Annotated in this window: 57 protein-coding genes and 1 pseudogene (1 of these 58 cut by a window edge); 47 read left to right on the plus strand and 11 right to left on the minus strand. The window is 61.7% G+C overall.

Features of this window, described 5'->3' with window-relative positions:
* Window positions 1–305: 305 nt before the first annotated feature.
* The 9 genes from A3AS_RS0118125 (at window position 306) to A3AS_RS0118170 (ending at window position 12817) form a co-directional block, all read left to right on the plus strand.
* Window positions 306–1268 carry an ArdC family protein gene (locus A3AS_RS0118125; protein WP_018318990.1) on the plus strand — a complete coding sequence of 321 codons (963 nt, stop codon included), beginning with the start codon at window positions 306–308 and terminating at the stop codon, window positions 1266–1268.
* 103 nt (window positions 1269–1371) lie between these two features.
* Complete coding sequence (locus A3AS_RS48340) at window positions 1372–3489, plus strand: ParB/RepB/Spo0J family partition protein (protein WP_018318991.1); 2118 nt, start codon at window positions 1372–1374, stop codon at window positions 3487–3489.
* Window positions 3490–3676: 187 nt separating this feature from the next.
* Complete coding sequence (locus A3AS_RS0118135; RefSeq protein WP_018318992.1) at window positions 3677–7999, plus strand: strawberry notch-like NTP hydrolase domain-containing protein; 4323 nt, start codon at window positions 3677–3679, stop codon at window positions 7997–7999.
* Complete coding sequence (locus A3AS_RS0118140; protein WP_018318993.1) at window positions 7999–9063, plus strand: toprim domain-containing protein; 1065 nt, start codon at window positions 7999–8001, stop codon at window positions 9061–9063. The genes A3AS_RS0118135 and A3AS_RS0118140 overlap by 1 nt, the downstream gene beginning before the upstream one ends.
* A 339-nt stretch (window positions 9064–9402) precedes the next feature.
* Window positions 9403–10326, plus strand: coding sequence for a DUF2493 domain-containing protein (locus tag A3AS_RS0118145; protein ID WP_018318994.1), 924 nt, complete (start codon window positions 9403–9405; stop codon window positions 10324–10326).
* A 142-nt stretch (window positions 10327–10468) separates the two neighbouring features.
* Entirely contained in the window at window positions 10469–10918 is a 450-nt protein-coding gene (locus A3AS_RS0118150) for a hypothetical protein (protein ID WP_026202107.1), read from the plus strand.
* A 576-nt stretch (window positions 10919–11494) separates the two neighbouring features.
* Window positions 11495–11815 carry a DUF736 domain-containing protein gene (locus tag A3AS_RS0118160; protein WP_006018714.1) on the plus strand — a complete coding sequence of 107 codons (321 nt, stop codon included), beginning with the start codon at window positions 11495–11497 and terminating at the stop codon, window positions 11813–11815.
* 495 nt (window positions 11816–12310) lie between these two features.
* Window positions 12311–12571 carry a tautomerase family protein gene (locus A3AS_RS0118165; RefSeq protein WP_157644287.1) on the plus strand — a complete coding sequence of 87 codons (261 nt, stop codon included), beginning with the start codon at window positions 12311–12313 and terminating at the stop codon, window positions 12569–12571.
* Window positions 12572–12601: 30 nt separating this feature from the next.
* Complete coding sequence (locus A3AS_RS0118170) at window positions 12602–12817, plus strand: tautomerase family protein (RefSeq protein WP_018318997.1); 216 nt, start codon at window positions 12602–12604, stop codon at window positions 12815–12817.
* 22 nt (window positions 12818–12839) lie between these two features.
* On the opposite strand, the gene A3AS_RS43520 is transcribed toward A3AS_RS0118170, so the two are convergent.
* Window positions 12840–13748: a MarR family winged helix-turn-helix transcriptional regulator gene (locus tag A3AS_RS43520; RefSeq protein WP_157644288.1), complete on the minus strand. Its 909-nt coding sequence runs from the start codon at window positions 13746–13748 to the stop codon at window positions 12840–12842.
* A gap of 207 nt (window positions 13749–13955) precedes the next feature.
* Between A3AS_RS43520 and A3AS_RS0118180 the strand changes: the two genes are divergently transcribed.
* The 3 genes from A3AS_RS0118180 to A3AS_RS0118190 all read left to right on the plus strand — a co-directional run bounded on the left by A3AS_RS0118180 (window position 13956) and on the right by A3AS_RS0118190 (window position 17475).
* On the plus strand, window positions 13956–15290 hold the full coding sequence (locus tag A3AS_RS0118180) for an MFS transporter (RefSeq protein WP_157644289.1): 1335 nt from the start codon (window positions 13956–13958) through the stop codon (window positions 15288–15290).
* A gap of 62 nt (window positions 15291–15352) precedes the next feature.
* On the plus strand, window positions 15353–16660 hold the full coding sequence (hisD, locus tag A3AS_RS0118185; protein WP_018319000.1) for a histidinol dehydrogenase: 1308 nt from the start codon (window positions 15353–15355) through the stop codon (window positions 16658–16660).
* A 53-nt stretch (window positions 16661–16713) separates the two neighbouring features.
* The gene (locus A3AS_RS0118190) at window positions 16714–17475 is read left to right on the plus strand and encodes an SDR family NAD(P)-dependent oxidoreductase (protein ID WP_018319001.1); all 762 of its coding nucleotides are present in this window, start codon (window positions 16714–16716) and stop codon (window positions 17473–17475) included.
* A 327-nt stretch (window positions 17476–17802) separates the two neighbouring features.
* On the opposite strand, the gene A3AS_RS0118195 is transcribed toward A3AS_RS0118190, so the two are convergent.
* From A3AS_RS0118195 to A3AS_RS0118210, 4 genes are all read right to left on the minus strand, one after another.
* The gene (locus A3AS_RS0118195; RefSeq protein ID WP_026202108.1) at window positions 17803–18678 is read right to left on the minus strand and encodes an NAD(P)-dependent oxidoreductase; all 876 of its coding nucleotides are present in this window, start codon (window positions 18676–18678) and stop codon (window positions 17803–17805) included.
* A gap of 120 nt (window positions 18679–18798) precedes the next feature.
* Window positions 18799–19551, minus strand: a complete 753-nt coding sequence (locus A3AS_RS0118200; RefSeq protein ID WP_026202109.1) for an SDR family NAD(P)-dependent oxidoreductase — start codon at window positions 19549–19551, stop codon at window positions 18799–18801.
* A gap of 97 nt (window positions 19552–19648) precedes the next feature.
* Window positions 19649–20515, minus strand: coding sequence for a type 1 glutamine amidotransferase domain-containing protein (locus A3AS_RS0118205; protein ID WP_018319003.1), 867 nt, complete (start codon window positions 20513–20515; stop codon window positions 19649–19651).
* A gap of 69 nt (window positions 20516–20584) precedes the next feature.
* A complete protein-coding gene (locus tag A3AS_RS0118210; protein ID WP_018319004.1) occupies window positions 20585–21382 on the minus strand; it encodes an SDR family oxidoreductase in 798 nt (265 codons plus the stop codon).
* Between the two features lie 111 nt (window positions 21383–21493).
* Here A3AS_RS0118210 and A3AS_RS43525 point away from each other — a divergent pair, with 111 nt between their 5' ends.
* Window positions 21494–22474 (plus strand): GlxA family transcriptional regulator, encoded by a 981-nt coding sequence (locus A3AS_RS43525; protein WP_018319005.1) that lies wholly within the window; start codon window positions 21494–21496, stop codon window positions 22472–22474.
* A 5-nt stretch (window positions 22475–22479) separates the two neighbouring features.
* Here the strand turns inward: A3AS_RS43525 and A3AS_RS0118220 are convergent, their stop codons facing one another.
* Window positions 22480–23379: a LysR family transcriptional regulator gene (locus tag A3AS_RS0118220; protein WP_018319006.1), complete on the minus strand. Its 900-nt coding sequence runs from the start codon at window positions 23377–23379 to the stop codon at window positions 22480–22482.
* Between the two features lie 317 nt (window positions 23380–23696).
* On the opposite strand from A3AS_RS0118220, the gene A3AS_RS43530 reads away from it, so the two are divergent.
* The 8 genes from A3AS_RS43530 to A3AS_RS0118260 all read left to right on the plus strand — a co-directional run bounded on the left by A3AS_RS43530 (window position 23697) and on the right by A3AS_RS0118260 (window position 30448).
* A complete protein-coding gene (locus tag A3AS_RS43530) occupies window positions 23697–23990 on the plus strand; it encodes a hypothetical protein (protein WP_018319007.1) in 294 nt (97 codons plus the stop codon).
* A 20-nt stretch (window positions 23991–24010) separates the two neighbouring features.
* On the plus strand, window positions 24011–25366 hold the full coding sequence (locus A3AS_RS0118230; RefSeq protein WP_245283209.1) for a cytochrome c: 1356 nt from the start codon (window positions 24011–24013) through the stop codon (window positions 25364–25366).
* Window position 25367: 1 nt separating this feature from the next.
* Entirely contained in the window at window positions 25368–25841 is a 474-nt protein-coding gene (locus tag A3AS_RS0118235) for a (2Fe-2S)-binding protein (RefSeq protein ID WP_018319009.1), read from the plus strand.
* Window positions 25834–28131 (plus strand): xanthine dehydrogenase family protein molybdopterin-binding subunit, encoded by a 2298-nt coding sequence (locus A3AS_RS0118240; RefSeq protein ID WP_026202111.1) that lies wholly within the window; start codon window positions 25834–25836, stop codon window positions 28129–28131. The genes A3AS_RS0118235 and A3AS_RS0118240 overlap by 8 nt, the downstream gene beginning before the upstream one ends.
* A gap of 20 nt (window positions 28132–28151) precedes the next feature.
* Entirely contained in the window at window positions 28152–28595 is a 444-nt protein-coding gene (locus A3AS_RS0118245) for a tautomerase family protein (protein ID WP_026202112.1), read from the plus strand.
* Between the two features lie 37 nt (window positions 28596–28632).
* The gene (locus tag A3AS_RS0118250) at window positions 28633–29046 is read left to right on the plus strand and encodes a hypothetical protein (protein WP_018319012.1); all 414 of its coding nucleotides are present in this window, start codon (window positions 28633–28635) and stop codon (window positions 29044–29046) included.
* Between the two features lie 84 nt (window positions 29047–29130).
* Entirely contained in the window at window positions 29131–29520 is a 390-nt protein-coding gene (locus tag A3AS_RS0118255; RefSeq protein ID WP_026202113.1) for a tautomerase family protein, read from the plus strand.
* Window positions 29521–29617: 97 nt separating this feature from the next.
* Window positions 29618–30448, plus strand: coding sequence for an oxidoreductase (locus A3AS_RS0118260; RefSeq protein WP_018319014.1), 831 nt, complete (start codon window positions 29618–29620; stop codon window positions 30446–30448).
* 289 nt (window positions 30449–30737) lie between these two features.
* Here A3AS_RS0118260 and A3AS_RS0118265 read toward each other — a convergent pair whose 3' ends face one another.
* Window positions 30738–30989 (minus strand): helix-turn-helix transcriptional regulator, encoded by a 252-nt coding sequence (locus A3AS_RS0118265; protein WP_018319015.1) that lies wholly within the window; start codon window positions 30987–30989, stop codon window positions 30738–30740.
* Between the two features lie 164 nt (window positions 30990–31153).
* Here A3AS_RS0118265 and A3AS_RS45115 point away from each other — a divergent pair, with 164 nt between their 5' ends.
* The 22 genes and pseudogenes from A3AS_RS45115 (at window position 31154) to A3AS_RS0118370 (ending at window position 50201) form a co-directional block, all read left to right on the plus strand.
* Window positions 31154–31426, plus strand: a complete 273-nt coding sequence (locus tag A3AS_RS45115) for a DUF2285 domain-containing protein (RefSeq protein WP_084674854.1) — start codon at window positions 31154–31156, stop codon at window positions 31424–31426.
* Window positions 31427–31590: 164 nt separating this feature from the next.
* Window positions 31591–31830, plus strand: coding sequence for a transcriptional regulator domain-containing protein (locus A3AS_RS45120; RefSeq protein WP_084674839.1), 240 nt, complete (start codon window positions 31591–31593; stop codon window positions 31828–31830).
* Between the two features lie 34 nt (window positions 31831–31864).
* The gene (locus A3AS_RS0118275) at window positions 31865–32362 is read left to right on the plus strand and encodes a DUF2285 domain-containing protein (RefSeq protein ID WP_018319017.1); all 498 of its coding nucleotides are present in this window, start codon (window positions 31865–31867) and stop codon (window positions 32360–32362) included.
* A gap of 133 nt (window positions 32363–32495) precedes the next feature.
* Window positions 32496–32777 carry an AlpA family transcriptional regulator gene (locus A3AS_RS0118280; protein WP_018319018.1) on the plus strand — a complete coding sequence of 94 codons (282 nt, stop codon included), beginning with the start codon at window positions 32496–32498 and terminating at the stop codon, window positions 32775–32777.
* Window positions 32778–32799: 22 nt separating this feature from the next.
* The gene (locus A3AS_RS0118285) at window positions 32800–33681 is read left to right on the plus strand and encodes a replication initiator protein A (protein ID WP_018319019.1); all 882 of its coding nucleotides are present in this window, start codon (window positions 32800–32802) and stop codon (window positions 33679–33681) included.
* 289 nt (window positions 33682–33970) lie between these two features.
* Complete coding sequence (locus A3AS_RS0118290; protein WP_018319020.1) at window positions 33971–34435, plus strand: DUF2840 domain-containing protein; 465 nt, start codon at window positions 33971–33973, stop codon at window positions 34433–34435.
* Window positions 34432–34944 (plus strand): S26 family signal peptidase, encoded by a 513-nt coding sequence (locus A3AS_RS0118295; RefSeq protein WP_018319021.1) that lies wholly within the window; start codon window positions 34432–34434, stop codon window positions 34942–34944. The genes A3AS_RS0118290 and A3AS_RS0118295 overlap by 4 nt, the downstream gene beginning before the upstream one ends.
* A 173-nt stretch (window positions 34945–35117) precedes the next feature.
* Window positions 35118–35840, plus strand: coding sequence for a lytic transglycosylase domain-containing protein (locus A3AS_RS0118300; RefSeq protein WP_049814911.1), 723 nt, complete (start codon window positions 35118–35120; stop codon window positions 35838–35840).
* Window positions 35841–36258: 418 nt separating this feature from the next.
* Window positions 36259–38022, plus strand: a complete 1764-nt coding sequence (locus A3AS_RS0118305; RefSeq protein ID WP_026202116.1) for a DUF3363 domain-containing protein — start codon at window positions 36259–36261, stop codon at window positions 38020–38022.
* Between the two features lie 34 nt (window positions 38023–38056).
* A complete protein-coding gene (locus A3AS_RS0118310; RefSeq protein ID WP_018319024.1) occupies window positions 38057–40042 on the plus strand; it encodes a conjugal transfer protein TraG in 1986 nt (661 codons plus the stop codon).
* A 6-nt stretch (window positions 40043–40048) separates the two neighbouring features.
* Window positions 40049–40474: a CopG family transcriptional regulator gene (locus A3AS_RS0118315; RefSeq protein WP_018319025.1), complete on the plus strand. Its 426-nt coding sequence runs from the start codon at window positions 40049–40051 to the stop codon at window positions 40472–40474.
* Between the two features lie 192 nt (window positions 40475–40666).
* The gene (gene trbB / locus A3AS_RS0118320; protein ID WP_026202117.1) at window positions 40667–41581 is read left to right on the plus strand and encodes a P-type conjugative transfer ATPase TrbB; all 915 of its coding nucleotides are present in this window, start codon (window positions 40667–40669) and stop codon (window positions 41579–41581) included.
* Window position 41582: 1 nt separating this feature from the next.
* On the plus strand, window positions 41583–41897 hold the full coding sequence (locus tag A3AS_RS0118325; protein WP_026202118.1) for a TrbC/VirB2 family protein: 315 nt from the start codon (window positions 41583–41585) through the stop codon (window positions 41895–41897).
* A complete protein-coding gene (locus A3AS_RS0118330) occupies window positions 41897–42160 on the plus strand; it encodes a VirB3 family type IV secretion system protein (protein ID WP_018319028.1) in 264 nt (87 codons plus the stop codon). Before A3AS_RS0118325 ends, A3AS_RS0118330 begins: the two co-directional genes overlap by 1 nt.
* Window positions 42161–42169: 9 nt before the next feature.
* A complete protein-coding gene (trbE, locus tag A3AS_RS0118335; RefSeq protein WP_018319029.1) occupies window positions 42170–44611 on the plus strand; it encodes a conjugal transfer protein TrbE in 2442 nt (813 codons plus the stop codon).
* Window positions 44608–45339 (plus strand): P-type conjugative transfer protein TrbJ, encoded by a 732-nt coding sequence (gene trbJ, locus A3AS_RS0118340; RefSeq protein WP_018319030.1) that lies wholly within the window; start codon window positions 44608–44610, stop codon window positions 45337–45339. Before trbE ends, trbJ begins: the two co-directional genes overlap by 4 nt.
* Window positions 45336–45704: a putative entry exclusion protein TrbK-alt gene (gene trbK-alt, locus A3AS_RS0118345; RefSeq protein WP_018319031.1), complete on the plus strand. Its 369-nt coding sequence runs from the start codon at window positions 45336–45338 to the stop codon at window positions 45702–45704. The genes trbJ and trbK-alt overlap by 4 nt, the downstream gene beginning before the upstream one ends.
* Window positions 45701–46931, plus strand: a pseudogene (gene trbL / locus A3AS_RS0118350) (P-type conjugative transfer protein TrbL). Before trbK-alt ends, trbL begins: the two are co-directional and overlap by 4 nt.
* 98 nt (window positions 46932–47029) lie before the next feature.
* Complete coding sequence (trbF, locus tag A3AS_RS0118355) at window positions 47030–47713, plus strand: conjugal transfer protein TrbF (RefSeq protein WP_018319032.1); 684 nt, start codon at window positions 47030–47032, stop codon at window positions 47711–47713.
* A complete protein-coding gene (gene trbG / locus A3AS_RS0118360) occupies window positions 47710–48744 on the plus strand; it encodes a P-type conjugative transfer protein TrbG (RefSeq protein ID WP_018319033.1) in 1035 nt (344 codons plus the stop codon). Before trbF ends, trbG begins: the two co-directional genes overlap by 4 nt.
* Window positions 48741–49952, plus strand: coding sequence for a TrbI/VirB10 family protein (locus A3AS_RS0118365; RefSeq protein ID WP_018319034.1), 1212 nt, complete (start codon window positions 48741–48743; stop codon window positions 49950–49952). Before trbG ends, A3AS_RS0118365 begins: the two co-directional genes overlap by 4 nt.
* A 3-nt stretch (window positions 49953–49955) precedes the next feature.
* Window positions 49956–50201, plus strand: a complete 246-nt coding sequence (locus tag A3AS_RS0118370) for a DUF2274 domain-containing protein (RefSeq protein ID WP_018319035.1) — start codon at window positions 49956–49958, stop codon at window positions 50199–50201.
* On the opposite strand, the gene A3AS_RS0118375 is transcribed toward A3AS_RS0118370, so the two are convergent.
* The 4 genes from A3AS_RS0118375 to A3AS_RS0118385 all read right to left on the minus strand — a co-directional run bounded on the left by A3AS_RS0118375 (window position 50168) and on the right by A3AS_RS0118385 (window position 52488).
* Window positions 50168–51103 (minus strand): LysR family transcriptional regulator, encoded by a 936-nt coding sequence (locus A3AS_RS0118375; RefSeq protein ID WP_018319036.1) that lies wholly within the window; start codon window positions 51101–51103, stop codon window positions 50168–50170. The two genes, A3AS_RS0118370 and A3AS_RS0118375, sit on opposite strands and share 34 nt — an antisense overlap.
* 62 nt (window positions 51104–51165) lie before the next feature.
* On the minus strand, window positions 51166–51369 hold the full coding sequence (locus A3AS_RS45125; RefSeq protein ID WP_371260682.1) for an acyl-homoserine-lactone synthase: 204 nt from the start codon (window positions 51367–51369) through the stop codon (window positions 51166–51168).
* A 116-nt stretch (window positions 51370–51485) separates the two neighbouring features.
* Complete coding sequence (locus tag A3AS_RS0118380) at window positions 51486–51938, minus strand: SRPBCC family protein (protein ID WP_018319037.1); 453 nt, start codon at window positions 51936–51938, stop codon at window positions 51486–51488.
* Between the two features lie 205 nt (window positions 51939–52143).
* A complete protein-coding gene (locus A3AS_RS0118385; protein WP_018319038.1) occupies window positions 52144–52488 on the minus strand; it encodes an antibiotic biosynthesis monooxygenase in 345 nt (114 codons plus the stop codon).
* A 415-nt stretch (window positions 52489–52903) separates the two neighbouring features.
* Between A3AS_RS0118385 and A3AS_RS45130 the strand changes: the two genes are divergently transcribed.
* From A3AS_RS45130 to A3AS_RS45140, 4 genes are all read left to right on the plus strand, one after another.
* On the plus strand, window positions 52904–53818 hold the full coding sequence (locus A3AS_RS45130) for an AraC family transcriptional regulator (RefSeq protein ID WP_084674841.1): 915 nt from the start codon (window positions 52904–52906) through the stop codon (window positions 53816–53818).
* Window positions 53784–54062, plus strand: coding sequence for a putative quinol monooxygenase (locus A3AS_RS50015; protein WP_371260686.1), 279 nt, complete (start codon window positions 53784–53786; stop codon window positions 54060–54062). The genes A3AS_RS45130 and A3AS_RS50015 overlap by 35 nt, the downstream gene beginning before the upstream one ends.
* A gap of 347 nt (window positions 54063–54409) precedes the next feature.
* Complete coding sequence (locus tag A3AS_RS0118405; RefSeq protein ID WP_245283211.1) at window positions 54410–55039, plus strand: alpha/beta fold hydrolase; 630 nt, start codon at window positions 54410–54412, stop codon at window positions 55037–55039.
* Window positions 55040–55898: 859 nt separating this feature from the next.
* On the plus strand, window positions 55899–56008 hold the start of the coding sequence (locus A3AS_RS45140) for a putative quinol monooxygenase (protein WP_157644290.1). Its footprint extends 310 nt past the window's final position; 110 of the gene's 420 nt are visible here — the first part of the coding sequence; its start codon is at window positions 55899–55901; the stop codon falls past the right edge of the window.

The raw sequence follows: 56008 nt of genomic DNA on the forward strand, positions 1-56008 counted from the left end.
CTCGCCGGGGGCACTCGGGAAAGGGGCTCGCCTGCGGCGATCGCTATCACTGCCCCGTTCCCGGGTGCCGCTATTGAACCGGTCTCGTCGCTGCACTCGGACCCGCGTGCCCCTTCGGGTCGCTATGCTCACGCTCTCCGGGTGCCATTCTCCGTTGAGGCGATGCGCCGCTGGCGCACGCCTGATCGGGCCTGCGGCTCTCACGCAGATTGCAAAGAGGCTGAGAGTAAGAGTGCAGGCTGGTTTTTCCGTGACGGGTTACAAGCTGCGAGAGAGGCTCGCGGTGCCCGTCGCGGAGAACCGCGATGTCAAACCCTGCTGCTTGCGCGCGCGCCGGCAAGGACCGGGCGAACATCTATGCCGAAATCACCGACAAGATCATCGCCGAGCTCGAGGCTGGCCGCGTTCCCTGGGTCCAGCCTTGGGGTACGGCCGCGGCGAAAGCGCCATTGGTCATGCCGAAAAACGCTTCGACCGATCGCTCGTACAGCGGGATCAACATCCTTCTGCTCTGGGGAAGCACGATCGAGCATGGTTACAGCGGTCAAAGCTGGCTCACGTTCCGGCAAGCGCTGTCGCTTGGAGGGCATGTGCGTAAGGGGGAGCGTGGTACCACGGTGGTCTACGCCGACCGTTTCGTCCCGCGTGATGAGAAGCGGCGTGCCGCCGAGACTGGCGACGAAGCGCAGGCCATTCCATTTCTCAAGCGATTTACCGTCTTCAACACGGACCAATGCGCCGGACTCCCCAATGAGATCGCTACCGCGGCTCCGCCACCGCCGCCAGGGCTGATCGAGCCGACGGTGGAGGCTTTGATCAAGGCCACCGGAGTTATCTTTCGGATTGGCGGCGATCGCGCATTCTACGAACCGGCCCAAGACTTCGTGCAGGTCCCGCTGCCGCAGGCCTATTTCGAACCCATCAACTGGCACCGCACGGCGCTGCATGAACTTGGTCATGCGACCGGGCATCCCTCGCGGCTCAATCGCGATCAGAGCGCATCCTACGGTACGAAGAAATATGCCTTCGAAGAACTGGTCGCCGAGTTGAGTTCCGCATTCAGCTGCGCGTCGCTCGGGATCGTCCCGACCGTGCGCCATGCCGACTATATCGGCTCCTGGCTTGAAGTCCTGCGTGAAGACAATCGCGCCATCGTGCGGGCCGCCTCGCAGGCGAGCAAGGCCGCGGACTATTTGCTCGACTTCGTTCCTGTGCCCATTGAGCCCGCGTCGGTAGATTCGGTTGGCGCCGATCACGAGGCGGCGTGATGCTTGGCCTCGTGGCCGCGCGAGAGTGAGAGGAGGGCAGGCTGTCCGCGACGGGTTGGAAGTCAAGAGAGAGTCTCACGGCCGCCCGTCTTGGAGAGCCAAAATGACGAAAGCCGTACAAAAGATCACGCTGTCGCCTTCCCGGGACATTCCGTTCAACAAGCTCGTGCTCAGCCAGTCGAATGTTCGCCGCGTCAAGGCCGGTGTCTCGATCGAGCAGCTAGCCGAGAGCATCGCGCAGCGTACGCTTCTGCAAAGTCTGAGTGTCCGGGCCGTCGTCGATGCAGATGGCAACGAAACCGGCATGTTTGAGGTGCCAGCGGGCGGCAGGCGCTATCGCGCTCTCGAGCTTCTGGTGAAACAGAAGCGGATGTCGAAGACGCAGGCAGTGCCGTGCGTCGTTCGTGAAGGGGGCATCGCTGAGGACGATTCGGTAGCGGAGAACGATGAGCGGGTCGGCCTGCATCCGCTTGATCAGTTTCGGGCATTCCAGACGCTCCGCGATCTCGGCATGAGCGAGGAAGACATTGCCGCGCGGCACTTCGTGAACCCTGCGATCGTCAAGCAGCGCCTGCGCCTGGCGTCGGTCTCGCCGAAGTTGCATGACGTCTACGCCGAAGACAGCATGACGCTCGAGCAGCTCATGGCGTTCTCAGTCACTGCGGATCACGCCCGCCAAGATCAAGTCTGGGAGAACGTCAGCCGTTCCGGTTATGACGAGCCTTACCAGATCCGCCGCATGCTCACCGAGAACACCGTGCGCGCGTCCGATCGCCGGGCCCAATTTGTGGGCCTCGATGCCTATCAGCGCGCGGGTGGCGGGGTTCTGCGGGATCTGTTCGAGCACGACGACGGCGGCTGGCTTCAGGACGTCGCGTTGCTCGACCGCCTCGTAACCGAAAAGCTCAAAGCCGAAGCTGAAACGATTGCTGCCGAAGGCTGGATGTGGATCTCCGTCGCCGTAGAGTTCTCCTACGGTCACACTCAGGGCCTACGAGAAATCGAAGGTAAACCTGTCGATCTCTCGCCTGAGGAGCAGGCCACCATCGATGCGCTGAACGCCGAGCAGGCTAAACTTGAAACCGATTACCAGGATGCGGACGAGCTGCCTGACGAGATCGATCAGCGCCTCGGCGAAATCGAGTCGGCACTGGCGGCATTCGAAGACCGGCCGATGCTTTACGAACCGACCGAGATCGCCCGAGCCGGTGTCTTCATCAGCATCGATTCCGAAGGACGCCTCTCCGTGGACCGGGGTTACGTCCGGCCGGAGGACGAGATGCAGGAGACTGATCCTGATGTCGGGCGGGACGCCGACGTGTCGTCGAGTGAAGGGCAGGAGCCTAGCACTTCAGCCCAGCGCACGATCATCGCGGTCGCAGGTGACACTGCTGATGCCCAAGAGGATGATGAGGACGCGACCAGGCCGCTGCCGGATCGGCTGATTACCGAGCTGACGGCGCATCGCACGCTGGCATTGCGGGATGCGCTGGCAGAAAATCCAGCGGTTGCGTTCCAGGCAGTGCTGCATAACTTCGTGCTGACGGCCTTTTACCGGGTCGCGTCGTCGGAGAGCTGTCTTGAGATCAGCCTTCGCACGCCGAACTTTCCCGCCCAAGCTCCGGGACTGAGGGAAAGCGTCTCGGCCAAAGCTGTCGAGGCGCGGCATGAGGCCTGGAAGGCACGGTTGCCGAAGAGCGAGAACGATCTCTGGGATGCGCTGACGGCTCTTGATGGTGGTGCACAGGCGTCGTTGTTCACCCACTGTGCGTCATTTGCAGTCAACGCGGTCTATGAGCCGGCCAATCGCTACAATCAGGGGCGCGTCTCCGCCCATGGCGTTCGCACGCGTCTCGACCAGGCTGATGTGCTGGCGCGCGCGGTCGGGTTCGACATGGTGCAGGCTGGCTGGCGGCCGACCGTCGACAACTATCTCGGCCGGGTCACCAAGCCGCGTATTATGGAGGCGGTGCGGGAAGCCAAGGGCGAGTCGTCGGCGCAACTGATCGACCATCTGAAGAAGGCCGACATGGCCAAGGAGGCCGAGCGCCTGCTGGATGGCTCGGGCTGGCTGCCGGAGCCGCTGCGTCTCATCGATCCTGGTTTGGCGCCAGCAGAGCAGGAGGGCGAAGTGGGCTCGCTGCCTGAATTCCTCGCTGACGAGGAAGCTCAGGAGAACGGCGGCGACGAAGATCCGCAGCAGCTCGACGCGGCTGAGTGAAAAAGCACAGGGTGGGACGGCTCCGGCCGTCCCACGGTTGCTTGGGGACCGGTGCGCAGCGCCGGTCCCCATTCTTATGGCCGAGCGCTGAGAGGGAGAGTCGGGCCGGGAAGGGTTTGAGCCGTCGGGGTCAGAGGAGAGCGCCTGGTGGTTCGACCCGTTCCTGCTCTCCGAAAGAAATCCTGCCATGACCGAATCTCTCGCAGGCGGCGCTGCCGCCGCGCCGCTCTCGATGCGTGCCGCTGCAACTTTCACCTCCGCCGCCGTCAGGGCCGCGCGACAGCTGCTGACCGAACTCGAACAGGGCCGTCGCATCGATGCCGCTGTTCTGCGTAGCGCCATGGAGGCTGCCTTCGGCGCCTCCGACGCGGCCGGCGCCTGGAACTGGAAGACCGCCTATGACGTCTGCGAGGCGGCAACCGTTCTGTTTCTTCGCAAGTTCGGACCGGCCATACGCGCCAGGGCTGGCTCGACGGCTGCCATGCTGCCGATGCTGGCGAAAGTCGCGAACCGTCTGCCGACCCACACGCGTCGTTCCGAGGACAGTCAGGCGCTTCAGCAATTCTCGACGCCGATCCCGCTTGGGCTGGTTGCGTGCACCGCAGCCAGGATTACATCCGCCGATCGCGTTCTGGAGCCCTCCGCGGGGACCGGTTTGCTCGCCATCTTTGCCGAGCTCGAAGGCGGCGCCTTGGTGTTGAACGAGTTGGCCGAGACCCGGGCGGGGTTGCTCGAGCATCTATTCGGGGACGTTAACGTCACGCGGTTCGATTCTGCTCAGATCGATGACCACCTCGACGTGAGTGTCGCGCCGAGCGTCGTTCTGATGAACCCGCCGTTCTCCGCGGTGGCGAATGTGGATCGACGGATGGCGGATGCGGCTCTCCGTCACATCGCTTCAGCGCTCGCGCGTCTTCGCGACGGTGGACGCCTCGTCGCCATCGCCGGCGCAAGCGTCGCGCCAGATAACCCGGCATGGCGAGATGCCTTTGTGCGGCTCCAGGAGCGAGCGCGGGTGGTGTTTTCTGCGGCGATCGATGGCGCCGTCTACGCGAAGCACGGAACACAAATCGACACACGGCTGCTTGTGATCGATAAGGTGCCCGCTGCAGATCCGACGGCTTTTCCTGCCTCGCCAGGCGTGGCGGGCGATGTCGCGACCTTGCTTGACTGGGTGAGCCGGCATGTGCCTCCAAGGCTGCCTGTCGCCACGCCCTCGGAGATCGGCACTATCGGGCGGCCAGCGACGTCGCGACCGACCAGCGCCGTTGCACAGCTCTCATCGTCCTCTTCGATGAGCGCAGCACCTGGAGGTGTCGAACTTGCGTACGAGGCGGTCGAATGGTCGCCGCCGGAAGGCTCCCGACTCACCGATGCGCTCTATGAGGAGTACGGATTGCAGTCGATCCGAATTCCCGGATCATGCGCACATCCGACCAAGCTCGTGCAGTCCGCGGCGATGGCCTCCGTTGCGCCGCCGAAGCCATCCTATCGTCCGCACCTGCCGGCCAACCTCGTGGCGGATAGCATCCTATCGGACGCCCAGCTTGAGAGCGTCATCTATGCCGGTGAGGCGCATTCTGAGTTTCTCGCGGGCTCTTGGACGGTCGACGCGACCTTTGATGTTGTCGCGGCCGCGCGCGACGACGCAGAGAAAGCAGTCCGCTTTCGCCGCGGCTGGTTTTTGGGTGATGGCACCGGTGCGGGCAAGGGACGGCAGGTCGCCGGCATCCTGCTCGACAACTGGCTCAAGGGCCGCTGCCGGTCGGTCTGGATCAGCAAGTCCGACAAGCTGATCGAGGATGCGCAGCGCGACTGGTCCGCGCTGGGCATGGAGCGCCTGCTTGTTACGCCGCTGTCTCGGTTTCGCCAGGGCACGCCGATCCGGCTTTCGGAAGGCGTCCTTTTTACCACCTACGCCACGCTACGGACCGACGAGCGTGGCGAGAAGCTTTCGCGTGTCAGGCAGATCGTCGAATGGTTGGGTTCGGACTTCGACGGAGTAATCGTCTTCGACGAGAGCCATGCCATGCAGAATGCGGTCGGGGGCAAGGGCGAGCGCGGTGACCAGGCGGCCTCTCAGCAGGGGCGCGCGGGCTTGAGGCTCCAGCACGCCTTGCCGAATGCTCGTGTGGTTTATGTGTCGGCGACGGGCGCCACCACGGTCCATAACCTCGCTTATGCCCAGCGCCTCGGCCTTTGGGGCGGCGCCGACTTCCCGTTCGCCACACGCGCCGAGTTCGTCGAAGCGATCGAGCAGGGTGGGGTCGCAGCCATGGAGGTGCTGGCACGCGACCTCAAGGCGCTCGGTCTCTACGCAGCTCGCTCGCTCTCGTACGAGGGCGTCGCCTACGAGCTCGTCGAGCACCAGCTGACGCCGGAGCAGGTTCGCATCTACGATGCCTACGCTGATGGGTTCAGCATCATCCATAACAATCTCGATGCGGCGATGCGGGCCGCCAACATCACTGGCGAGACCGGCACGCTGAATGGGCAGGCAAAATCCGCTGCCCGCTCGGCCTTTGAGAGCGCGAAGCAGCGCTTCTTCGGTCATCTCCTGACTTCGATGAAGACGCCCTCGCTGATCCGCTCGATCGAGCGCGATCTCGAGGCCGGCCATGCCGCCGTGATCCAGATCGTCTCGACAGGCGAAGCGCTGATGGAGCGCCGGCTTGCCGATATCCCGACCGAGGAGTGGGGCGACGTCCAGGTCGACATCACCCCGCGCGAATATGTGCTCGACTATCTTGCCCATTCCTTTCCGGTCCAGCTCCACGAGCCCTTCACTGACTCGGAGGGTAATCTCTGCTCCCGACCCGTCTATCGCGATGGCCAGCCGGTCGAGAGCCGGGAAGCCGTCGCACGCCGCGACCGCTTGATCGAAAAACTCGCCTCGCTGCCGCCCGTGCCTGGGGCGTTGGATCAGGTCATCCAGCGTTTCGGCACGGACATCGCCGCCGAAGTAACCGGTCGCTCGCGCCGCATCGTTCGCAAGGACGACCGGCTGGTGGTCGAAAATCGCGCGGGTTCGGCGAACCTCGCGGAGACCTCGGCCTTTATGGATGACGTCAAGCGCATCCTCGTGTTCTCCGACGCGGGCGGCACGGGGAGGAGCTACCATGCCGAACTGTCGGCCCGGAATCGCCGTTTGCGGGTCCACTACCTGCTCGAGCCCGGCTGGAAGGCCGATGCCGCGATCCAGGGCCTCGGCCGCACAAACCGGACCAATCAAGCACAGCCACCGTTGTTTCGTCCGATTGCGACAGATGTGAAGGCCGAAAAGCGCTTTCTCAGCACCATTGCCCGCCGGCTCGATACGTTGGGAGCCATTACGCGCGGCCAACGTCAGACCGGAGGACAGGGCCTGTTCCGGCCCGAGGACAATCTCGAAAGCCAGTACGGACGTGATGCGTTGCGTCAGCTCTACACACTCCTCGCGCGAGGCAAGGTCGACGGCTGCTCGCTTGGGAGGTTCGAGGATGCAGCCGGTCTGAAGCTCATGGATGCCAATGGGCTCAGGGATGACCTGCCGCCGATCACGACCTTTCTGAACAGGTTATTGGCGCTCACCATCGACCTACAGAATGTGCTGTTCACCGCCTTCGAGCAGCTCTTGACCGCTCGGATCGAAGGCGCGGTTGCATCCGGCACCTACGACCTGGGGTTGGAAACCCTTCGTGCCGAGAGCTTCGTCGTCACCGACCGGCGGACGATCTATGACCATCCGGGGACCGGCGCTGAGACCCGGCTGCTCACGGTCGCCCAGCGCCAGCGCAATCATCCAGTGAGTCTGGATGACGCTCTTGCTCGTCTTTCCGATCGCCAGGCCGTCCTGCTCGTCAATGAACGCTCGGGACGACCCGCCGTGCAGGTCCCCGCGGCGAGCGTCATGCTCGATGACGGCGAGATCGAGCGGCGTGTCCGTCTGATCCGGCCGGTGGATCAGCAAACGGTCCCCTTGAGCATGATGGCGGAGAGCCACTGGATCGAAGCGGACCGCGGGCGCTTCGCTGCGGCCTGGCTGGCGGAGCTTGCCGAGGTGCCCGAGTTCACGGAAAGCACGATCCACGTTGTGGCGGGCTTGCTGCTCCCCATCTGGAAGCGACTGCCGAACGAATCGACCCGCGTCTATCGCCTTCAGACTGACGCGGGCGAACGCATCATCGGCCGCAAGGTTTCTGCTGCGTGGGTCGCAAATGTCCTTGCGGCGGACGCGCCCGCGCTGACGCCCGACGCTGCCTTTGCCGCGCTGATCGAAGGACGCACCGTCCTTGACCTCGCGGAGGGACTTCAGCTTCGCCGTGTCCGGGTGATGGGGGCACATCGCATCGAGCTGTCGGGATTCAACGACACGATACGCGATCGCCTCCGTGCTTACGGCCTCTTTGGGGAGATCATCTCCTGGAAGCTGCGCATGTTCGTACCCACGGACGCGAGCGGCATCGAGGTCCTGTCGAGGGTGCTCGACACTTATCCGGTTACGGGCGTCAGTGAGCGGGAGGCCGCGTGATGTCCGGCGATGTCTCCGAGCTGGCACGCCGCCTCGCGCGCGAGGCCGAGGCGGTGTGCCGATACTATCTCCCCAATGGTAAGCGGGCGGGGCGGTACTGGGTGGTTGGCGACGTCCACAACACCCCGGGCCGCTCGATGTTCGTGCGGCTCCGGGAATCGGCGAAGGGTCCCGCCGGCAAGTGGACCGATGCTGCGACTGGGGAGCACGGCGATCTTCTCGACATCATCCGCGAAAGCCGTGGCTTGCGCGACTTCCGCGAGGTTGCCTCGGAAGCACGACGTTTCCTGAAACTGCCTCGTAGCGAACTGGAAGCCGTTTCAAAGTCTGTTCGTCCGGCACCGCGAGCTGGTTCGCAAGAGGCCGCGAGACGACTCTTTGCAATATCGCAATCGATCGACGGGACCATCGTCGAAGCTTATTTGCACCGCCGGGGTATTTCGGATGTGCACCATGGTGGCAGCTTGCGTTTCCACCCACGCTGCTACTATCGGGCGGACGAGCATTTGCCCACCGAGACCTGGCCGGCGATGATTGCTTGCGTAACGGATCTCGATGGCAGGATCACTGGCGTACACCGTACGTGGCTCGATCCAGAGGGCAGTTACGATCGCGTTCGACTCGGCAAAGCCCCCATCGATACGCCACGACGGGCCATGGGCGATCTTCTCGGCAACGCGGTTCGCTTCGGCATGATGGACGACGTGCTCGCTGCCGGCGAGGGTATCGAGACCATGCTCTCGCTGCGCTGCGTGCTACCGACCTTGCCCATGACCGCTGCGCTTTCGGCCAATCACCTCTCAGCGATGTTGCTGCCATCGAGCCTGCGTCGGCTCTATATCGCTCGCGATGCCGATGCTGCCGGAGATACGGTCCAGGCCGTTCTGACCCGGCGTGCAGAAGAGGCCGGCATTGAAACGATTGCGTTGTCGCCTCGTCTGGGCGACTTCAACGAAGACCTGCACATCTTCGGCCTCGATGCTCTCCGAGCAGCGTTGTGTGTTCAACTCGTACCGGAGGATGTCGCCCGCTTCCTGCTTTCGTCGACGGTCGCCGCGGCATAGGTCGCGGCGGTTCGACCGATGGTGATGGGTCGATCGTGGCGAAGCCCATCCCGGAAGAGGCCGCGACCACGGCCTTCTAGAGGGCGATCGGACGGCAAGCGGCTCGGGCCGGCAATGGCTGCGTCCGGCTATTTTCCGCCGCGCGCCGGAGATCAGAAGACACATCAGCCACCTGACCGGCGCGCTTTGCATCGCGAAGCAAAATAGCTGGCCTCCGCCATCCTCCGCTGCGCTCCGGCCCTCCGCTCTGCTGCGGGTTCTGGCCCGTTCCGCCTGCCGTCTGAGTGATCGCCACGAAGGCCGCGATGGTCGCGGCCGATCCGGCAGAGGATCGCCTCCATGACCGACCACGATGACATTGAATTGCCGCACGCCGCATCTGCGACCGAACACGTTCTTACCGAATTGCAGCTCTTCGGCTACCGCCCCTTCGATGACCAGCCCGATCCACGACCGCTCCCCGAGGGCAGGATCATCGCCGGTGCCGTCGCTGACATCTTCGATGCCCTGGTTGCCACCTTGAGCGACACCCGGCTCGAGCCGGACCTCGACGATCTGCTCTGGTCGACTGTCAACCTGTTCCATCGTGCCGTCGACCGCATCGGTCGCCACCTCGATGACAACGAACAAGCGCAACAGAAGAGCCAGCGCGAGCAAGACGGCTCAGAAGTCCGATCGGTCGAACTCGAGCGCGTGACGGCGGAAGGCATCACGCTAATTGAGCGCCGCAACTGCCTGGAGCTCTTCCGTGATCAGGCCATAGAGCGCTTCGAGACTCACACGGGCTCACTCTGGCGCCCCCGATCGGGATCGCTGGTGAACCACCGTACGCTGACCGCGGCGATGATCGACTCCCGCGACTTCATCGCAGCCAAGCGCCGCGCCGAGACCGAGGTCATGTTGCCCCCGGGGCCGAAGATCGCACTCACCGGCGGGCTCGACTTCAATGACCACCACCTCATCTGGGATCGTCTCGACAAGGTTCATTCCAAGCATCCCGACATGGTCCTGCTCCATGGCGGCTGCCCGAAGGGTGCCGAACTGATCGCATCCAAATGGGCGACGATCCGCAAGGTGCCTCAAATCGCCTTCAAGCCTGATTGGACGAAACATGCCAAGGCAGCACCTTTCAAGCGCAACGATGCCATGCTCGAAATCCTGCCGATCGGCGTCATGCACTTCCCGGGCACTGGAATCCAGGACAACCTGGCCGATAAGGCGAAGCGGCTCGGCATCCCGGTCTGGAGGTTCGGCGGCGCGTGAGCGCCGTCTTCTCGACTCCAAGCCTTCGAGGCGGAATTGCTCACGCCGCAACTCCGCCTCCTTTCAGTCGTCTCATCCAGAGTTGCGCCGTGGTGGTGGTGGAAGGCGCGACTGGTACATCTATGCACATGGAGCCACCACCATGCTCGCCCTTGGGCTTGTTCTCAACACACTCGGCATTGGCTTGTTCTGCTGGGCGATCTTTACGCTCGCTGTGTATGCGTTGCCATTTTTCGTCGCGCTGAGTATCGCGATGACGGCGTTTCATAGCGGCGCCGGCCTCATTGGGGCCCTGCTTATCGCAACGGCCGGCGGTGCGCTGACGCTCGTCCTTGGCCAGATCGCCTTCGCTGTTACTCAGTCCTCGGCCTTGCGCGTCGCGATCGCGACAGCATTCGCTGTTCCCGCCGCCATCGCTGGCTATCATGTGGTGCTCGCCGTGTCCCACATCGGGGTGCCTTCACTGGCCTGGCGTGAGGTCTTCGCTTGCCTGGGTGCAGTTTGCATTGGCGTTACGTCATGGACACGCTTGATGATTTTGGCGGAGACCCGCCCGTTCGAGACGGGCGGGGTGGTGGAGAACCGGTCCTAACCAGTTCTTACGGCCGCATCGACCGAACGATGTGCGCTTTCCGCCTTCATCGTCGAACAGGCTCGCGTAGACCGGCGCAGTGAACGGCGATCATCGAGACCTGAGCGCGGCAGAGGCAGTCCTCTTCGGAGCTCGTCGACCAGCCGCCGGCATTTCGATTTAGCCCACGCAGCCGCGGCGGAGCGGTGCTACCTCGATCCGTTCTTAGGAGACGATACCGCCCTTTGCAGGAGATTGTTTCTCTTTCCGCGCTGAATCGTTCCGACCTCTTGTTCATCAAAACCGGGATAGCCACGCTTCTCCAGAGATTGTGGCTCAGCACGCGGACGCACGTGGCCTCGTTGATGGCTTGATCTGGCCGAAGACCGGCTTCGCCTCGATCGTCTGAGCCGCAACGCCGTTGATGCGACTTTCTTCCCCTGGGCTTCGCCCATTCCTCGCGAGACAAGAAAGTCGCCACAACGACGTCCTCCGCTGCGCTCCGGCCCGAGCGGGTGCGTCGCCGATCGTCCTCGGCCCTAGATCGCCATCGAGGCCGCGGTGGTCGCGGGCTCGAAACACAACAGGAGAAGTGACATGGCTAACATCGGTTCTTTCAAGAAGGTCGGTAACGAATTCCAGGGCGAGATCGTGACCCTGAGCCTGAAGGCCAAGGGCGTCCGCATCGTCGCCGAGACCAACCGGTCCAACGACAACGCTCCCAGCCACCGCATCTATGTGGGTCGCGCGGAGATCGGCGCGGCCTGGTCGAAGCGCTCCGAAGAGGGCCGCGACTACCTCTCGCTCAAGCTCGATGACCCCTCGTTCAACGCGCCGATCTACGCGAACCTGTTCGACGACGAAGGCGGTGAAGGCTACACCCTGCTCTGGTCGCGGCCGCGCAAGACCGGCGAGTAAGAGCGCCCCACCAAGCCCCGTCCGGTCCCCCGGACGGGGCTTTCCAAATCTCCATCGGCCGATGGATCGACCGTAGAACCATCGTGCTAGATGCTTGCTGCCGATCTGAGCGAGATTTCGTTTGGCGGCGCGCTCGGCGCGCCCTCCGGAACATCGCCTAGTCGAAACCTGATCGCTGCCGCTGCAGCAAGCTGGATCGGAAGTCGTAACGGGTGTCCACATCGGGACTCCCAAGGTCGCGCGCCCGGCTCGCGGAAAGTCAGGACCGAGCTTTGGACACCTTCTCCTCAAGCAGATCTGCCGGCCTGACCCCCAACGCTTGGGCAATCTGCCAGATTGTGAGCAGTTCGCGTTTTGGAGCCCTCGCTCCATGCTGCTCACGAAGGCCCGGTCGACGCCCATGCGTTCCGCTACGGCCTCTTGGCTTATAGTCCCGTTTGACATAAAAGGTGTATACAAATATATAGCGCATGTAAAATTCAAAAGGAGACGCTCGTGGCAGTTCTTCAGTGTGACATCCGTAGAGGCAGAACGCCGGACCAAAAGCGCATCATGGGCGAAAGGCTCACACGAGCCGTTCATGAGATCACGGGTCTCGACATCGACAATATACTCGTGATTTTTAGGGAGCAGCCTGGCCAAGATCTGCTCGAGGGCGGCGTGGTGCTTCCGGACTATCAGGCCGGTCCGAATGGCGAAGATCTCGCCGGAGCGGCGGAATTCGAAGCGCGGGCCCGCAAACGCAAACAATCTTAAACTGGCTTTAGAGCCTCAGGGAGAGCCAAAATGCCCTATATTTGCTGCGACATTCAGGAAGGCCTATCCGACGACCAGAAAGAACGGCTTGCTGATGCGATCACGCAGATCACGCACGAGTCGATCGGCTCTCCGATACCTTACATCCACGTAGCGATCCGCGAATTTCCGAAAACAAGCTTCGTGCAATCCGGCCTGCGGGGCCGCGAATACGGCAAGCCTGTGATTGCGGCCGCCGCCGAATAAGAGCGCAGATCTGTGGCAGCCGTCAAAGGGCTTTGGCTTTCAGGGCTGCCACAAGAGCCTTGTCGAGAATGCCGTTCCATCTCGAAAGCGCTGCGTCCGGCATACGAGACCTTTGAGCTTTCAGCCACAGTGGCGTTGCCGCTTCGAAAGTTCTCAGGCCGGCCGGAGTAAGCGACAGCCCGACCGAAGGTTTTCTAGCTTTTTCGATCCATTTGAGTCGCTTCAGGCCGTTGATGGCCAATGTTGCAGAGGCCTGATCTAAAGCCAATAGAGTGGCGATGTCTTGAACGCGCACGTTGCGATTCTCAGCTACCGTGGCAAGAACGTGGAACTGCGTCGATTTGATTGCTTCCGGGCGCAAGATTGCATCGTATTCTCGCGTGATGTAACGCGCTGCGCCGCGAAATGTGCTATTCGCGCATCGCTGGAAGTCGACTGAATCCGATGTGCGGTCTGTCTCATCGAAGCCCTCGGCGTCATGTGACATGACGTAGAGCCTGCGCGGAGCCTGTTCGTTTAGCGCAGCCGCAGCCCTGAGCGTCGTAAGGATTTCGTTCCAACCTGCGGTACCCAAGCCTCCCAAAAGGCGTCGTTGCGCCAGCCGCCACTTCGGAACGGCAGCCTTCAGCGTTTCGATTCCCGCGTCTGTGAGCGCAGGAATTTGAATACGCTGGTCGACCTCAGACACCCGCAATTCGACCAGGGATTTGCTGGCGAGAAGCTTCAGGTTGCGTGTCAGGGTGGTCCGCTCGAGAAGCATGACGTCCGCCAATTGGGAGACGCCCAACGGCACGAATCGGTAGATATTTCGCAGCGCTGAGAATTGAGCTGCATTCAGCCCCGTGGGTTGCAAGGCAGCATCGTAAAGCACTGCCGTCGTGCGGGCGATCATCCGCAATTTCAGGCAGATACATGAATTGACGACCGACATGGTTTCGTTCCGCTGGAGATACGCGCTGCGGCCGGCGCGCCGCACCGGAACCCCTTAGCACGCACAATGTCGCACGCAATGTCGCAAATCGCGCTTGCCGAGTCAAAAATATTTGTCTACACGTATATTGCTTTGCGAGGAAACGCTGAACCCTGCGGGCGCAACTAGACCAATATAAATCGAGGAAATGCTTCAAGGGAGGTCGAAATGATAGGTGAAAGTCTGCTCGTCACGCCGGAAGCGCTCCCCATAGAGGAGCCTAGTGCCCAAGTGGGGAAAGTACGGGTCCTCACGGCGAGCGTCATTGGCAGCGTCATTGAGTGGTACGACTACGCTCTTTACGGCACGGCTGCCGCACTGATCTTCGGTCATCTGTTCTTTCCAAAGGCTGATCCGATGGTTGCAACGGTCGCAACGTTCGGAACCTTTGCCGCGGGATTCATCGCGAGGCCGTTCGGCGGCCTGATCGCAGGCTATTATGGTGACAAGATCGGGCGCAAATCGACTCTGGTTCTGACGTTGATGACCATGAGCCTCTCGACGACATTGATCGGTTGCCTGCCGACCTATGCCCAAGCTGGTGCGCTTGCGCCGATATTGCTTTTGCTTCTTCGAATACTTCAGGGCATGGCCGTCGGCGGAGAATGGGGAGGGGCAGTCTTGATGGCCGTCGAATTCGCTCCGGTCGGCCGTCGCGGCCTTTGGGGATCGTTTCCCCAAGTTGGACCGTCCGCCGGAATCCTGCTCGGGACGGCCTCGTTTTCGCTCGTGTCGCTATTCGTGAGCGAGGCTGACTTTCTGATCTGGGGATGGCGAATTCCCTTCCTGATCAGCCTGCTTCTCGCGGCAGTTGGCATGTACATCCGTTTGCGCGTGTCGGAGACACCGTCGTTCAAGCGGATCCATCAGCTGACGCGTCAGACGAAGAACCCGCTGATGTCGGTGGTCCGCGAGCATCCGCGCGAGCTGTTTCATGCAATCTTCGCTCGCTTCGCCGATGGCGGAAATTTCTACCTTCTGACTGTCTTTCTGCTCGCCTACGCGGCCGACCAGGCGCACATTCCACGCTCGCAGTCTCTAATCTGCCTGATGATCGGCACCTTCGCGAATGTCATAACGATTCCCTTTTTTGGTCGCTTGTCGGATTCCTTAGGCCGCCGAACCGTTTTTATCGGCGGTGCGATTTTCATGGCGGTGTGGGCTTGGCCGATGTTTGCGATGGTCGACAGCGGCAAGGCCTCAATGCTGGCTCTCGGCTTGTCGATCATGATGATATTCGGCCACGCGCCGGTGTATTCGACCCTTGCGTCGTACTATGCCGAGTTGTTTCCCGCGCGGATGCGCTACAGCGGAATCTCGATCGGCTATCAAAGCGCGGGCATCATTCTCGGCGGGTTTATGCCGTTGATCGCAAGCGCTCTCATCCTGACGACGGATGGTAAGCCCTGGCCGGTGATTTTGATTATCGCCGCGCAGTCGCTGATCGCCGCCTTGTCGCTGTATCTCGGCCCTGAGACCTACAAGCGCGACATTTCAATGTAAGCACCGCAAGCCCGCGGGGGGCGATGGTGCTCCTCGCCTAATTCCATTCAAGGAAAGCGAAAATGGCTAGAACGTTGAAGCAGAGCCGGAGCGCCGAGGCGCGGGTCGAAGATCTGACCAAAGTTAGACTGACTGTAGAACAAATCTTGGCAGACATCGAGGCCAGGGGTGATGGCGCGGTCAGGGAGCTTTCGAAAAAGTTTGATGGCTGGGATCGCGAGGACTACCGCCTCACGGAGGACGAGATCAAGGCCTGCGTTTCGCAATTGTCCAAGACGAACCTCGATGACATCCGTTTTGCGCAGGAGCAGGTGCGAAATTTCGCGAAGCTTCAGCGCGATTCAATGAAAGATATCGAAGTTGAAACGCTGCCCGGCATCGTTCTTGGGCACAAGAACATCCCGATCAACTCGGTGGGGTGCTATGTTCCGGGAGGCAAGTATCCGTTGCTTGCATCCGCGCATATGTCTGTCATAACCGCCAAGGTGGCTGGCGTTAGCCGCATCGTGACGTGTGCGCCGCCTTACAAGGGCAAGCCCGCGCCGGCGATCGTGGCTGCGCAGCACCTGGCAGGCGCGGACGAGATATACTGTCTCGGAGGCATCCAGGCGGTGGGCGCTATGGCCCTTGGTACAAAGAGCATCTTGCCGGTGGACATGTTGGTAGGCCCGGGGAATGCCTTTGTCGCTGAAGCAAAACGCCAGCTGTTCGGACGTGTCGGCATCGATCTTTTTGCTGGTCCCACCGAGACCCTCGTGATCGCGGACGAGAGCGTGGATGGTGAGATCTGCGCAACGGACCTGCTCGGGCAGGCGGAGCATGGGCCAAATTCTCCTGCTATCCTGCTAACGAACTCGGAAAAGCTCGCGCGCGACACGCTTGCGGAAATCGAGCGGCTGCTCGGCATTCTTCCGACAGCTGAGGTCGCCCGACAAGCGTGGGAAGACTATGGAGAAGTGATCGTTTGCGAAACGCGCGAAGAGATGGTCTCTGAAGCCGATCGGATTGCTTCGGAGCACGTTCAGGTGATGACCAGCGACCCCGATTACTTCTTGAAGCACATGACCAATTACGGTGCACTCTTTCTCGGACCGCGCACCAATGTTGCCTACGGCGACAAGGTGATCGGCACCAACCATACGCTGCCCACGCTGAAGTCGGCCCGCTACACCGGTGGGCTGTGGGTCGGAAAATTTCTGAAAACGTGCACCTATCAGCGGGTCCTTACCGACGAGGCGTCCAGCATGATTGGCGAATATTGCTCTCGGCTCTGCATGCTGGAGGGCTTCGTCGGGCATGCCGAACAGGCGAATGTTCGCGTCCGTCGCTACGGAGGCAAAAACGTCGCTTATGCGACCGCGTCTGAATAGAAATAGCCGGCCTCGGCGTCACTTGAATTCGTCGAGGCCGCATGGTGCGAGCAATGCTTTCAGCAATCCCTTCATTCCGAATAGATGGTCGTCGCGCGCTCGTTACGGGCGCGGGGCGTGGCATTGGACTTGCCGCGGCATCGGCGTTAGCAGCGGCCGGGGCACACGTCACGTTATGTGCGAGAACGCCGTCCGAGATCGGTATCGCGGCGAAGGCTATCCGCGACAAGGGAGCGCACGCTGATGTGTTGGTGCTCGATGTGACGGATCTAGAGGCAGTATCGGCTGCGATCCGTGAGTCTGAACCTTATGATATCCTCGTTAATAACGCTGGGACCAACCGGCCGAACCACATGACGGCCGTCTCCGCCGTTGACTTCGACTACGTCATGAATCTGAATGTACGCGCGTCTTTTTTCGTTGCGCAGGCCGTGGCGCGACGGCTCATTGCAGCCGGCTCGCCAGGGTCCATTATCAACATTTCCTCCCAGATGGGCCACGTAGGCGCTGAAAACCGATCGCTCTATTGCGCTTCGAAATGGGCCATGGAGGGCTTTTCAAAAGCCATGGCTCTCGATCTGGCTCGGTACAGGATCCGCGTCAACACCATTGCGCCGACCTTTATCGAAACGCCGATGACAAAGCCCTTTTTCGACGATCAAGCATTCAAGGACCAGGTGATGTCCAAGATCAAGCTGGGTCGCTTGGGCCGCGTCGAAGACGTAATCGGCGCGCTAATTTATCTCGCAAGCGATGCATCCAGCCTTATGACAGGATCATCGATGCTCATCGATGGAGGATGGACAGCTGAATAACGCGAGAGACAGAGTTTCGGAATGAACGCAGGCCGATCCCACTTGTCGCCATAGCGGTTCTTTCGGGAACCTTGCCGAACGGCGCAGGCGCAAGGACGCTCGGCGGGCCAGTCTTTCAATCCGGGAGGCCCTGATGAGAGCAATGCGGTCACGGGACTTACTCTTAAACGTTCCCGGCGCCAAGAATCAGCCCGGACAACCCCAGTGCCGCTCTCCTGCAGCAGCACAACTCTTGGCCCTTCAAGAGCATAACAAAAGCGAGTTTGCATTTGGATTGAAGGGCGCCCGCCGCCGGCATGCGGCGAGCCTTTTACCGTTCCGCTTCCGTCATTCGTGTTTTGACATGAACAATTGAGCTACGCCGGTCATGTTCTCGCGACCCAATCCTTCCGCGATAGCCTTTTGAAAGACCCCGCGCGCCGCAGCAATCGTCGGTGCTGCCTCAGGTGAACCTGCGGCATCGACCGCATAACCGAAATCCTTCTCGATCAGCTCGATTGGAAACTGCGGCGAAAAGTTGCCGGCCAGCATGCTGCCTGACAGGTTGGTCGCCGCAGGGCTCCAAACTGCGGTGCCTGCGATAGCTTTCACAGCGCTTGCCGCGTCTGCGCCTGATCGCTTCAAAAGGCCGATCAATTCGGCCAACGCGGTCGCCTGCACGCCAAGGAGTGCGTTTGTACTTAGTTTCACGAGAGCACCGGATCCGAGGGGCCCGACGTGAGTGATGGTGCTCCCCATCGCCATGAGCAACGGTCTAGCCTGTTCCAGTATCGCGTCGTCCCCACCGATGAAATACACAAGCTGGGCCGCTTCAGCTTGGGGACGGGAGCCGGCCACGGGCGCTTCGAGCAAGTGACTTCCGCGCTCCGCGATGGCCGATCCGAGCTTTCGGATCCATCCAGGTGTGAGAGTCGAACTCTCGATCGCGATGGCTCCCTCCTTCAGCCCTGCCAGAGCGCCGTGGTTCGGGGAAAGCCAGACATCCCGGGAAGCTTCGTCATCGCGTAGCATGGCGAACACAAAGTCCACGCCCGAGGCGGCCTCTTTCGGCGTCGCCGCTTGCTTGGCTCCCATCCGGACGAGAGCAGCAGCGGCTTCCGGGGTCCTGTTCCATACCGTCAAGGCGTGTTCGGCCTTGATGAGATTGGCGGCCATGCGAGCCCCCATCGCGCCCAACCCGAGCAAAGCTATATTTTTCGACATTGGCTCCTCCTACGATCTCGGTGAACAAGCTGAAGTTGAGGCTTGACCAACAATCTAAAACCTGGCCATGTCCGTGCGGCACGCACTTTGCTTGAAGCACGGATTTCGAAGTATCCGATGTCAAATTTGGGCAACGCCGCCGTCGATGAAGACTTCGCTTCCATTCATGAAGCTGCTTTCGTCGGACGCGAGAAAGGCGACTACCTTCGCAACCTCATCGTCACGGCCTATCCGTTCGAGCGGCGACAACGTCGCGGCGAAGCCGAAAAAGCCGCTGACTTCCTGCTTCGAGGCGCCGTACTTGTCGTGACCAGGGGTTTCGATAACTCCAGGGCTCACGGCGTTGACGCGGATATTGCGGCCCTTTAGGTCCGATGCCCATGTGCGGGCAAAGGAACGGACTGCCGCTTTGGCAGCGCTGTAGATGCTCCAGTTCGCGAAGCCTTTGCTGCCGACGATCGAAGACGCGAGGATGATCGATCCGCCGGATGCTATCAACGGCACGGCCTTCTGCACCGTCCAAATCACGCCCTTGACGTTGGTGTTGAAAAGCCCGTCCACGTGTTCTTCCGTGAGATTGCCAAGAGGCGCCGGTGCCGCATAACCCGCGTTGGCGAATACAACGTCGACGCGACCGGCTTGCGCTTTCACGAGCTCGAACAGACGATCCATTTCTGCGGGATCAGTGACGTTGCCAGCCACGGCGACGGCACGCGACCCCAGGCTCGCCGCCGCTGCCTCGAGTTCAGCTTTCCGGCGACCCGTGATGTACACGCGCTCCGCGCCTTCATCGATGAACGTTTTGGCCGTCACCAAGCCGATGCCGGAATTGGCTCCGGTAATGACAGCGATCTTTCCTTTAAGCCGAGACATGGCTTGCTCCATGATGTGTGGTTATTGAAACAGGTGAGCGGCCGACGGCTCCGGCGGCCGGTTTAGCCGAACGCCGGAGCGTGAGGTAGCAGAGCGGTTATCGTTCAGCGTGCTGCTTCAGCTTGGTGACGAGTGCGTCGCCGAAGGCAGGCGCCGACATCGGCTGCTGGCCGGTGATCAGCTCGCGGTCGACCACCACGTTGGGGTGCCAGTTGGCGATGCTCTCGACGCGTGCGCCGGCTTCGGCGAGGGCATTGACCGGGTAGAACTGGACGTTTCCGCCCAGGCCGTTCGGGCCTTCCAGAGCCTGCTCTTCGCCGGTCGAGAAGATCGTCACGCGATAGCCCGCGTAGGGCCAGCCCTTCGTCAGGCTGCTCGCCTTGCCGTCGCCGGCGATCATCGAGGCGATGAACGCATCGGGATCGGGAAGTGCCGACAGAAGCACGATCGGGCCGTGGCAGATGATGCCGGTCGGACGGCCGGACTCATGGAAGCTGGTCAGGATCTTGCCGAGGTTCTTGTCCTTGAGCAGATCGACCATCGGCGCATGACCGCCCGGGATGAACAGGCCGATGTATCCGTTGGTGCCTTCCGCGACGACCGAAGCCAGCGTCTTCGGATGCTTCAGCGCCTGGAGGTTCTCGGCGTACTTCAGCGCCGCGGCCCGTGCAGCGTCGTCGCCGCCGAAGAACATCGCGTTGTTGGAGTTCGCGTCCATCACCGGCAGATCGCCCTTGGGATTGGCGATCACCGGCTCGTAACCGGCCTCGATCAGCTTGCGGTAGGGGACGACGAACTCGTTCAGATAATAGCCGGTCTTGTAGGTCTTGCCGTCTTTCAGATCGAGCGCGTCGGCGCTCGACATCACGACAAGAACTTTTCCTTTGGTTTGTGCGGAAGCGGTCATCGGAGTCACCATCGTTAGGGCGAGCGCCAGCGCGCCGCCGAGTTTGCGGAAAAACATTTCGATTGCCTTGGTTTGGAGGGGACGGCGCTCGAGATGCGAGGTCCCCGGTTCGGTGGAGAAAGCCCGTCAGGCCACGTGGTAGCGTGCGGCGGGTTTGGGGTTGCGGAATTTGGGGGCCAGGTCGCGGCGTTCCTGCTCCCATCGGGTCCATGCCTCGCCTTCGTGAAGGCCGGGGATGGTTACCGTCTCACCCGCGTCGAGGCCGGCCAACGCAGCGTCGACAAGGTCCTCGGCTCGCATGGTGATCTCGGAGGACTTCTGCGGCGCGTAGCCGGCGACGTCCCAAAACTCGGTGGCGGTGGCGCCGGGCAGCACGGTTTGAACGCGGACGCCCTTATCGGCGAGATCCTTCTGCAGCGAATGACCGAAGCTCAGCACGTAGGACTTCGAGGCGCTGTAGACGCCGTTCAGGGCCTCGACCGCGATGCCGACCACCGACGAGATGTTGATGATCGTGCCCGTGCCGCGTTCGACGAACGCCGGCGCAGCTGCGTAGGTCAGGCGGGTGAGAGCGGTGATGTTGAGTTCGATCATCGCTTCCATCTTGTCGACGTTGGCCTGGAGGATCGAAGCGACCGAGCCGACGCCGGCATTGTTTACAAGCATGGTGATGCCCGGATCCTCGTGGATGGCCGCTTCGACCTTCGCGATGCCGGTCTTGTCGCTGAGGTCGGCCTGCAGCGGAGTGATCTGGCGCCCGGTCTCCAGCCGCAGACGTGCGGCCAGCGCGTCGAGACGATCCTTGTTGCGCGCGACCAGGATCAGGTCGTATCCGCGCTTTGCGAGGCGGTCGGCGTAGATGGCGCCGATGCCGGTCGATGCCCCGGTGATGAGAGCGACTCCTTTGGGCGAGGTATTGGTCATTTGTCTTCTCCGTCTTGGGTGCTCGGGATCGAGCTTGCAGATGGAGAATAGGGTTGCCTCCCCAAGTCTCAAATGTCATATAAACGTTGATTTAGGACATCGGAGACTGCCATGCGCGACATCGCATTCCTCGTCTACCCCGGATATTCGCTGATGGCTCTCGCCGTCACCGCAGGCTTCGAAGTCGCGAATTCGATGGTTGATCCAAAGCCTTATGACCTTCACTTCGTCTCGGAGCACGGGGGACCGGTCAAGACGTCGGCCGGCATGACGCTTCAGACCGAGGCTTTCACCGAGAAGCCGTTCGATACGCTCGTCGTCGGCGGGGCGACCTATCCCGAGCCGTCCACGCCGGGTCTGATCTCTTTCGTCCGCGAGGCCCCTAAGAGACACCGGCGCATCGCGGCCGTGTGCACCGGCGCGTTCGTGCTTGCCGAGGCCGGACTTCTGAACGGCCGGCGGGCCACTACGCATTGGATGCACGCCAGAGACCTGCAGCGGGCGTACCCATCGATGAAGATGGAAGAGGATCGCATTTTCATCAACGACGGCCCGATCTGGACCTCGGCCGGCATGACTGCCGGCGTCGACCTCGGACTGGCGCTCATCGAAAATGACCTCGGCCCAGAACTCGCGAAAGCCGTAGCGCGCAAGCTCGTCATCTATCATCGCCGCGGTGGCGGCCAGTCGCAATTCTCGGCGCTGCTCGAACTGTCGCCGAAGTCCGACCGCATCCAGGCCGCGCTCGCCTACGCGAGGGACAATCTGCACAAGCCCCTGACGGTCCCCGACCTGGCCGATGCCGCTCGTCTGAGCCCGCGGCAATTCAGCCGGGCCTTCCATGCCGAGACGGGGCAGTCACCGGCCAAGGCGATCGAGAATCTCCGGGTCGAGAGCGCTCGCAATCTGATGGAGCAGAGCCGTCACTCGATCGACGAGGTGGCCCGCCAAACCGGCTTCAGCGACCGCGACCACATGCGTCGCGCCTTCCTGCGCGCCTTCGGGCAGCCGCCGCAGGTGCTCCGGCGCAACGCGCGTCTCGAGTCGATTGACATCCAGGACGAAGTCGACGATCGCGATACCGCGGCTTAGGTGCATTACGCCTCCGGCGGCTTCCATCTAAGCGCTTCGATCAAGGCCCGCAGCGCGGGCGTGACGTGCCTGCTCGGATAGTAAAGATGCAACCCCTGGAACGGGATGCACCAGTCGTCGAGAACGTGGACGAGCCGCTCCGCCGCCAGATGCGATGCGGCCTTCGGTTCGAGCATCAATCCGAGCCCTGCGCCGGCCAACATCAACGTCGCGGCAAGGTCCGGGTCGTCGAGAACGAGCTGGCCGGCGGCACGGGTGCGGACCTCCTTGCCGTCACGTTCGAGCTTCCATGGGAAAAGACCGCCACCCGTGACGAGGCGATAGAGGATGCAATTGTGACGCTCCAAATCCGCCGGCTTACTGGGGCGAGGATTCCGCTCGAAGTAGTCCGGCGAGCCGACCACGATTAGCCGCGTATCCGGCCCTACCCGGACGGCGACCATGTCCTGGGCGACGTTGCCTCCCCACCGAATCCCGGCATCGAATCCGTCCCGGACCAAATCCATCAGCCGGCTGTCCACGCTGACCTCGACCGAGATCTTGGGATTCGCGAGCAGGAACTTCGGTAGCACCGGCGCCAACACCGCTTGAGCGGCGAATTGGGAGGCGGTGATCCTGATGGCTCCCGAGGGGTCGCCGCGCCATTCGCCCAGGGCGGCAAGACCGGTTTCCACTTCTTCGACAGCGGATTCGATGGAGCGCAGCAACCGCTCGCCGGCCGGCGTGGCGGCGACGCTGCGCGTCGTGCGTGCCAGCAGCCGGACCCCCAAGCGCGTCTCGAGCCCCTTCATCATATGGCTCAGGGCGGACGGGGACACTCCGAGTTCGGCAGCCGCGCGGGTGAAGCTTCGAGCCCGGGCGATGGTCCCATACGCAACTAGGTCGTCGAGTTCGCCCCTCTTCATTGATGAATCTGATTCAAAGGCCCTTTCGGCTTTGAAGTTATAATCTACGGCTCTCCACGCTGCTACCCCTGTCGAAATGTCGATTGATGAGCCGTGTGCATCAACTAGAAGCCGATCTTTTGGAAGCCGTCAGGGTGCAGTCTCTGATCGAAGCCCGGCAGCATGTCCCAAATTGTCGTTTATTAGACATTTGAGGCGGGTCCGGAGAGGCCTACTCCTGGACGCGTGGCCCCTGGAGTCTCGACGCCACCGGGTCCGCTTCCGGGGGCCGTCCCCGCTTCATCCGGGCCACGCACGCAACGCGAAGGACGACAAACATGCAGTTGATGGTCCTCTTCAGCCTGAACCCCCAGAACGCGCAGACACCTCCACCGCAAGAGCTCCTTGAGGCCGAATTCGAAGCGGTTCGCGGCCTCTACATGGAGAGCCTGATCCGACAGGTCTGGCTGCGGAGCGACGGCAGCGGGGCGTTCGCGATCGCCGAGGCGGCCTCGGTCGACGACGCTGCCGAAAAGCTCGGCCGACTGCCGATGGTCCGCGCGGGCGTTCTGCAGGCACCCGTCATCGTGCCGCTCTCCCCCTATTGGGGCTTTGCTCCTCGCGCCAACTAGAACCGTTGGAGAGCATGATCGTGCCGACTTCCGCTTCGTCGCACTCGCAGCCCAACAGGCGAACGAACGCCAGGAGACTGCGCCGGTGGGCGCTGTGTGCGGCTGCTTTTGGCGTGGCCGGCCTGTTCGGCTTCGCGGCATTCGCTTGGCGGCCGGCGATACCGGAAATCGCGACACCGCCCTCGTCGAGTTTCAGTGCCGGCGTGGTGTCGCGCGGAGTGATGCTGTCCTCCGCGGGATATTGCGCGACGTGCCACAGCGTGAAGGGCGGACAGCCGTTCGCCGGCGGCTATGCCATGAAGAGCCCGTTTGGAACGCTCTATTCGACCAACATCACGCCGGACCGCGAGACGGGCATTGGCGCCTGGTCGAAGGAGGCCTTCCGCCGCGCCATGCACGAAGGCGTCGCTCGGGACGGCTCGCACCTCTTTCCGGGCTTTCCCTACGACCACTTCACGAAGGTCTCCGACGACGACGTCGATGCGATCTACGCTTTCCTGATGACGCAGCCTGCGGTCCGCGCCCCGGCGCGGCCGAACGAGCTTCTCTTTCCGCTCGGCATCCGGGCGCTGCAGGCCGGCTGGAAGCTGCTGTTCTTCCGCTCGGGCAGGTTCGAGCACTCTCCGGATCACGATGCAAAGTGGAATAGAGGCGCGTACATTGCCGAAGCCTTGAGCCACTGCTCGGCCTGCCACACGCCGCGCAATCTGCTTGGCGCCGAACGGAGCGGATCGGCTCGCTACACCGGCGCCGCAGTGGACGGCTGGTTCGCGCCGGCTTTGACGCCCGCAAACCCGTCCCCGATGCCTTGGACTGCGGAGGAATTGCGCGCCTACCTGTTCGAGGGCCTCAGCCGTTTTCACGGCGCGCCCTCGGGTCCGATGTCGCCTGCCGCGCACGGATTGACCGCCCTATCTGCGGACGATCGTGAAGCGCTGGTGACCTACATCGCTTCCATCGGCGGCGACGCTTCGCGCTCTCATGTCGCCGCGGCCGCAGTGAACAGAGCGTTGCAGATCAATGCGACCAGTGCCGGTCGACAGATCGATCGGGACGCCGGGCTCTACGCCACAGCGTGCGCATCATGCCATTACAATGGCTCGGCAGGCGTCAACGCGAGCCGCCCCGACCTCGCGCTCAACAGCGCCGTCCATCTCGCCGATCCCGCCAACTTGATCCGCGTGATCCTGTTCGGTGTCGGTGGGTCCGAAGGCGCAAACGGATTGGTTATGCCGGCCTTCGGCTCGGGCTTCAGCGACGCGGAGGTCGCGCGGATCGCGGCCTACCTCCGTCGCACCCGCACCGACCAGCCGCCCTGGCCGGACCTCGAGAAGACCGTTGGCGAAATCCGCGCGCAGGGAAAAGGAGAGGGATGACATGGCCACGAATTTCCGGATCAATGGACGCTCCGTTAGCGTCAGCGAAGACGGCGATATGCCGTTGCTCTGGGTGATCCGCGACGAGATCGGCCTGAAGGGCACGAAGTTCGGCTGCGGCATCGGCATGTGCGGCGCCTGCACCGTCCATGTCGGAGGACGGCCGACGCGCTCTTGCATCACGCCGGTCGGCGCCGTCGACGGCGCGGAGGTTACGACAATCGAAGGCCTGCATCCGGAAGGCAACCATCCGGTACAGCAGGCCTGGCGCGATCTGCAGGTGCCGCAATGCGGCTACTGCCAGTCGGGACAGATCATGCAGGCCGCGACGCTGCTCAAGGACTTTCCGGCACCCGCCGATGCGGACATCGACGCCGTGATGTCGGGCAATCTGTGTCGCTGCATGACGTATCCCCGCATCCGCGCTGCGATCAAGGCAGCGGCGGCCCTCTCCCGGAGCACGGGCCATGAATAGAGCGCTCCGATCGAACGAAGATTTTGTGCTCTCGCGCAGAACCTTCCTGATCTCGAGCCTCGCGGCCGGCGCCGTGTTCGCCTTCGCGCCTCCCACCAGCGCAGCCAACTCTCTTCCGCTTCCGGATCCCTTCAAGACCTCTGACGGTCATCTATTCGAGCCGACCATCTGGTTCAGCATCGATCCCGACGGCGTCACGTCGATCAACATCGCCAAAGCCGAGATGGGACAGCATATCGGGACGGCGCTTGCGCGCATTCTGGCCGACGAACTTGAGGCAGACTGGAGCCTCGTTCGGCTCGTCGGGGTGGATACCGACCCGAAGTGGGGCCCCATGGTCACCGGCGGCAGCACGTCGGTGTGGTCCACCTATCCCGACTTCAGCCGGGCCGGAGCCGCGGGCCGCATGACCCTCATCGAGGAAGGCGCCAAGCTGCTTGGCGTCGATCCGTCGGACTGCGTCGCCCGCAAGGGCCGCGTCGAGGCCGGCGATCGCGCGATCGGGTACGGCGACATCGTACGTCGCGGCGACATCTCCAGGCGCTTCGGCGCCGACGACCTCAAAGCAATGACGATCAAGGCGCCCAACGAGCGCAGGCTGATCGGAAAACCGACGCGCGCTCTCGACATACCGCCGAAGACCAAGGGCGAAGCCGTCTACGGCATCGACGCCGAGATCGAAAACATGGTCTACGCGCGGCCCAAACTGCCGCCGACACGCTACGGCTCCAAGGTTCTTTCGATCGACGACAGCGCCGCGCGCAAGGTGAAGGGGTACGTTCGCAGCATCACGCTCGACGATCCCTCCGGCACGGTCCCGGGCTGGGTCATGGTGATCGCAGAGAGCTACCCCGCGGCGATCCGGGCCACTGACCTTGTCCAGGTCGCCTGGCAGAACGACGAGACGGCCCAGGTCTCGGACAAGGATCTGCAGGCGCATGCCTCCCGCCTCATCGCAGATCCCGCGGCGGGGGCCGTCCTTGACACCGGCGGAGGCGACGTTGCCTCTGCCTTCGGTCGGGCCAAGTCGACGATCGAGGCGACCTACACGACCGCCGGCGTTCTTCACTTCCAACTCGAACCGGTCAACGCGCTGGCGTTCGAGAAGGACGGCGTGATGGAAATCCATACCGGCAACCAGGCGCAGAGCTTCATCCTGCCCGTTCTCTCCAAGGCGCTCGGACTGCCGCCCGAGAAGATCGTCATGCGGGCCTACCTCATCGGTGGCGGGTTCGGGCGTCGGCTGAACGGCGACTACAGCGTCCCGGCCGCCTTGGCCGCCAAGGCGATCGGCAGGCCGGTAAAGATGATCCTCACGCGCTCCGACGATTCGGTGCTCGACTCGATCCGCTCGCCGACCGTGCAGGCGCTGAAGATCGGATTCGACGCCGACGGCAGACCGGTCGCGATGGATCACGCTGCCGTGGCCGGATGGCCGACGAAGGCGATGTTCCCGGTCGGGCTCGTCAAGGGCACGAACGGCGCGCTCTACGATCCCTTCTCGATCGCCGGCGCCGACCATTGGTACGACGTCGGCGTGCTCCGCGTGCGCGCGATCAACAACGACCTCGCGCAGAAGAGCTTCCGCCCCGGATGGCTGCGTGCGGTGGCACCGGGCTGGACCAATTGGGCGCTCGAATCCTTCATGGACGAGGCCGCCCTCAGCGCCGGCCAGGATCCGCTGTCCTTCCGCCTCGCGCGACTGTCGGGACGCGGCATGAACGCGGGGTCGGCACCGAACGCGGTCGGCGGCGCGAGCCGCCAAGCGAACGTCTTGCGGCGAGTCGCCGAGCGCGCCCGCTGGGGCCGGAAGATGCCTGCCGATACCGGCTTGGGTCTGGCGAGCTCCTTCGGACAGGAGCGTGGAATGCCGACTTGGTGCGCCTGCGCGGCCGAGGTCGAGGTCGACAGGGGGAGGGGCGTCGTCGCTGTGCGCAAGCTGTGGCTCGACATCGATGCCGGCACCATCATCGATCCCGACGGCGCGCGCGCGCAGGCCGAAGGCGCGATGCTATGGGGTCTTAGCATGGCGCTGCACGAAGGGACGGATTTCGCGAACGGCAAGGTTCGCGACACCAACCTCGACACCTACACGCCTTTGCGCATCAGCGACGTGCCCGATTTCGACATCGCTTTCGTCGACAGCGTCGAGGCGCCGATGGGCCTCGGAGAACCGCCGACCACGGTCGTCGCGCCGGCGATCGGAAACGCGATCTTCGCAGCCACGGGCATCCGTCTCCGACGTCTCCCGATCAGGCCAGGCGATCTGCTGGCCGCAGCCCGCACCTAGCCCAAACGAAGGAGAGACCCATGCCGACGTATATGTGCGCCGTTCCGCCGAATCTCCTGAGCGACGAGCAAAAGGACCGGATCGCGCTCGCGATCGGTCGCCGCCACAGCGAAGCGACGGGCGCTCCGCTCTACTTCGCTCAGGTCGTCATCGAGGAGAATACGTCGGCCAGGCGCTACCTCGGCGGCAAGCTATCCGACGGTCACATCTGGATCCGCGGTGACGTCCGGGCCGGTCGGTCCGAGGAGGTGCGTCGAGCGCTCATCGTCAGCATCGCGCAGGATGTCGGCGCCATCGCGAAGATTCCGCAAGATTCGGTCTGGGTCTACCTCTGCAACCTAGAGCCTTCGGACATGGTCGAATACGGACGCGTCCTGCCGCTGCCAGGCAAGGAGCAGGAATGGTTCGAGAACCTTCCCGCGTCCCTGCAGTCCTACCTGAAGGGGCTCGCCGCGAACCGGTAAATCATCCATCCGAACTCAAGCCTCAAGGATTTTCGAAATGCCCTATCTGCAGTTGGACACACCATTTACCCATTCAGCCGACCAGAAGCGTCGCCTCGCCAAGCGCATGGGCGAGATCTACGCCGACGTGATGAGCGCGAACATCAATCGGATCAGCATCGCGATCCGCGAGCTCGGAGAAGGCGGCCTGTGGCGATGCGGGCCCAGGGAGCCCAGGCCGGCGGCGCTGCTGATGTGCGACATCCGGCAGGGTCGAGAGAAGGAGGTCCGCGCGGAGCTCGCCCGCCAGTTGGTGGCGGCATGCATCGAGATCTGTGGTCTCGACGAGACGACGATCAACGTCGAGTTCACCCAGCACGCGGGCGACGAGATGTACCACACGATGTACGGAGGCCTGAGCGACGACTGGCAGGCGGGCAAGACCGACACGCTGAACGGTCACGCTCCGTAGCGGGCGCTCTCGAAGGTCATCATTCTAGCCCAACAGCGACGCTGCACTGGAAATCTTATCAACCGCCGAACAAGGAGTTTGAAAATGCCTCTCGCAAGAATAGATGTCGATGCTTCGACTTCCCAGGAAGTGCGCCGGAAGCTCAGCGACATCGTCTACGACGCGATGGCGACCATCGCGAAGGTCCCCGTCCACGACAAGTTCATGATCGTCTCGACGCATGCGCCGGGCGATCTGGTTTACCCGAAGGAAGGCTACCTCGGCATCGAATACACTCCCGGGATCGTATTTATCCAGATCACGTGGAATGCTGGTCGGACCACCGATGTGAAGAAGGCCTTCTATCGCAAGATCGCTGACGACATCCACGAGAAGACGGGCATCCGCAAGCAGGACGTCTTCATCAACCTGGTCGACGTGTCTCCGGAAAACTGGTCGTTCGGCAACGGCGAGATGCAGTACGCCCCTAAATGACGGAGTGACGACGGCTCCTTCCGAGTGTCGCGCGGCCGCCGAAAACTTCGAACCCCGCACGCCTGCCGACTTGGCCGCGTCGACGAGAGGATACGAGATGTCATCGACTACAGCAAAATCCGATAGCGTAGCCCTCATCACCGGCGCGTCTTCGGGAATGGGCAAAGATATCGCCTTGAGACTTATTTCCAAGGGCTACGCAGTATACGGCGCGGCACGTCGCATCGAACGGATGAAAGACATCGAAGCCGCCGGCGGCACGGCGCTGTCGGTGGATGTAGCCGACGCCGCTTCGGTGGTCGCCGCCATCGATCGCATCATCGCCGAGCGAGGAAGGATCGATGTCCTGATCAACAACGCTGGGTATGGTCAGTTTGGAGCGTTGGAGGACGTCCCGATCGAAGTTGGCCGTCGCCAAATGGAAGTCAATCTGATCGGGGCGGCCCACGTGACTCAACTTGTCCTGCCCCACATGCGCGCGCGGAAGTTCGGGAAGATTATCAACATCTCCTCGACCGGCGGAAAAGTCGCTTCTCCGCTTGGCGGTTGGTATCACGCCTCCAAGTTCGCGCTCGAAGGATATTCCGACTCGCTTCGGAACGAGGTGCGCCCATTCGGGGTCGACGTCATAGTCATCGAGCCGGGCGGCATAGAGACCGAATGGGGCGGTATCGCCGAAGACGAAGCAGAACGCTATTCCGGTAAAGGACCGTACGCTGACCTGGTAGTCAAGATGCGAAGGGCGATGAGTGGACTAGGCAAGATGCCGTCCCCGCGCGTTGTCAGCGACCTGATCGTGCGAGCCCTCGAGACTAAGCGCCCGCGGACGCGCTACCATGCCGGCAGACTCGCCGGTCCGATTCTCTTTATGAGGCGCTGGTTGTCGGACCGGGCTATGGATCGGCTCATCATGTTGGCGCTGCGCTAATTGCCGAGTGCTTCTAGGGGATCGAATCGCGCCGCAGCCCTCCGCCGTGTTGTCAGAGCCGACGAGGCGTCATGTGCTGATCAGTTAAGTGCACCGTCGATTTTCCGTCATATCTGCTGTTGGACCCCTCAGTGACCTCAGGAGACGTCCGCTTTCCCGCCGCTGTTGGGGGGTGAGCGGACATCAGGCGGTCAGCCGCTTAACGCTTCGAGCGGCAAAACTGCTTTTGTGTCCGCCGCAAACCGCCCTAGAGCTGTTCCGAAGCGACATAGTGTGGGTTGCGACTCAATCACCGCCGTTTGCCTAGTTTTGGTCGCTCGTCTCGTGCCTCATCATCTGGCACGACTAGATCGACGTGACTAACGCCCAATGTGCTGGCGAGCTCAAATAGAGTGACGACAGTTGGATTGCGACGGCCACGCTCTAGGTCACTAATATACTGTTGGGTAAATCCGGACGCTTCGGCGAATTTCTCCTGCGTGAAGCGCTTCTGCTTCCGCAGTCTTGCGAAATTCCGACCGACCAACTTGCGCATGTCCATCGGCGCAAATTGCGTCTTTACATACTATGAGGTTTATCTCCTATAGTGTGTATTTCGACCCAGCCTTCTGGTCGGCTCGTCTCCAATGAGGCTAAAATGAGACCTGCGCACGATCTCGGCCAACCCTGGGAGGTTAGAATCATTCGCTGCTTGTTGGGATGCTTATGACGAAACCGCAACTAGATCCTCGCGTCGCGGATGTCGCGCCGAACGAGCCGGTGCTGACGGCCTATGACGAGCAGCATGTCATCACGTACGTTCGCCTTCTGCAGGCCGAAGGTGAGGGGGCGGACTGGCGTGAAGTGACTCGAGTGGTCTTGCATATGGACCCCGAGCGAGAGCCGGACCGTGCGCGGCGCGCATACCAGAGTCATCTTGCGCGTGCCAAATGGGTAACTGAGCAGGGACGCCTATTACGTGGCGGTGGCTCCGAATAGAAGAAAATGGCTGGCTGCCGACTTGCAGGCAGAACGATTTTCTTTTGCTGACGGGTGGTCATTCCGGGGCACCACGTGGTGCCAAACTAGGGGCTTCCTACAACCGCCTCGTTCATACCTATTGCGGCGCAATCTTTGTCACCTGCGCACAATGGGCGGAAGCAATGCCTGAATTCGACTGGCGGTCGCCGGAATCCTACAAGAGCCTACAAGACGCCGAAAGCACCGACATCGCCTGGGAATGTCTTCGCCGCAACGCGGACTATCGACGCGACTTTGAGGCGATGATCGCCAACAGTCCCGATGGCGAGGTGACACCAGAATTCAGGAGGAGGTGGGGCCTCTGCTTTCGCCCATGCCCCGCAGAGGTCCTTCGACGAGCAGACAATCTTTTGGGCGCCTGAGGTTTTAGCGGCGGTCGTTCCGGTCAAGGTCGCAATGGCCGACGACGGCAGGGCGCCGTCTCAGCCACTGCTTAACCTTACGGCTGGCCAGGTGCGCCGCGCTGTCGACGGCTGGCATGCCGTGCTGCGCATCGGTTCAGTGGACCATCGCTTTTGGTCCAAAGATGCGCCAGTGCTCGGCGCGTCGTATGCGGCCGAACTGCCGTTTGACGGCGATTTAGAAGCGCGGGCCTACGCAGCCCGGCGGCTGTGGCGATCGATCACTGGACGCGCGCCAGGTCCTGCCTTTCATCAATTGTCTAAACAGCGGCGCGAACGCCTGAGCGCCGCGATCCGCGCGCTCGACGCGCACAGCGCGGGCGCTAGCTATCGCGTCATCGCCGAAGCGCTGTTCGGCAAGAAGCGCGTCCCCGATCGCGCCTGGAAGACCCACGATCTGCGTAATCGAACGATCCGCCTGCTGCAAGGCGGCCTCGCGTTGATGCGCGGTGGTTACCGCAAACTCCTGCGGCCTGAGCGCAAGGACGAGTAGCGCAGTCCCCGAGGGGTGCCGAAAATCGCCCCCTCCATATTCGGCATCCCCCTCCGAGATCTTGCTTCTCCATGATGTCCGCACACACGCCGGCCCAGCCGGGCACCGTGCGATGTCCTCCTGGAGTTCTCAAATGCCCGATCCGATGGCCGGTCTTCCCCCGCGATTCCTGCGTACACCTGAGGCCGCGCGTTACCTTGGCCTGTCCGGTCGCACGCTGGAGAAGCACCGCACATACGGCACGGGACCAATTTATCGGAAGATTGGCGGACGGGTCGTTTACGCCGTCGATGACCTGAAAGCCTGGGCCGACCGCGGCGCCAAGACCTCGACGTCCGACCCCGGCAAGGGGACTGTGCTGCCGGCCAAGAAGCACCAAGCGCTGCGCCCGTATGCGGGCCAGGAACGTCGCTGATCGCCGCGCAAGGACAGTGACCATGCGGCGCAAGCACCATTCCGAGCGCGATCAGCTTGAGCTTTTTCGGGCGCTGCCGGGCGATCTTGCGCCACGCGACGCGCAGGATCTGATGGCTTATCCGTTCTTCTCGCTGGCAAAAACAAAGCGCATCGTGCCGATCGATTTCCGTGCCGGTGCGATCGCAATTCGTGTCGAAACCGTGCCGGAACACGGCATGGCGACTATCTGGGATGCAGATGTCCTGATCTGGGCCGCGTCCCAGATCGTCGAAGCCCGTGACGCCGGCTTGAAGACGTCGCGCCTGATGGCTGCAACGCCTTACGAGATTCTGACGTTTGTCGGCCGCGGAACAAGTGCCCGAGACTATGACCGGCTGAAAGCTGGTCTCGACAGACTTCAGTCAACGACCGTGCTGACGTCGATCCGTCAGCCGACAGAACGGCGACGGCATCGCTTCTCCTGGATCAACGAGTGGAAGGAGACGGCTGATGCAAATGGCCGGCCATTTGGACTCGAATTGATCCTGCCTGATTGGTTCTATGCCGGCGTCATCGATGACGCGCTCGTGCTGACGATCGATCGCGCTTATTTCGATCTGACGGGAGGACTTGAGCGGTGGCTCTACCGGCTCGTGCGCAAGCACGGTGGTCGGCAGAACGGCGGCTGGAGTTTTGATCTTGTGCACCTCCATGCCAAGTCCGGCATCCTCTCGCCGCTCAAGCACTTCGCTTACGACGTACGTCAGATCGTCCAGCGCCAGACATTGCCCGGCTATCAGCTCGTGCTCACGCGCGATCCTGATGGCACCGAGCGGCTGAACTTCGCACCTGCGCCTGCTGATCCCCTAACGGCCCGCTTGCGCCGCCGCGGCCTTATTCCGAATTCGGAGGACAACCTGTGAATCAGCTCGTGCTATCGGGGACCGCAACCCTCGTGCTATCGGGGACCCGATCCTCGTGCTATCGAGGACCGGAATCGCGCTTAAGAGCTTGTTTCTCCGCGCTTTCCAGCCGCTCTAACTCTACTAACAGGAAATCCTTCGGATTTCTTCTAACGGAGCAGGCCGAAAGCCACGTTGGCGGCGCTCTGCAACGGAGCTCCGATAGGCCAGCCTGCCTTTGCGGGCCATACACACTCTCCACCGAACCCCAAACTCAGGGCCGCCAGCTCCAGCGTCAGGGTGCCGCCGCATGAGCGATCTCACGGAAGTGGAAGTGTTGTGGCTCGAGAAGCGCATCGAAAACCGAATTCGGTTCGGTCGTATCGTCGAGGAACGGAAGCTTGATCGCCACCGGCGCGTCCTGTCATTCGCGCCAGGCAGCATCTTTGCCTTCGTTCGCTGGACGTCCAATGACTTTGGAACGGTCATTTCGCGGATCGACATCTTGCGCGCGGTCGCGCCTGGACAGCGCTGCTCGACCGTCCCTTATGTGACACCTGGCGGAGAGATTCTGCTGCGCCTGTCGGGCTGGCCGAAGGTCGAGCGCGTGCTGCAGATGGTCGACTCCATTGAGGCGCTCGGCATCGATCCGGCTTATGTCGCGCCTGATCATTGGCATCACGTTCATAACCGTCTGTCCGTCAATGAAAACCCGCGTCCGTATACGAAAGCGCGCCACCAGGCCTGGCTTCACCGTCAGAGGATAATGCGATGACGGGCCGCTTGAAGACGCTGACCGCGACGTTTGGGGCGGCTGCTGCGCTCGTCGCGACACTCGCTCTGGAGCCGCTTCCGCTCTACATTTGGAATGTATCGGCGAGCGTGCCAATCGGTCTTTATCGCTTACGACCGACGGAGAGCTTCCATGTCACGGAGCTGGTCGCCGTTCAACCGCCCGAGCCGCTTGCGACCTTCCTCGATTTGAACGGTTATCTGCCGGTCGGCATCCCCATGCTCAAGCGGATCTTGGCGCTGCCAGGGCAGTCGGTCTGCAGAAGCGGGCTCACGATTGCAGTCGATGACGTTGCGATGGGCGAGGCACGAGACCGCGACGGACGCGGCCGACCGCTGCCGCGTTGGGAGGGGTGCCGCGTGGTCGGGGAGGGCGAGCTCTTTCTCATGAACTGGCAGTCCGACTACTCTCTGGATGGCCGATATTTTGGATTCCTGCCCGCGTCGGCGGTGATCGGCCGTGCGCTGCCCGTGTGGACGTGGGAGGAGTGATCGTGCGTGTTCCACGCTCTTACCCCGCCATTCCTCTGTTCGATCGATCGCGGGACCATTCCTCCGTCCCGACCAACGCTTGCAGGGCCGACGCGCGCCGCGGCAGTCCAGGGCGGCCGCATGGCCGGCGCGAAGCAGCTTTACCCTGGACGGGCGCGAGCACGAGGGCATGCTTGGCCCGGTCGGGCGTGCGTGTTTGGGCTGTCGTGTCGCTGCTGCTTGTTTTCGCTGCGTCGGACAGGGCTGCTCTAGCGGAGAGCGGGTCGGCGTCGGCTCAAGCGGTTGCTCGGGCAAGCAACCCGTTCTCTGCTTTCGTCGACGAAGCCTCGAAGCGCTTTGCAATTCCGATGAAATGGATCGGTTCGGTCATTAACATTGAAAGCGCTGGAGACGTGCACGCCAAGTCGCCGAAAGGCGCAATGGGCCTGATGCAAATCATGCCAGCAACCTGGGCGGAACTTCGCGAGCGCTACAATCTCGGGAACGACCCCTACGACCCGCACGACAACATTCTGGCCGGCACGGCTTACTTGCGCGAATTGCTCGATCGGTATGGCTCGCCTGGCGTGTTTGCCGCGTACAATGCGGGACCATCTCGCTATGAAGAGCATCTCGCTGGCGGCTCTCTGCCAGAGGAGACGCGAGCCTACGTCGCAAAGCTTGCAAATCTGCTTGCCATCGAACTGCCGCCGAGTTGGACGTCCAGCGGACAGTCATCGGCAGCTGCGGCGCTGTTCGTCGGGCGATCCGATCTCATGAAAACGCGCGATCAGTTGCTGGCGCTCAAGCCGTCGAGCGGTGTCAGGACCGCAATCTCGGCGCTCGATGTTTCGCCCATGGTCCCCCGGCTTATTGGCGTGTTCGTCCCTCGATCGGATTCGGGAGCATCGCAATGACCAGGTGCGCGGGTTGGCAAGCCTCGCGGTGCTTCACCGTGCAAGTGGCATGTGCCGATGGTATAAGGGCGATGCCTTCGGCCTGCGCTCTACTCGTCGCTTCGCTCCTCACCGAGCCAGCCTTCGGGTGTCTCGGTCCCTCGGGTAACGATCGCTATCGCAAGCGCTCGGAAGCAGTTGGGGCTTCGCGAGTTGGCTGCCAAGTCGCAGTGGCTCTGTCGGGAACCGGCGACCGGGAGACAACGACGGCAGGACGGCGAGATAAAAGGGGCTCGCCGGTCGAACCGCAAGCCATTGGCATGGCTTGGGTTCTGGCGTGCCGGTCGGTCGGGGCGCGTGCCGTGCCTTGCATTTTGACGAATGGAATCAAAGGCGTCTTCGGCACCATGTGCGATTTTGATCGTTGGGAGGCCCTGCCGTGAGCGTGGGCGACAGCGATCTGCGTATTCGGCCTGGGCGTATCCGCAGTACCCGCGCGCCGAAGCAAAAGAGCTTCATCAACCAGGTGCTGCGGGCGGCGAAGAAAACAGGACACACCTCGGGGCAGGCTGTGGCTGGCAGACGCTCTGCGGCGCATGGGCGCTCCACGTTTGGCCGCGGGCGCCTCGCCTTTAGCCGCGCCAGATTGTTCAGCCCGACCCGGCGCGTCGTGGTGAAGGTGCGCGTGGTCCGGCACAAAGGGCGAGCCTTCCGCTCAGTGCCACTGACGGCCCACCTTTCATATCTGAAGCGCGAGGGCGTGACCCGGAGCGGCGAACGGGCCGAGATGTTCGATGCGGGGAGCGACCGTGCCGATAGCGGGGCTTTCTCTGAACGGTGCAAGGACGACCGGCATCATTTCCGGTTCATCGTCTCGCCAGAGGACGCCGGCGACATGACCGACCTGAAGGCGTTCACCCGCGACCTCGCCAGGCAGATGGAAGCCGATCTCGGCACGCGGCTCGATTGGGTGGCTGTCGATCATTGGAATACCGACAATCCTCATGTCCATCTTCTCGTTCGGGGAGTGGATGAGGTCGGGGCGGATCTCGTGATCTCTCGCGACTACATCAGCCAGGGTCTGCGCTCGCGCGCTGAGGAACTGGTCGCCATTGAACTCGGTCCAAAACCGGAGCACGAGATCCGCAATTCACTAGAGAGGGAAGTCACGGCGGAACGATGGACGCGGCTCGATCGGGAAATCCGGCTGGCGGCAGATGAGACCGGCTCTATCGATCTTCGCCCGGAGATCCCTGGCCAGTCCGATCCCGAGATCCGGCGGCTGATGATCGGTCGCCTTCAACATCTCGAGAAGATGGGCCTTGCGGCCTCCGCCGCGCCGGGGGAGTGGATGGTCGGGCTGGAAGCCGAGCGGAGCTTGCGCGAGCTTGGCATGCGCGGCGACATCGTCAAGACCATGCACCGCGCCTTGACCGAGCGTGGGGAAGCGCGCGGCATTGCCGACTACGTCATCGAAGGTGGACAGCCGACGCCCCAGATTATCGGACGATTGGTCGACCGGGGATTGCACGACGAACTGACTGGCGAGGCCTACGCCCTCATAGATGGAACGGACGGACGCGTTCACCATGTGCGCTTCCGAGGGCTCGAGGTTTTCGAACATGCACCGCCGAATGGCGGCATCGTCGAAGTACGACGCTTCGGTCAAACCGGCGATCCGCGACCGACCGTGGTGCTCGCGACTCGTTCCGATCTCGATCTTGGTGAGCAGGTCACCGCGAAAGGCGCGACCTGGCTCGACCACAGGCTGGTCGAACTCGACCCCATGCCGCTCGCCATGGGCGGATTCGGCCGCGAGACCCGCGACGCCTTGGAAGCCCGGACCGAGCACCTGATCCAGCAGGGCCTGGCGCGGCGGCAGGGTCAACGCATCATCCTGCAGCGCGACCTCTTGAACACATTGCGCCGGCGTGAACTGGACGAGGTGGCCGCAAAAGCCTCGGCCGAGACCCGCCTGCCTTACGTTAAGCCTGACTCTGGGGAGCAAGTGGCGGGCACGTATCGCCAGCGGCTGACGCTCACCTCGGGACGCTTCGCCATGATCGACAATGGGCTCGGCTTCCAGCTCGTCCCTTGGTCGCGCGAACTCGAAAGGCGACTCGGCCAACATGTCACCGGCGTCGTGAAGGAGGGCGGTGGCATCGAGTGGGGGTTTGGTCGGAAGCGCGACCTCGGCCTCTAGCCATCCCAAATTCAGTTGCAGAAGGACGTTCGCGATGTCCGGAACCAAGATTCTCTGGGGCCAAGTGATGGTTGTCGGCCTGATCGTTTTGCTCGCCATCTGGGGAGCGACCGAGTGGACGGCTTGGCGGCTTGCGTTTCAACCGGAGCTCGGACGGCCTTGGTTCGAACTGTTGGGCTTCAAGATCTATTACCCGCCAGTCTTCTTCTGGTGGTGGTTCGTCTACGACGCCTATGCACCTCAGGTCTTTGTTGAGGGGGCCTTCATCGCGGCGTCAGGGACCGTCGTTTCGATCGCCGCGGCGATCGGCATGTCGGTATGGCGCGCCCGTGAAGCCAAGAATGTCGAGACCTATGGCTCGGCGCGCTGGGCTGGTCTGGAGGAGGTTCGAGCGGCCGAACTTCTCGGTCCTGATGGTGTGGTGCTGGGAAAGCTCGATCGCGACTACCTCCGCCATGACGGGCCGGAGCATGTCTTGTGTTTTGCGCCAACCCGGTCCGGCAAGGGTGTTGGCCTGGTCGTTCCTTCGTTGCTGGCCTGGCCGGGTTCTGCCATCGTGCACGACATCAAGGGTGAGAACTGGCAGCTGACCGCGGGCTTCCGCTCGCGGCATGGCCGAGTTCTGTTGTTCGACCCCACCAATCCAAAGTCGTCGGCCTACAATCCGCTGCTCGAGGTCCGGCGCGGGGAATGGGAGGTTCGCGACGTCCAGAACGTGGCCGATGTCCTGGTCGACCCCGAGGGCTCGCTCGACAAGCGGAACCACTGGGAGAAGACCAGTCATTCCCTCCTGGTCGGCGCCATACTCCATGTCCTCTATGCCGAAGCGGACAAGACCTTGGCTGGGGTCGCAGCTTTCCTTTCCGATCCGAAGCGGCCGATCGAGGCGACGCTGAAGGCAATGATGACGACGCCGCATCTTGGTGAGCACGGTGCCCATCCCGTGGTCGCCTCGACCGCGCGCGAGCTACTTAACAAATCCGAGAATGAACGCTCCGGAGTCCTGTCTACCGCGATGTCGTTCCTGGGGCTCTACCGCGATCCCGTCGTGGCCCAGGTAACCCGTCGTTGCGACTGGCGGATCGCCGATCTGATCGCAGATAGCCGGCCGACGACGCTGTATCTCGTGGTGCCGCCCTCGGATATCTCACGGACCAAGCCGCTGATCCGTCTGGTGCTGAACCAGATTGGTCGTCGCCTGACCGAGGACCTGCACGCGCGCGACCGCCGGCATCGAGTCCTGATGATGCTCGATGAGTTCCCGGCACTCGGGCGGCTCGATTTCTTCGAGTCCGCGCTCGCCTTCATGGCGGGGTACGGCATCAAGAGTTTCTTGATCGCGCAGTCGCTCAATCAGATCGAGAAGGCATACGGTCCCAACAACGCCATTCTCGACAATTGCCACGTTCGGGTCAGCTTCGCGACCAACGACGAGCGGACCGCCAAGCGGGTATCCGACGCGCTGGGAACGGCGACCGAGATGCGGGCGATGAAGAACTATGCCGGTCACCGATTGAACCCCTGGCTGGGCCACCTCATGGTCTCGCGCCAGGAGACGGCAAGACCGCTGCTGACCCCAGGCGAAGTCATGCAGCTTCCGCCGGCGGATGAAATTGTAATGGTGGCGGGCATATCGCCGATCCGAGCCAAGAAGGCCCGGTACTACGAGGATCGGCGATTTGCCGAGCGGGTGCTACCGGCCCCCGATCCGGCGGCATCCGGTCGATCATCGCGAACGGACGGATGGTCAACGCCTGGAACGCTGAAGCCGGCGTCGCTTCCAACCGACACGGGGCGAGCAGAGGAAGACACGGCGAACAGCGGCCTCCGTCGCGAGCCTGAACTTCCCGAACACGTCGCGATCGTCAAGGAAACGTCGGAGCTAACGCCGGCAGAAGAATTTGCCGTCGTTCTTGACGATGACGAGGACGCTGTCCGCCAGTCCCGGCTCATGCGTCAGCAAATGCGGGGCGTCGCGCGACAGGTCACCATGGACCCGAATGACGGTATGGAGCTCTGAGGCAACATGCGCGACCGGATGAATGTCTATTTCCCGCCGGAGCTTCTGAAGCAGATCTCGGATCTCGCCGATCGCAGGAAGCTGTCCCGATCTGCCATCGTGGAAGCGGCCGTCGCTTCGTTTCTGTCACCGGACGGCGCGGACAGGCGGGAGGCTGCGTTCGCCCGGCGCCTCGATCGGCTGTCGCGTCAGGTGCAGAGGCTGGAGCGGGACGTCGGTCTGATGGCTGAAACCTTGGCTCTTTTTATTCGCTTCTGGCTGACAATCACGCCGCCGCTACCCAACGACGCGCAGGCGGCCGCGCAGGCAAAGGGCCGGGAGCGGTTTGAAGGATTTGTTGAGGCACTCGGGCGTCGTCTGCAAAAGGGGCAGAATTTCCTGCGCGAAATTCCAGAAGATGTCGTCCGTCTTGAGCCGGGCAACGAAGCCTGATTGAACGAGCAGCCCGCCAGCACTTCTTTTTCTACGCTGGCCTACGATCACGGCAGCGGCTTGTTGCGATAACTTATCGAGTGCCTTTTCTATTCACTCCCATCTGAGGGCGCCTTTGAGCGCTTTCATCGGGTGGGGACGACGGTGGCAATCCATTCTATTCAATCGGAGGGGAGCTTGCGCGGTGCGCGCATGCTGCGCAGCGCTCTCGGTCCTGCAATTGCCGGCTACCTCGAAGATGAAGCGATCATCGAGGTGATGCTCAACCCGGATGGGAGGTTGTGGATCGACCGGTTGTCAAATGGCCTGATTGACACAGGTGAAACCCTGTCCGCAGCGGATGGGGAGCGCATCGTTCGCTTGGTGGCGCATCACGTGGGAGCCGAGGTACATGCCGGCGCGCCACGTGTTTCGGCCGAATTGCCTGGAACTGGCGAGCGCTTCGAAGGTCTCTTGCCTCCTGTCGTTGCCGCACCGGCCTTCGCCATTCGCAAGCCTGCAGTCGCCGTGTTTACGCTCGACGACTATGCTGCCCAAAGGATCATGACCCCGGAGCACGCCAGGATCCTGAAGAAAGCGGTCGCTGCACGGAAGAACATCCTCGTCGCCGGTGGGACGTCTACCGGTAAGACAACATTGACGAATGCGCTCCTGGCCGAGGTCGCAAAGACTGCTGATCGGGTCGTGCTGATCGAAGATACGCGCGAACTTCAGTGCAAGGCGCCCAATCTTGTCGCTTTGCGTACCAAGGATGGCGTGGCCACGCTATCGGACCTCGTTCGGTCCTCGCTGCGCCTACGACCTGATCGCATCCCGATTGGGGAAGTCCGAGGTGCCGAGGCACTCGATCTTCTCAAGGCCTGGGGTACCGGCCATCCCGGCGGCATCGGCACCATTCACGCGGGCAGCGCGCTTGGTGCGCTGCGTCGGCTCGAGCAACTCATCCAGGAAGCCGTCATCACCGTCCCGCGCAACCTGATCGCCGAGACCATCAACCTGGTCGCCGTGCTCGCGGGGCGTGGCGCTGACCGACGCCTCACTGAGCTCGCCCTCGTCACGGGCCTTGGTGCTGCCGGCGACTACAGCCTTTCACCAGCAGGAGACTGACATGCGTCGCTTTCTAGGTATCGCTTCATCGGCTGCCTCCGGCATTGTTCTTTTGATGACAGCTCCTGCATGGGCTGCTGGCTCGAACATGCCGTGGGAGCAGCCACTCAATCAGATCCTGCAGTCGGTGGAGGGGCCGGTCGCCAAGATCATCGCCGTTATCATCATCATTGTGACCGGGCTCACGCTCGCGTTCGGGGATTCGTCAGGCGGTTTCCGCAGGCTGATCCAGATCGTATTTGGGTTGTCGATCGCGTTTGCCGCCTCGAGCTTCTTTCTGTCGTTCTTCTCCTTCGGCGGCGGCGTGGTGATCTGATGGATGAACCGGTCGCAGGTTTTGTCGTGCCCGTTCACCGCTCACTTACTGAGCCGATCCTGATGGGTGGCGCTCCGCGCTCGGTGGCAATCGTCATCGGCACGGTTGCCGCTGCCCTTGGGCTTGGGCTTCGGCTGTGGATCGCGGGCCTCGTCCTCTGGTTCGTCGGCCACATGGCCGCCGTCTGGGCCGCCAAGCGCGATCCTGCTTTCGTCGACGTGGTGCGCCGGCAGCTGCGCATTCCCGGCCATCTCAACACCTGAGCTCTCGTCATGATGAACCTTGCCGAATATCGCCATTCCAGCGCTCGCCTCGCCGACTTCCTGCCTTGGGCAGCCCTGGTGGACGAAGGGATTATCCTGAACAAGGACGGCTCGTTCCAGCGAACGGCAAAACTCCGGGGGCCGGACCTCGACAGCGCGGTGTCGGCTGAACTCGTCGCCGTTGCCGGCCGTCTGAACAATGCCCTGCGTCGACTAGGATCAGGCTGGGCCGTATTCGTCGAGGCGCAGCGCCATTTTGCCGGGGCTTATCCCCCGAGCACCTTTCCTGATGTCGCATCCGCACTGGTGGACGCGGAACGCGGGGCTCAGTTCGAGGAGGCGGGTGCTCTTTATGAGTCCAGCTACTTCCTAACCTTCCTCTATCTGCCTCCGGAGGAACGGGCCGCTAGGGCTGAGCAACTACTTTACGAGGGCCGCGACCGCACCGTCGAAGCCGACGCACGCGAGATCCTCCGCGGGTTTATCGACCAAACAAACCGCGTGCTTCAGCTCGTTGAAGGCTTCATGCCGGAATGTGGCTGGCTCGACGATCAGGATACACTGACCTACTTGCACTCGACGATCTCGACCAAGCGTCATCGCGTTCGAGTGCCCGAAATTCCGATGTACATCGACGCGCTGTTGGCCGACCAGCCACTGACAGGCGGGCTCGAGCCGATGTTGGGCTCAGCCAACCTGCGGGTTCTGACAATCGTCGGCTTCCCGGGGGCGACGACGCCAGGAATTCTTGACGACCTCAATCGCCTGGCATTCTCGTATCGCTGGTCGACTCGCGCGATCATGCTCGACAAGGCCGATGCCACCAAGCTGCTGACCAAGATCCGCCGTCAGTGGTTCGCCAAGAGGAAATCCGTCGGCGCCATCCTCAAGGAGGTTATGACCAACGAGGCGTCGACGCTGCTCGATACGGACGCACACAACAAGGCGCTCGATGCCGACGCGGCGTTGCAGGAACTGGGTTCGGATCAGATCGGACAAGCCTTTGTCACGGCGACGATTAGCGTCTGGGACCACGATCCCGAGGCTGCCGATGAAAAGCTCCGACTGGTCGAGAAGGTCATTCAGGGTCGGGATTTCACCTGCATGATCGAGACGGTGAACGCCGTCGAAGCCTGGCTCGGCAGTCTCCCCGGGCACGTCTATGCCAACGTGCGGCAGCCTCCGGTTTCCACGCTGAATCTCGCGCACATGATTCCGATGTCGGCCGTGTGGGCGGGCGAGCCGAGGGATATGCACTTCAAGGGTCCGCCTCTCTTGTTCGGCAAGACCGAGGGATCAACGCCATTCCGGTTCTCGCTTCATGTCGGCGACGTCGGCCATACCCTGGTGGTGGGACCGACCGGGGCTGGCAAGTCGGTGTTGCTTGCTCTGATGGCGCTGCAATTCAGGCGTTATCCGAACTCCCAGATCTTCGCGTTCGATTTCGGCGGTTCGATCCGGGCGGCCGCACTGGCCATGGGCGGCGATTGGCATGATCTCGGCGGCGCGTTGTCCGACGGAGGCGATCATCCCGTTGCGTTGCAGCCGCTGGCTTGGATCGACGATCCCTCCGAGCGCGGATGGGCCACCGAATGGATCTGCGCAATCCTTACCCGGGAAAAGATCGAGATCACCCCGGAGGTCAAGGATCATCTTTGGTCGGCGCTGACATCTCTCGCCTCGGCGCCGATGCAGGAGCGCACACTGACGGGCCTGTCAGTGCTCCTGCAATCAAACCCTCTGAAACGTGCCCTGCAGCCCTATTGCCTGGGTGGTCCCTCTGGGCGTCTGCTTGATGCCGAATTCGAGCGCCTTGGCGAGGCGTCGGTCCAGGCGTTTGAGACCGAAGGGTTGATCGGAACGAGCGCGGCTCCCGCCGTGCTCGCGTATCTCTTCCATCGTATTGGGGACCGTCTCGACGGCCGACCGACACTTCTCATTGTCGATGAGGGTTGGCTTGCCCTCGACGACGATCATTTTGCCGGCCAGCTGCGCGAATGGCTAAAGACGCTTCGGAAGAAGAACGCGTCCGTCATCTTCGCCACCCAATCGCTTTCGGACATCGATGGCTCCGCGATCGCGCCGACAATTATCGAAAGCTGTCCAACGCGCCTGTTGCTGCCGAACGAACGGGCGATCGAGCCGCAGATCACCGCCATCTATCGCCGCTTCGGCCTCAATGACCGTCAGATCGAGCTTCTGAGCCGGGCAACGCCGAAACGCGACTATTACTGCCAGTCCCGTCGCGGCAACCGGATGTTCGAACTCGGCCTTGGCGAGGTCGCGCTCGCATTCACCGCCGCCTCCTCCAAGACAGACCAGACTGTCATCGCGGACCTCCTCGCCGAACATGGCCTTGACGGCTTTGTTCCGGCCTGGCTCCAGCACCGTGGCGTGGCCTGGGCCCTGGATCTGATCCCCAATCTCGTCAATCTGGAGAAACCCCTATGAGACGTCTTGGCCTCTTGTTGGCCGTTGGCACCGTCGCGCTCTTGCTTGGCGCCACCGCACCCGCGCGGGCGCTGATCGTCTTCGATCCCAACAACTACGTCCAGAACGTCCTGACGGCCGCGCGGGAACTCCAGCAGATCAACAATCAGATCACCTCGTTGCAAAACGAGGCGCTGATGCTGATCAATCAGGCAAAAAATCTGGCACGCCTGCCGTATTCGTCGTTGCAGCAACTGCAATCCTCGATCCAGCGCACCCAGCAATTGTTGTCCCAGGCTCAGCGGATCGCCTACGACGTGCAGCAGATCGATCGTGCCTTCTTGACCAGCTACGCGCCGGCCAGTGGCGGCCAGTCGAATCAGTTGCTGGTCGCCAACGCTCAATCGCGATGGCAAAATTCTGTGGCCGCATTGCAGGATGCGCTCCGTGTCCAGGCCGGCGTCGTCGGCAATCTCGATACCAACCGCATCCAGACATCAGCGCTCGTCACATCAAGCCAGGGCGCCAGTGGCGCCTTGCAGGCAACCCAGGCTGGCAATCAGATACTTGCACTTCAAGCCCAACAACTCGCCGATCTCACCGCTGCCGTAGCCGCGCAGGGCAGGGCACAGAGCCTTGAGGCGGCGCAGCGTGCCTCGGCCCAGGACCAGGGGCGAGAACAGCTCAGGCGGTTTCTGACGCCAGGACAGGGCTATCAGTCCTCTAATGTGCAGATGTTCCATCGATGACCGGCATAAAGGCAATCAAGGCGCTCTCGCTGCTGACCACGATCGGGCTGGTGGCCGTCGCTGCCTGCACAATTCAGCTGCGTGGCGGAGAGGAATCTTCGCCGGCCCCCAAGGCGGAGCAGACGATCGATGCAGTCAGCTCTGACCTCGCGCGCTGTCGCGGCGTTACTCCGGGCGATACAGTACGTTATCGCGATTGCCAGCAAGTTTGGGCCGAAAACCGGAGTCGCTTCTTCGGCAGGAAGGAGGGCGTCCCCCGTTCCGGCCAAGATGACTCAGCCAGTTCGATGCCCGTCCCAAAGGATCAAAGCCGGATCCTGCAAGGGTATCCGAACTTGGCGACACCTGATGCGGGTAAGCCATGACTGGTACGGGGATCATCGACCAGTTCCTGGAAACCTTCACGCGCTATATCGACAACGGCTTCGGGTTGCTGGGGAGCGATGTCGGATATCTCGCCACGACCCTTGCTGCGATCGACATCACGCTCGCCGCGTTGTTCTGGAGTTGTGGGACGGACGAGGACATCATCGCGCGCCTCGTCAAGAAGACGCTCTTCGTGGGCGTCTTTGCCTACCTCATCGCGCAATTGGAATAGCTTGGCGCGCATCGTCTTTGAAAGCTTTGCCGGTCTCGGACTGAAAGCATCCGGCGCAAGCCTATCTGCGTCAGATTTCCTGCGACCGGGAAAGATCGCCCAAGTCGGACTCGACGCCGGCCGACCGCTGCTCGATTCGATCTCCAACCTGATGGGCTACATCAGCTTCTTCGAGAATTTTGTCCAGATCATTGTCCTCCTGTTCGCCTGGATCGTGGTCCTGCTCGCCTTTTTCATTCTGGCGATACAGCTCTTTGTTACCCTGATCGAGTTCAAGCTGACGACGCTGGCGGGCTTTGTGCTCATTCCCTTTGGCTTGTTCGGGAAGACAGCATTTGCGGCAGAGCGGGTCTTGGGCAACGTCATCTCTTCAGGGATCAAGGTCCTGGTCCTGGCGGTCATCGTCGGTATTGGATCGACACTGTTCTCTCAATTCACCTCCGGCTTTGCTGGCGGCCAACCAACCATTGAAGACGCGATGACTCTGGTGCTCGCGGCGCTCTCCTTGCTAGGCCTCGGTATCTTCGGTCCCGGAATCGCAAACGGTCTCGTGTCCGGTGGACCCCAACTCGGCGCCGGTGCTGCGATTGGGACAGGGCTTGCTGCTGGCGGCATTGTTGCAGCGGGGGCGGGCCTAGCCGCCGGCGGTGCCGGTCTCGCGGGCGGTGCGATGGCGGGCGCCGCTCACGGTGGGGGTGCCGCTTTGAGCGGAGTATCCGCGGCCTACCGAAGTGGCGGCCTTGCTGGCGTGGCGGAGGCGGGTGGTTCGGCTGCCATGAGCCCGTTGCGTCGCGTTGCGACTGCATTCGGCGGAGGTGGACAAGCGGGTGAGCACGGCGCCACTACTTCGGCGGAAAGGCAGCCCCATTGGGCGCGACGCATGAAGCGAGCCCAGACCATTCGGCATGGTGCGTCGGCGGCCGGCCACGCGGTTCGCTCCGGCGACCAGGGTGGCAGCGGATCCTCGGTCGACTTGTCCGAGGGAGAGCGCTGATCCCCAGTCAATGCGCTTTCGCCAACCGCCGTGAGCAGCACCTCGAACCTGGACGCCGCACGACTTGAAACGACCATTCGATCCAAGAGGCATTATCGATGTTCAAACGATCTTCTGTTCACTACGGGCGAATGCCCGAGCCGATTACGCCTTATCAAAAGGCGGCGCAGGTTTGGGACGAACGCATTGGATCGGCGCGCGTGCAAGCCAAGAACTGGCGCCTGATGGCTTTCGGTTGCTTAATGCTATCGGCCGGTCTTGCAGGTAGCCTCGTCTGGCAATCGAGCCAGGGCTCGATCACGCCCTGGGTGGTCGAAGTCGACCATTTCGGTCAGGCCCAAAGGGTTGCGCCGGCCAACATCGACTATCAACCTACTGACGCTCAGATCGCCTACCATCTGGCGCGCTTCATCGAGGACGTCAGAGGCCTCCCGGCCGACGGTATCGTTCTGCGCCAGAACTGGCTCCGGGCCTATGATTTTACGACCGATCGCGGCGCGGCTGCGCTCAATGACTACGCGCGCAACAATGACCCCTTTGCCAAATTGGGTAAGGCGCAAGTCTCCGTCGAGGTATCGAGCGTCATTCGCGCGTCTTCCGAAAGCTTTCGCGTCGCGTGGACGCAGCGCCTCTACGACAACGGCTCGTTGAGCTCGACTGAACGCTGGACTGCAATTCTCTCAATCGTGATCGCAACGCCTCGGGATGCCGAACGCCTGCGCAAGAATCCCCTTGGCGTCTATGTCCGCGCCATCAACTGGTCAAAGGAGTTGAGTCAGTGACCAAGACGTCGTCTGACGTTCATTCGAAGCATCCCTTCGGGCAAAGCAGACTCAGATCGGCTTGGCCCGACCTCGTGAATTTGAGGGGAGCATTTCTGTCCGCGCTCTTGGTTTGTTCGTCGGCGCTCGGCGGGTGCGCGACCTACATTCCGCCTGAGATCAGCTATGACGCTGAAGTGCCTCCGTTACCGGCGACGCCGGTGGCTCTCGACGACAGATCGCGGCCGCTTCATGTTCCACCCCTGTGGAAGCCTGCTCTCGGCGGCAAGTCGGCCGGGAAAGAAGAGCCAGAACCCGTGAACCGGGTTGAGACGGCAAACAGCGCAGCCCGGGTCGAACCGCGCAAACGCGGGTATTTTAACGCAGCGCAAATCTACGCGTATAGTCCAGGAGCGCTCTATCAGATTTACGCCGCGCCCGGGCAGATCACGGATATCGCGCTCGAGGAAGGAGAGCAGTTGACGGGATCGGGGCCCATCGCGGCTGGAGATACCGTCCGCTGGGTCGTGGGGGACACCGAGAGCGGGAGCGGCGACACACGACGCGTCCACATCCTGGTAAAGCCGACTCGTGCATCGATCGAGACCAACCTGGTCGTCAACACCGACCGGCGCACGTACCTGATCGAACTGCGCTCCCGCGAGCGGCCATACATGCCGTCTGTCGCCTGGTACTATCCAGAAACGGTGCGCGACCGAACCCGTCCGGTCGCTCTGAAGCCAGCTCTTCCGGATCCGGCGCAGCGTATCTCTCGCTATGCCATCGACGGAGACAGTCCCCCCTGGCGGCCGGTCGCCGCATATGACGATGGTCGCAAGGTCTATATCGAATTCCCGCAAGGCATCGTGCAAGGCGAGATGCCACCTCTCTTTGTCATCGGCCCGGACGGCAAGACCGAACTCGTGAACTATCGCGCCTACGGCAACGTGTTGATTGTCGATCGGCTGTTTGCGGCCGCCGAACTGCGGCTTGGCGGTGAGCACCACCAGAAGGTCAGGATTATCAGGACCGACGGGAGGCCGCAGTCATGAGCGTCGGGAATGGAAATATTAGCGAGCAATCTGTCTCGCCAACGACACAAGAGGATGGGGCTGGGAGCTTCCGGCTAAGAGCTGAGCATCCGCGCGTGACCCGGCTGTCCCGGAAAGTCCTGGCCGGAGGGAGCGCAGTGGTGTTGCTCGTCATGGGCGGAGTCGTGATGTGGTCGCTCCAGTCCAGTCGACCTCGAAGCCAGGCGGCCGACGAGCTTTACAGCACCGACCACCACAACGTTGCCGACGGTATTACGACGCTGCCGAAGGACTATTCCGGCGTTCAGCGCCAGCCAGTCCCGCAGCTTGGTCCGCCGCTCCCCGGCGACCTCGGCCGGCCGATTCTGGCCGCTCAAGGTCAGTCGCCGGCGATCGGCGCTGATCCGGAACAGCAGCGCCGGGATCAAGAGACCGAGGCAGCCCGCATCAGCCATTTGTTCGCTGCGACCAACGGAGGAGCAGTCCGTCCGCCCGCCGCTGCGGCTGTTGGAACAGACCGTATTGCCTCGCCGAACGCGACGAACTCAGCCGACGACGGATTTGGGCAGAACGGCCAGGACCGAAAGCTTGCCTTCCTCAGCGCAAGCGTGGACCGTCGCACAGTCAGTCCTGACCGTGTCACGAGGCCAGCTTCACCATATATCGTGCAGGCGGGGACGATCATTCCGGGAGCCCTGATCACGGGAATCCGGTCGGACCTGCCCGGCCAGATTACTGCGCAGGTCACCGAGAACGTGTATGACACGCCGACCGGTCGCTTTCTGCTTGTGCCTCAGGGAGCGCGCCTGATCGGCATCTACGATAGCCAGGTCACATTCGGTCAGTCCCGCGTCCTGCTGGTCTGGACGCGGCTGATCATGCCGAATGGACGTTCCATCGTTCTTGAGCGGCAGCCGGGCGCTGATTCCGCAGGTTACGCGGGCCTGGAAGACCAGGTCGACAATCACTGGGGCGAGCTGTTCAAGGCTGCGGCTCTATCCACATTTCTGGCGGTCGGGACCGAGCTGGGGGCCGGCTCGGACAGCAACAGCAACAACAGCGCAATCATCCAGGCATTGCGACACGGCGCCTCGGACTCACTGAACCAGACTGGACAGCAGGTCGTTCGGCGCAGTCTCAACATCCAGCCCACTCTGACCGTGCGACCCGGCTTCCCTGTTCGCGTTGTCGTCAATCGTGACCTCATACTTGCGCCTTACGGAGGGTAGGGGATGCCCAAGCTTAGAATAGCAGCGCTGCCCGATGACAAGCCCGTCAAGGTCGCCGCTGAACTTCCAGCGTCAGTGCATCGAGATCTCGTCGCCTATGCAGAGGCCTTGGCAAGCGAAAGTGGGCAGCGCATCGACCCCGCAAAGCTGATCGCGCCCATGCTGGCGCGCTTTATGGCCACGGACCGCGGGTTTGCAAAGGCGAGACGAGCTGGTCATTCTCCGAAGGCCGGCGAGGGTGAGGGATAGCGTTCAGTCAACAAATTGAGGAAACGCTTCAAGGTCGGATTCTCATTGTCGTCGCGCCAATGGGCATAGAAGCCGATACGGCTCGGGCCGGCGCCGTCGCATAATTCTCGATAGACCAAGCCAGCGAAGCTGGCGCCCATGTCCGACTCCATGACAAGGCCGATTCCGAGTCCCATACTGATCAGGCTCTTTATGATACCTCGGCTCACATCATGCCTCTCGATTGTTGGGCGATGTTCGTCTGCCACCAGCTTAGCAATCAACAGGTCTTCGAGACCGGTTGGATCATACTCGCTTACGAGGATCGTCTGTCCGCGCAGATCTGTCCAGTAGACGAACTCGTGCGCGGCCAGAGGATGATCATTCGGAACCAAAGCTAGTGTGCGCTCACTCCAGACGGGCAGCGTTTCGGCGTCCGGGTGCGGCTTTTGCCCCGGAACGATGATTATATCGAGAGTCCCATTCCTGAGGGCGCTCATTAACGAGGTGCGAGGCCGCTCCACGGTCGTCAGGTCGACCTGCGGGAAATTGCTTCTGAACTCGACTATGGTCGCTCTCAAGTTCCCGGCGGAAATAGAAGTGCAGAAGCCCATCCTGAGACATCCGGCTTCGCCGCGACCGCTGGACCCAGCGGCCACCAGCATCGCCTCGACCTGCTCCAGAACTGTCCTTGATATCCGCAGGACACTCTGACCTGCGGCGGTGGGCATAACCCCTGTGCTGGAGCGCTCAAACAATGTCGCCCCCACCAGATGTTCAAGTTGGCGGACCAGGCGGCTTAACGCGGAATGTCGGATCACCAGATGTTCCGATGCCCGGCGAAGGCTTCCGCAATCTGCGGCAGCGATTGCCGCCCGCAAGTGACGTAACTCGACTTGAGCTGCCCTATGAGCAGGAGCCATTTGAAGCTTCCTGGTATCGGGAGTCCGACGGTAGAGCCTTGGCTGGTCATTCCAGCCAAATATCACGCCGCCTTCATTGCAGGTTCCCACAGTACGGGAGACTGCAGGTTTCCTGCACTTCGTACCTGCGCCAGGCATTCCGAGGAGACCTCGAGATACCCGGCAACTGCGTCAGTATTGCCAAATCGTCGTGGCTGACCCATTCGGCGCAGGGGCCACCCCGCTCGCCTCAATATGCGGTCCATGCGGGTATCAGTAACGGTCACAATGTCTGTTAACCAAGCGATGATGCCGGCGCAGCTTCGTCTCCGAGTATCTTTTTATGGCGATGATGATCCCAACTAGAGTAGGGGATGTACCAGCATGAGGCGAACGGGATGATTCAACCGAGCGCAGAGACAGGAATGTCCAGCGCGGCGCCGTTTTCCAGAAGGCTTTTGAGGTTCGACAGAATGGCAGGCCAGCCCTTGGAAATGTCCTCCAGGAATTTGCTGCCTTCGGCAAACCCTTCATGCGTCAGAGTCAGCTTGACCACCGTTCCATGCTGTTCGATCTTGAATGTAACCGTTGACGGCCTCTCGTTCCGGTACGCCTCCTTCGTAACATGCTTAAACGTGTAGGAAAGCCGCCGGGGTCGATCGGCCTCGAGGATCTCTCCGGTCTCGGTGGTAACGCCGTTCATGACGAGCGCTAGCGGCGAACCAGATCTCCAGTCACTTCGTAGCTCCGCGCCGAACCAATAGCGTTTCGAGAAGTAGCTCGACGTTAAGGCCTCCCACAGCGTCTCGGGCGTCGTCTTTATGAAGATTACGTAGACGAATTCCGGCTTCCGCATCTCGCTTCTCCAGTTGTCGCTCCTACCAGCAAATTCAATGTTCGGGTCTTTGGGCATGACCGGTCCGCGGCTCACGCTCCGGCTGAAGGAGGGCCCCAGGCCCCCCCGTGCATCTAGCGTGCTATCTGAGCCTCCAAGGTATTCGGCGAGGCGGCTTGAGAAACTCGGCGCACTACTGGCGCAAAAGCCATTCGATCTTGGAGCGTCAGCCGTGTGCATCACGGCTGTCCATGGGCACTTGATCGCGATCGAACATTCCGTAATCGCGGATGACCGTTGCCACGCGGAGCCGGTAATCCTTAAAGACATCGCGCCGGCTACCCGCCTGCACAGCCCGGTGAATTTGAGCTCTACGCCAATTATCAACGGCTGCCTCGTCCCGCCAGATCGAGAGGGCCAACAGCTTTTCAGGATCTACCACGCTCTGGAACCTCTCGATTGATATGAAGCCATTCAGCGAAGCTAGGTGCGTGGATAAGGCAGTACCCATATCCAGATAACTCTGTTTCTTTCCAGGAGCCGGCCAGGATTCAAAAATTACGGCAATCATGAATCGTCTGCTTTCTTACGATGGAATCGTCGGTCATCTCTAACCGAAGGGAGCGGATGTCCTTCGGGCGCCAGCTTCTCCAAGAGGTGCCAAGTTGTATTGTAAAATTGCGACAAGCGAGCTTGGGCTCAGCTGGCGGTCGTCAAGAACACACCGTTAAGTTCGGCTGAATGCAATTCGCCGCGGGCCAAAGAAAGCAACGGGCCTGCGTCAGTGGTAGACCAATTCTCAAGCATCGTTGCTGCGTCGCCGTTACGGCGCTTGGAAAGTTTGCGATGGCGATGTCGATAGATCATACTGCCGTTCGTCCTGCACAGAAGCCTACGGCGGCCAGTCGGTTGTGGCTCGGTCGAGAGGCGAGCGCGGGTAACCTGGATCTGGCGAGAACATCGAGAGGATTGGGAGCGACACGATCTTGAAGAAGTTCAGCATTGTCCCAATCGCCCCATTGCGCCCCTACGTTGAACGCTTGTGGGGATGGGAGAGTATCGGCCAGGAGGTTGTCGAGCTACCCACCTTGCTGCCGGGGACTGGAGCAGAGATATTCTTCCACTATGGCAGGCCGTTCATCCAAAAGCGGGAAGGCAAGGATCACGTATTCGACGAAGCGCATTTGATATGCGTGCGGCGAAAGCCCATTCAGTTACGCCCACAGCGTGACGTTGGCTTTATCGCTGTGAGGCTGCGAGCGGGACGAATGCATAGGTTCCTCAACGTGCCCGGACAGGATCTAATTGACGGAACCCATTCAGTCATGGAGCTCTGGGAAAGCCGTGGTCGTCAACTATCACTTGAAGTGTCTAACGCTCGTTCGAAAGAGGGCGCGTCAGGAATAATTCAGCGCTTCTTGCTTGAACGGCTTGAGTGCAGACGATCGGACGAGCTTGTCGAAAATGCGATCTCGGCAATCTATCAAAATCATGCTGCGGCCTCGATAGATAACCTTGCTTTGCGGTTCGGCGTCGCGAGACGTGAGCTGGAGCGTCGGTTCAAAACGCTGACGGCCCAGACACCTGTAGAGTTTCGAAAATTGAGTCGAGTTCAACATGTTATGCGCGAGCTGTTGCTCGATCCGTCTGCGCATGTTCTGGATGTAGTGCTTTCACACGGCTTCTACGATCAGGCACATTTCATTCATGCCTTTGCTGAACTCCAATTGGGATCGCCTCTGCGGCATCTTGCGCTGGCCCGTACCAAACCGCATTTTTACAATACTTCGTTGAGCGGCGCGGCCAACATCTCAGCCAAAGTGGCGAACACGGGGACAAGCCGCAATGTACCTGCTACTCGCCGAGATGACTGCCCGGCAGTCCGCAACGGCGGAAGTTGAGCGCATTTTGCGCAACCTGGTTGAAATGACCCGCGATGAACCCGACGCTATAACTTACAATGTTCATCGGCATCAGGACGATATCAACCGCTTCCTTGTCTACGAACTGTATAAAGATCGCGATGCTTGCGACGCGCATCTCTCGCGCCATCCGATTAAGGTTTTGATTGCTCGACTTCAGCCCCTCCTTGTCACTCCCCCGCGGATCTCCTGCTGCACGACCGTCGCGGTGATGGAAATTTGAAGCCAAAGTGTATGGTCGAGAACGAAGCATGGCAGTGAGGCTGCGGCGATGAGAGTCGACATGGTTGCGATCCGTGAGGCCCACGTGAAGCTTTCCAACTCGGGGCGCTGGGGTAAGGACGATCAGATAGGCACGTTGAACAATATAACGGCCGACGACGTCGTCCAGGCGGGCCAACTGATCAAGAAGGGCAGGGTGTTCTCCCTTGGTCTGCCGCTGAAGGGAGCCGATACAGTCTGGCTTGTTTGGCGGGCGAACGGAACATCGAGCGGCCCGACCCATCGGGAACCCGTAATACCAGTGGACGTTGCACATCGATTACTGCCACCAGATCCAAGGTCGGAACAATGACGACAACGGATTGGCCTCTTCCCGAGCGCTTCACATTTCAGGGGCACTCAATCGCTTGGGGAGCAATGGGCGAGGGTCCGCCCGCGGTTTTGCTGCATGGTACGCCCTTTTCATCCTCGGAGTGGCGCAGAATTGGGCCGTTGCTTGCCCGGCAGCGACGTGTCTATTGCTTCGACATGCTTGGTTACGGTCGATCCGACAAACCGGACGGTGACGTGTCACGCGGCGTTCAGAATGAGCTCTTCGCAGCGCTCTATCGTCACTGGGGCCTACAAGACCCCGATGTGGTCGCGCACGATTTCGGCGGGTCCACAGCGCTACGCGCTCATTTGCTTAACGCGCTGAACTATCGATCGTTGGTGCTAATCGATCCGGTCGCAATCAGCCCGCAAGGCTCACCGCTGGTTCGTATTGCCAAGGAATACGAGAAGGTCTTTTCCGGACTCCCATCCTACGTTCACGAAGCAATCCTGCGCGCCTACATCGGCGGCGCAGTTGCCAACGCGTTACGTGACGATGAGATGACGCTCTATCTTGCACCGTGGCTGCGAGCAGAAGGTCAACAAGCTTTCTGGCGCCAGGTCGCGCAGATGGACGACAAATACTCGCAAGAGGTTGAGTGGTGATACGGCGAGATCCGCTGTCCCGTTACGATCCTGTGGGGAGAGGATGACGAGTGGATTCCACTTGAAGACGGTCGCGAGCTTGCGCACCGCATTCCAGGCGCGGCCTTTCATACCATACCCAGTGCAAAGCATCTCGTACAGGAAGACGCTCCGGAAGCAATCATATCGGCCGTACTAGGCTTCTGGCGAGACCTAGAGGAGGGGGATTAACGTCCGCAGTGGTTCATTCGCTTGGACGTTGCTAGGTCCGTTACCAGTCCGCTCTACTGAGTTTCCGGTCCGCGTTCTGGACCCAACCAGCCTGAGGGGCGAGGCGGCTCAAGTCGATCCGTGTGACGACTTGCTCGCCAAGCCTGGCGCACCGCGGTCGATGAAGATGGGCACCACTGTTTCGCCGCGGCACTACGATGAACCACGCGTTCGATCATGGAGCGGTCTCAGGCCATGTGCAGCGGTTTCCCATCCGCGGCCGCGACCAACCGAACGCCCTCGCGGTTGGCGGCTTCGCGTAGGCCGATCTCGACATCAGGATGCTCGCGATATTTGTCGGGTTTGTTGAACTGCCTGTAGTGGATGGGACAGAATCCGAGCTCTTAGAAGCCGAGCCGCTACCGCCGCCTGATCAGGCGTTAGCGTTCCCGGCAGATTGGATGGTTCCATTCCAGACAAGCGAGCAATAACCCGTTTGCCGGCAGGAAAGCGACATCGAAGCTCGGGAAGCGTTCCGAGATGCGCCACCAGCTTCCATGCCAGATCGTATCGCCGCCATGGAATATGCGGTGCTCGCCGATCCGTCTGCGCGTATTCTAGATGTCGCGCTTTCACACGGCATTTCATTCATACCTTTTCCGGGCTCAATTTGGGCTCGCCTGTCCGGCATCTTACGCTCGCTCGGACCAAGCCGCATTTTTACAATACCACGCTGCTCGGCGCCGCCAACATCTCAGCGAAAGTGACGAACAACGGGAA

The sequence above is a fragment of the Bradyrhizobium sp. WSM2793 genome (assembly GCF_000379585.1).
In the GTDB taxonomy this organism is placed as follows: domain Bacteria; phylum Pseudomonadota; class Alphaproteobacteria; order Rhizobiales; family Xanthobacteraceae; genus Bradyrhizobium.

Excerpts from the sequence above, each read along its gene's own strand:
- A3AS_RS0118125 (WP_018318990.1), top strand. The coding sequence starts at position 306 with ATGTCAAACCCTGCTGCTTGCGCGCGCGCCGGCAAGGACCGGGCGAAC.
- A3AS_RS48340 (WP_018318991.1), top strand. The coding sequence starts at position 1,372 with ATGACGAAAGCCGTACAAAAGATCACGCTGTCGCCTTCCCGGGACATT.
- A3AS_RS0118135 (WP_018318992.1), top strand. The coding sequence starts at position 3,677 with ATGACCGAATCTCTCGCAGGCGGCGCTGCCGCCGCGCCGCTCTCGATG.
- A3AS_RS0118140 (WP_018318993.1), top strand. The coding sequence starts at position 7,999 with ATGTCCGGCGATGTCTCCGAGCTGGCACGCCGCCTCGCGCGCGAGGCC.
- A3AS_RS0118145 (WP_018318994.1), top strand. The coding sequence starts at position 9,403 with ATGACCGACCACGATGACATTGAATTGCCGCACGCCGCATCTGCGACC.
- A3AS_RS0118150 (WP_026202107.1), top strand. The coding sequence starts at position 10,469 with ATGCTCGCCCTTGGGCTTGTTCTCAACACACTCGGCATTGGCTTGTTC.
- A3AS_RS0118160 (WP_006018714.1), top strand. The coding sequence starts at position 11,495 with ATGGCTAACATCGGTTCTTTCAAGAAGGTCGGTAACGAATTCCAGGGC.
- A3AS_RS0118170 (WP_018318997.1), top strand. The coding sequence starts at position 12,602 with ATGCCCTATATTTGCTGCGACATTCAGGAAGGCCTATCCGACGACCAG.
- A3AS_RS43520 (WP_157644288.1), bottom strand. The coding sequence starts at position 13,748 with ATGTCGGTCGTCAATTCATGTATCTGCCTGAAATTGCGGATGATCGCC.
- A3AS_RS0118180 (WP_157644289.1), top strand. The coding sequence starts at position 13,956 with ATGATAGGTGAAAGTCTGCTCGTCACGCCGGAAGCGCTCCCCATAGAG.
- hisD (WP_018319000.1), top strand. The coding sequence starts at position 15,353 with ATGGCTAGAACGTTGAAGCAGAGCCGGAGCGCCGAGGCGCGGGTCGAA.
- A3AS_RS0118190 (WP_018319001.1), top strand. The coding sequence starts at position 16,714 with ATGCTTTCAGCAATCCCTTCATTCCGAATAGATGGTCGTCGCGCGCTC.
- A3AS_RS0118195 (WP_026202108.1), bottom strand. The coding sequence starts at position 18,678 with ATGTCGAAAAATATAGCTTTGCTCGGGTTGGGCGCGATGGGGGCTCGC.
- A3AS_RS0118200 (WP_026202109.1), bottom strand. The coding sequence starts at position 19,551 with ATGTCTCGGCTTAAAGGAAAGATCGCTGTCATTACCGGAGCCAATTCC.
- A3AS_RS0118205 (WP_018319003.1), bottom strand. The coding sequence starts at position 20,515 with ATGTTTTTCCGCAAACTCGGCGGCGCGCTGGCGCTCGCCCTAACGATG.
- A3AS_RS0118210 (WP_018319004.1), bottom strand. The coding sequence starts at position 21,382 with ATGACCAATACCTCGCCCAAAGGAGTCGCTCTCATCACCGGGGCATCG.
- A3AS_RS43525 (WP_018319005.1), top strand. The coding sequence starts at position 21,494 with ATGCGCGACATCGCATTCCTCGTCTACCCCGGATATTCGCTGATGGCT.
- A3AS_RS0118220 (WP_018319006.1), bottom strand. The coding sequence starts at position 23,379 with ATGAAGAGGGGCGAACTCGACGACCTAGTTGCGTATGGGACCATCGCC.
- A3AS_RS43530 (WP_018319007.1), top strand. The coding sequence starts at position 23,697 with ATGCAGTTGATGGTCCTCTTCAGCCTGAACCCCCAGAACGCGCAGACA.
- A3AS_RS0118235 (WP_018319009.1), top strand. The coding sequence starts at position 25,368 with ATGGCCACGAATTTCCGGATCAATGGACGCTCCGTTAGCGTCAGCGAA.
- A3AS_RS0118240 (WP_026202111.1), top strand. The coding sequence starts at position 25,834 with ATGAATAGAGCGCTCCGATCGAACGAAGATTTTGTGCTCTCGCGCAGA.
- A3AS_RS0118245 (WP_026202112.1), top strand. The coding sequence starts at position 28,152 with ATGCCGACGTATATGTGCGCCGTTCCGCCGAATCTCCTGAGCGACGAG.
- A3AS_RS0118250 (WP_018319012.1), top strand. The coding sequence starts at position 28,633 with ATGCCCTATCTGCAGTTGGACACACCATTTACCCATTCAGCCGACCAG.
- A3AS_RS0118255 (WP_026202113.1), top strand. The coding sequence starts at position 29,131 with ATGCCTCTCGCAAGAATAGATGTCGATGCTTCGACTTCCCAGGAAGTG.
- A3AS_RS0118260 (WP_018319014.1), top strand. The coding sequence starts at position 29,618 with ATGTCATCGACTACAGCAAAATCCGATAGCGTAGCCCTCATCACCGGC.
- A3AS_RS0118265 (WP_018319015.1), bottom strand. The coding sequence starts at position 30,989 with ATGGACATGCGCAAGTTGGTCGGTCGGAATTTCGCAAGACTGCGGAAG.
- A3AS_RS45115 (WP_084674854.1), top strand. The coding sequence starts at position 31,154 with ATGACGAAACCGCAACTAGATCCTCGCGTCGCGGATGTCGCGCCGAAC.
- A3AS_RS45120 (WP_084674839.1), top strand. The coding sequence starts at position 31,591 with ATGCCTGAATTCGACTGGCGGTCGCCGGAATCCTACAAGAGCCTACAA.
- A3AS_RS0118275 (WP_018319017.1), top strand. The coding sequence starts at position 31,865 with ATGGCCGACGACGGCAGGGCGCCGTCTCAGCCACTGCTTAACCTTACG.
- A3AS_RS0118280 (WP_018319018.1), top strand. The coding sequence starts at position 32,496 with ATGCCCGATCCGATGGCCGGTCTTCCCCCGCGATTCCTGCGTACACCT.
- A3AS_RS0118285 (WP_018319019.1), top strand. The coding sequence starts at position 32,800 with ATGCGGCGCAAGCACCATTCCGAGCGCGATCAGCTTGAGCTTTTTCGG.
- A3AS_RS0118290 (WP_018319020.1), top strand. The coding sequence starts at position 33,971 with ATGAGCGATCTCACGGAAGTGGAAGTGTTGTGGCTCGAGAAGCGCATC.
- A3AS_RS0118295 (WP_018319021.1), top strand. The coding sequence starts at position 34,432 with ATGACGGGCCGCTTGAAGACGCTGACCGCGACGTTTGGGGCGGCTGCT.
- A3AS_RS0118310 (WP_018319024.1), top strand. The coding sequence starts at position 38,057 with ATGTCCGGAACCAAGATTCTCTGGGGCCAAGTGATGGTTGTCGGCCTG.
- A3AS_RS0118315 (WP_018319025.1), top strand. The coding sequence starts at position 40,049 with ATGCGCGACCGGATGAATGTCTATTTCCCGCCGGAGCTTCTGAAGCAG.
- trbB (WP_026202117.1), top strand. The coding sequence starts at position 40,667 with ATGCTGCGCAGCGCTCTCGGTCCTGCAATTGCCGGCTACCTCGAAGAT.
- A3AS_RS0118325 (WP_026202118.1), top strand. The coding sequence starts at position 41,583 with ATGCGTCGCTTTCTAGGTATCGCTTCATCGGCTGCCTCCGGCATTGTT.
- A3AS_RS0118330 (WP_018319028.1), top strand. The coding sequence starts at position 41,897 with ATGGATGAACCGGTCGCAGGTTTTGTCGTGCCCGTTCACCGCTCACTT.
- trbE (WP_018319029.1), top strand. The coding sequence starts at position 42,170 with ATGATGAACCTTGCCGAATATCGCCATTCCAGCGCTCGCCTCGCCGAC.
- trbJ (WP_018319030.1), top strand. The coding sequence starts at position 44,608 with ATGAGACGTCTTGGCCTCTTGTTGGCCGTTGGCACCGTCGCGCTCTTG.
- trbK-alt (WP_018319031.1), top strand. The coding sequence starts at position 45,336 with ATGACCGGCATAAAGGCAATCAAGGCGCTCTCGCTGCTGACCACGATC.
- trbF (WP_018319032.1), top strand. The coding sequence starts at position 47,030 with ATGTTCAAACGATCTTCTGTTCACTACGGGCGAATGCCCGAGCCGATT.
- A3AS_RS0118365 (WP_018319034.1), top strand. The coding sequence starts at position 48,741 with ATGAGCGTCGGGAATGGAAATATTAGCGAGCAATCTGTCTCGCCAACG.
- A3AS_RS0118370 (WP_018319035.1), top strand. The coding sequence starts at position 49,956 with ATGCCCAAGCTTAGAATAGCAGCGCTGCCCGATGACAAGCCCGTCAAG.
- A3AS_RS0118375 (WP_018319036.1), bottom strand. The coding sequence starts at position 51,103 with ATGGCTCCTGCTCATAGGGCAGCTCAAGTCGAGTTACGTCACTTGCGG.
- A3AS_RS0118380 (WP_018319037.1), bottom strand. The coding sequence starts at position 51,938 with ATGCGGAAGCCGGAATTCGTCTACGTAATCTTCATAAAGACGACGCCC.
- A3AS_RS0118385 (WP_018319038.1), bottom strand. The coding sequence starts at position 52,488 with ATGATTGCCGTAATTTTTGAATCCTGGCCGGCTCCTGGAAAGAAACAG.
- A3AS_RS50015 (WP_371260686.1), top strand. The coding sequence starts at position 53,784 with ATGACTGCCCGGCAGTCCGCAACGGCGGAAGTTGAGCGCATTTTGCGC.
- A3AS_RS0118405 (WP_245283211.1), top strand. The coding sequence starts at position 54,410 with ATGACGACAACGGATTGGCCTCTTCCCGAGCGCTTCACATTTCAGGGG.